The 57,245-nt window shown below is 51.0% G+C and carries 56 protein-coding genes, 5 tRNA genes and 1 other RNA gene (1 of these 62 running past the window's edge); 31 read left to right on the top strand and 31 right to left on the bottom strand.

The annotated features are described in order from the left end of the window. A protein-coding gene (otnK, locus tag KQJ19_RS08060; protein WP_049040517.1) for a 3-oxo-tetronate kinase crosses the window boundary here: on the bottom strand, positions 1-473 show its beginning. 784 nt of this gene lie to the left of the window's left edge; only the first 473 of its 1,257 coding nucleotides appear in the window; the start codon lies at positions 471-473; the stop codon falls past the left edge of the window. A gap of 371 nt (positions 474-844) precedes the next feature. Between otnK and KQJ19_RS08055 the strand changes: the two genes are divergently transcribed. Continuing rightward, positions 845-1,738, top strand: a complete 894-nt coding sequence (locus KQJ19_RS08055; RefSeq protein WP_141874985.1) for a PocR ligand-binding domain-containing protein — start codon at positions 845-847, stop codon at positions 1,736-1,738. Here the strand turns inward: KQJ19_RS08055 and cobA are convergent. Then, positions 1,717-2,505, bottom strand: a complete 789-nt coding sequence (gene cobA, locus KQJ19_RS08050) for a uroporphyrinogen-III C-methyltransferase (protein ID WP_131348074.1) — start codon at positions 2,503-2,505, stop codon at positions 1,717-1,719. The two genes, KQJ19_RS08055 and cobA, sit on opposite strands and share 22 nt — an antisense overlap. A gap of 405 nt (positions 2,506-2,910) precedes the next feature. Between cobA and KQJ19_RS08045 the strand changes: the two genes are divergently transcribed. After that, complete coding sequence (locus KQJ19_RS08045; protein WP_016152298.1) at positions 2,911-3,813, top strand: LysR substrate-binding domain-containing protein; 903 nt, start codon at positions 2,911-2,913, stop codon at positions 3,811-3,813. Positions 3,814-3,895: 82 nt separating this feature from the next. On the opposite strand, the gene cobO is transcribed toward KQJ19_RS08045, so the two are convergent. The 10 genes from cobO to glmS form a co-directional block, all read right to left on the bottom strand. Then, positions 3,896-4,498, bottom strand: coding sequence for a cob(I)yrinic acid a,c-diamide adenosyltransferase (gene cobO / locus KQJ19_RS08040; RefSeq protein ID WP_016156012.1), 603 nt, complete (start codon positions 4,496-4,498; stop codon positions 3,896-3,898). Positions 4,499-4,507: 9 nt separating this feature from the next. Further along, positions 4,508-6,160 carry a class I fumarate hydratase gene (locus KQJ19_RS08035; RefSeq protein WP_047497766.1) on the bottom strand — a complete coding sequence of 551 codons (1,653 nt, stop codon included), beginning with the start codon at positions 6,158-6,160 and terminating at the stop codon, positions 4,508-4,510. A 58-nt stretch (positions 6,161-6,218) separates the two neighbouring features. After that, positions 6,219-7,220 carry a glutaminase A gene (gene glsA, locus KQJ19_RS08030; protein ID WP_016152301.1) on the bottom strand — a complete coding sequence of 334 codons (1,002 nt, stop codon included), beginning with the start codon at positions 7,218-7,220 and terminating at the stop codon, positions 6,219-6,221. Between the two features lie 125 nt (positions 7,221-7,345). Further along, positions 7,346-8,650: a dicarboxylate/amino acid:cation symporter gene (locus KQJ19_RS08025; RefSeq protein ID WP_047497772.1), complete on the bottom strand. Its 1,305-nt coding sequence runs from the start codon at positions 8,648-8,650 to the stop codon at positions 7,346-7,348. 168 nt (positions 8,651-8,818) lie between these two features. Further along, positions 8,819-9,136: a DUF4387 domain-containing protein gene (locus tag KQJ19_RS08020; RefSeq protein WP_016152303.1), complete on the bottom strand. Its 318-nt coding sequence runs from the start codon at positions 9,134-9,136 to the stop codon at positions 8,819-8,821. Continuing rightward, a complete protein-coding gene (locus tag KQJ19_RS08015; protein ID WP_016156013.1) occupies positions 9,133-10,503 on the bottom strand; it encodes an acyclic terpene utilization AtuA family protein in 1,371 nt (456 codons plus the stop codon). Before KQJ19_RS08015 ends, KQJ19_RS08020 begins: the two co-directional genes overlap by 4 nt. 3 nt (positions 10,504-10,506) lie before the next feature. Next, a complete protein-coding gene (locus KQJ19_RS08010; protein ID WP_016152305.1) occupies positions 10,507-11,748 on the bottom strand; it encodes a methylaspartate ammonia-lyase in 1,242 nt (413 codons plus the stop codon). Then, positions 11,748-13,193 carry a methylaspartate mutase subunit E gene (locus tag KQJ19_RS08005; RefSeq protein WP_047497775.1) on the bottom strand — a complete coding sequence of 482 codons (1,446 nt, stop codon included), beginning with the start codon at positions 13,191-13,193 and terminating at the stop codon, positions 11,748-11,750. Before KQJ19_RS08005 ends, KQJ19_RS08010 begins: the two co-directional genes overlap by 1 nt. Positions 13,194-13,211: 18 nt before the next feature. Further along, positions 13,212-14,600 (bottom strand): methylaspartate mutase accessory protein GlmL, encoded by a 1,389-nt coding sequence (gene glmL, locus KQJ19_RS08000; RefSeq protein WP_047497777.1) that lies wholly within the window; start codon positions 14,598-14,600, stop codon positions 13,212-13,214. Further along, on the bottom strand, positions 14,600-15,049 hold the full coding sequence (glmS, locus tag KQJ19_RS07995) for a methylaspartate mutase subunit S (protein ID WP_016152308.1): 450 nt from the start codon (positions 15,047-15,049) through the stop codon (positions 14,600-14,602). The genes glmL and glmS overlap by 1 nt, the downstream gene beginning before the upstream one ends. Before the next feature lie 1,217 nt (positions 15,050-16,266). On the opposite strand from glmS, the gene cydA reads away from it, so the two are divergent. The 19 genes from cydA to pnuC all read left to right on the top strand — a co-directional run bounded on the left by cydA (position 16,267) and on the right by pnuC (position 28,332). Next, positions 16,267-17,835, top strand: a complete 1,569-nt coding sequence (cydA, locus tag KQJ19_RS07990; RefSeq protein ID WP_016152309.1) for a cytochrome ubiquinol oxidase subunit I — start codon at positions 16,267-16,269, stop codon at positions 17,833-17,835. Positions 17,836-17,850: 15 nt separating this feature from the next. Beyond that, the gene (gene cydB / locus KQJ19_RS07985) at positions 17,851-18,990 is read left to right on the top strand and encodes a cytochrome d ubiquinol oxidase subunit II (RefSeq protein WP_016152310.1); all 1,140 of its coding nucleotides are present in this window, start codon (positions 17,851-17,853) and stop codon (positions 18,988-18,990) included. A 14-nt stretch (positions 18,991-19,004) separates the two neighbouring features. Further along, positions 19,005-19,118, top strand: coding sequence for a cytochrome bd-I oxidase subunit CydX (cydX, locus tag KQJ19_RS07980; protein ID WP_003022970.1), 114 nt, complete (start codon positions 19,005-19,007; stop codon positions 19,116-19,118). Further along, positions 19,118-19,411, top strand: coding sequence for a cyd operon protein YbgE (gene ybgE / locus KQJ19_RS07975; protein ID WP_016152311.1), 294 nt, complete (start codon positions 19,118-19,120; stop codon positions 19,409-19,411). Before cydX ends, ybgE begins: the two co-directional genes overlap by 1 nt. 330 nt (positions 19,412-19,741) lie before the next feature. Then, the gene (gene ybgC / locus KQJ19_RS07970; RefSeq protein ID WP_003831439.1) at positions 19,742-20,146 is read left to right on the top strand and encodes a tol-pal system-associated acyl-CoA thioesterase; all 405 of its coding nucleotides are present in this window, start codon (positions 19,742-19,744) and stop codon (positions 20,144-20,146) included. After that, positions 20,143-20,835, top strand: coding sequence for a Tol-Pal system protein TolQ (gene tolQ, locus KQJ19_RS07965; protein ID WP_016152312.1), 693 nt, complete (start codon positions 20,143-20,145; stop codon positions 20,833-20,835). The genes ybgC and tolQ overlap by 4 nt, the downstream gene beginning before the upstream one ends. Before the next feature lie 3 nt (positions 20,836-20,838). Next, positions 20,839-21,267: a colicin uptake protein TolR gene (gene tolR / locus KQJ19_RS07960; RefSeq protein ID WP_003022978.1), complete on the top strand. Its 429-nt coding sequence runs from the start codon at positions 20,839-20,841 to the stop codon at positions 21,265-21,267. Between the two features lie 64 nt (positions 21,268-21,331). Continuing rightward, positions 21,332-22,588, top strand: coding sequence for a cell envelope integrity protein TolA (tolA, locus tag KQJ19_RS07955; RefSeq protein WP_016152313.1), 1,257 nt, complete (start codon positions 21,332-21,334; stop codon positions 22,586-22,588). Between the two features lie 127 nt (positions 22,589-22,715). Then, positions 22,716-24,008 carry a Tol-Pal system beta propeller repeat protein TolB gene (gene tolB, locus KQJ19_RS07950; RefSeq protein ID WP_003022981.1) on the top strand — a complete coding sequence of 431 codons (1,293 nt, stop codon included), beginning with the start codon at positions 22,716-22,718 and terminating at the stop codon, positions 24,006-24,008. 34 nt (positions 24,009-24,042) lie between these two features. Next, positions 24,043-24,561, top strand: a complete 519-nt coding sequence (pal, locus tag KQJ19_RS07945; protein WP_003022983.1) for a peptidoglycan-associated lipoprotein Pal — start codon at positions 24,043-24,045, stop codon at positions 24,559-24,561. A gap of 9 nt (positions 24,562-24,570) precedes the next feature. After that, the gene (gene cpoB, locus KQJ19_RS07940) at positions 24,571-25,359 is read left to right on the top strand and encodes a cell division protein CpoB (RefSeq protein ID WP_016156016.1); all 789 of its coding nucleotides are present in this window, start codon (positions 24,571-24,573) and stop codon (positions 25,357-25,359) included. A 165-nt stretch (positions 25,360-25,524) separates the two neighbouring features. Then, positions 25,525-25,600, top strand: a tRNA-Lys gene (locus KQJ19_RS07935). Positions 25,601-25,626: 26 nt separating this feature from the next. After that, positions 25,627-25,702, top strand: a tRNA-Val gene (locus KQJ19_RS07930). Positions 25,703-25,705: 3 nt separating this feature from the next. After that, positions 25,706-25,781, top strand: a tRNA-Lys gene (locus KQJ19_RS07925). Between the two features lie 152 nt (positions 25,782-25,933). Continuing rightward, a tRNA-Lys gene (locus KQJ19_RS07920) sits at positions 25,934-26,009 on the top strand. A 32-nt stretch (positions 26,010-26,041) separates the two neighbouring features. Then, positions 26,042-26,117, top strand: a tRNA-Lys gene (locus KQJ19_RS07915). 29 nt (positions 26,118-26,146) lie between these two features. Next, positions 26,147-26,272: non-coding RNA, RtT sRNA (locus KQJ19_RS07910), on the top strand. Between the two features lie 269 nt (positions 26,273-26,541). Then, positions 26,542-27,585 carry a quinolinate synthase NadA gene (gene nadA / locus KQJ19_RS07905; RefSeq protein ID WP_016152315.1) on the top strand — a complete coding sequence of 348 codons (1,044 nt, stop codon included), beginning with the start codon at positions 26,542-26,544 and terminating at the stop codon, positions 27,583-27,585. A 27-nt stretch (positions 27,586-27,612) separates the two neighbouring features. Continuing rightward, entirely contained in the window at positions 27,613-28,332 is a 720-nt protein-coding gene (pnuC, locus tag KQJ19_RS07900; protein WP_016152316.1) for a nicotinamide riboside transporter PnuC, read from the top strand. Here pnuC and zitB read toward each other — a convergent pair. Together zitB and KQJ19_RS07890 are read right to left on the bottom strand one after the other, a co-directional pair. Further along, positions 28,329-29,270 carry a CDF family zinc transporter ZitB gene (zitB, locus tag KQJ19_RS07895; RefSeq protein WP_019076308.1) on the bottom strand — a complete coding sequence of 314 codons (942 nt, stop codon included), beginning with the start codon at positions 29,268-29,270 and terminating at the stop codon, positions 28,329-28,331. The two genes, pnuC and zitB, sit on opposite strands and share 4 nt — an antisense overlap. 113 nt (positions 29,271-29,383) lie before the next feature. After that, entirely contained in the window at positions 29,384-29,758 is a 375-nt protein-coding gene (locus KQJ19_RS07890) for a YbgS-like family protein (protein ID WP_016152318.1), read from the bottom strand. A gap of 317 nt (positions 29,759-30,075) precedes the next feature. On the opposite strand from KQJ19_RS07890, the gene aroG reads away from it, so the two are divergent. Next, positions 30,076-31,128, top strand: coding sequence for a 3-deoxy-7-phosphoheptulonate synthase AroG (gene aroG, locus KQJ19_RS07885; RefSeq protein WP_016152319.1), 1,053 nt, complete (start codon positions 30,076-30,078; stop codon positions 31,126-31,128). Positions 31,129-31,284: 156 nt separating this feature from the next. On the opposite strand, the gene gpmA is transcribed toward aroG, so the two are convergent. Further along, entirely contained in the window at positions 31,285-32,037 is a 753-nt protein-coding gene (gene gpmA / locus KQJ19_RS07880; protein WP_141874989.1) for a 2,3-diphosphoglycerate-dependent phosphoglycerate mutase, read from the bottom strand. Positions 32,038-32,444: 407 nt separating this feature from the next. Between gpmA and chbC the strand changes: the two genes are divergently transcribed. The 4 genes from chbC (at position 32,445) to chbG (ending at position 36,835) form a co-directional block, all read left to right on the top strand. Then, complete coding sequence (chbC, locus tag KQJ19_RS07875) at positions 32,445-33,803, top strand: PTS N,N'-diacetylchitobiose transporter subunit IIC (RefSeq protein ID WP_200051427.1); 1,359 nt, start codon at positions 32,445-32,447, stop codon at positions 33,801-33,803. Between the two features lie 12 nt (positions 33,804-33,815). Then, complete coding sequence (gene chbR, locus KQJ19_RS07870; RefSeq protein WP_047497788.1) at positions 33,816-34,634, top strand: transcriptional regulator ChbR; 819 nt, start codon at positions 33,816-33,818, stop codon at positions 34,632-34,634. 73 nt (positions 34,635-34,707) lie between these two features. Next, positions 34,708-36,099, top strand: a complete 1,392-nt coding sequence (locus KQJ19_RS07865; protein WP_052137983.1) for a 6-phospho-beta-glucosidase — start codon at positions 34,708-34,710, stop codon at positions 36,097-36,099. Next, positions 36,077-36,835, top strand: a complete 759-nt coding sequence (gene chbG / locus KQJ19_RS07860) for a chitin disaccharide deacetylase (RefSeq protein WP_141874991.1) — start codon at positions 36,077-36,079, stop codon at positions 36,833-36,835. Before KQJ19_RS07865 ends, chbG begins: the two co-directional genes overlap by 23 nt. A 50-nt stretch (positions 36,836-36,885) precedes the next feature. Here chbG and galM read toward each other — a convergent pair whose 3' ends face one another. From galM to modE, 6 genes are all read right to left on the bottom strand, one after another. Then, positions 36,886-37,926 carry a galactose-1-epimerase gene (gene galM, locus KQJ19_RS07855; protein ID WP_019076309.1) on the bottom strand — a complete coding sequence of 347 codons (1,041 nt, stop codon included), beginning with the start codon at positions 37,924-37,926 and terminating at the stop codon, positions 36,886-36,888. Further along, positions 37,920-39,068: a galactokinase gene (gene galK, locus KQJ19_RS07850; protein ID WP_080859023.1), complete on the bottom strand. Its 1,149-nt coding sequence runs from the start codon at positions 39,066-39,068 to the stop codon at positions 37,920-37,922. Before galK ends, galM begins: the two co-directional genes overlap by 7 nt. Before the next feature lie 3 nt (positions 39,069-39,071). Next, entirely contained in the window at positions 39,072-40,118 is a 1,047-nt protein-coding gene (gene galT / locus KQJ19_RS07845) for a galactose-1-phosphate uridylyltransferase (protein ID WP_016156021.1), read from the bottom strand. A 9-nt stretch (positions 40,119-40,127) separates the two neighbouring features. Then, positions 40,128-41,144: a UDP-glucose 4-epimerase GalE gene (gene galE, locus KQJ19_RS07840; protein ID WP_016152323.1), complete on the bottom strand. Its 1,017-nt coding sequence runs from the start codon at positions 41,142-41,144 to the stop codon at positions 40,128-40,130. A 217-nt stretch (positions 41,145-41,361) separates the two neighbouring features. Next, complete coding sequence (gene modF / locus KQJ19_RS07835; RefSeq protein ID WP_216403522.1) at positions 41,362-42,834, bottom strand: molybdate ABC transporter ATP-binding protein ModF; 1,473 nt, start codon at positions 42,832-42,834, stop codon at positions 41,362-41,364. A 67-nt stretch (positions 42,835-42,901) separates the two neighbouring features. After that, positions 42,902-43,690 carry a molybdenum-dependent transcriptional regulator gene (gene modE / locus KQJ19_RS07830; RefSeq protein WP_016152325.1) on the bottom strand — a complete coding sequence of 263 codons (789 nt, stop codon included), beginning with the start codon at positions 43,688-43,690 and terminating at the stop codon, positions 42,902-42,904. A gap of 130 nt (positions 43,691-43,820) precedes the next feature. On the opposite strand from modE, the gene KQJ19_RS07825 reads away from it, so the two are divergent. From KQJ19_RS07825 to modC, 4 genes are all read left to right on the top strand, one after another. Beyond that, complete coding sequence (locus KQJ19_RS07825) at positions 43,821-43,970, top strand: AcrZ family multidrug efflux pump-associated protein (RefSeq protein ID WP_003023026.1); 150 nt, start codon at positions 43,821-43,823, stop codon at positions 43,968-43,970. Positions 43,971-44,171: 201 nt separating this feature from the next. Further along, complete coding sequence (modA, locus tag KQJ19_RS07820) at positions 44,172-44,945, top strand: molybdate ABC transporter substrate-binding protein (protein ID WP_016152326.1); 774 nt, start codon at positions 44,172-44,174, stop codon at positions 44,943-44,945. Next, complete coding sequence (modB, locus tag KQJ19_RS07815; RefSeq protein WP_016152327.1) at positions 44,945-45,634, top strand: molybdate ABC transporter permease subunit; 690 nt, start codon at positions 44,945-44,947, stop codon at positions 45,632-45,634. The genes modA and modB overlap by 1 nt, the downstream gene beginning before the upstream one ends. A gap of 2 nt (positions 45,635-45,636) precedes the next feature. Next, positions 45,637-46,695, top strand: coding sequence for a molybdenum ABC transporter ATP-binding protein ModC (gene modC / locus KQJ19_RS07810; RefSeq protein WP_016152328.1), 1,059 nt, complete (start codon positions 45,637-45,639; stop codon positions 46,693-46,695). On the opposite strand, the gene KQJ19_RS07805 is transcribed toward modC, so the two are convergent. After that, entirely contained in the window at positions 46,696-47,514 is an 819-nt protein-coding gene (locus tag KQJ19_RS07805; protein ID WP_103766048.1) for a pyridoxal phosphatase, read from the bottom strand. 165 nt (positions 47,515-47,679) lie between these two features. Here KQJ19_RS07805 and pgl point away from each other — a divergent pair, with 165 nt between their 5' ends. After that, positions 47,680-48,675, top strand: coding sequence for a 6-phosphogluconolactonase (pgl, locus tag KQJ19_RS07800; protein WP_016156024.1), 996 nt, complete (start codon positions 47,680-47,682; stop codon positions 48,673-48,675). A gap of 115 nt (positions 48,676-48,790) precedes the next feature. Here pgl and KQJ19_RS07795 read toward each other — a convergent pair whose 3' ends face one another. The 9 genes from KQJ19_RS07795 to KQJ19_RS07755 all read right to left on the bottom strand — a co-directional run. Further along, positions 48,791-50,158 (bottom strand): hypothetical protein, encoded by a 1,368-nt coding sequence (locus tag KQJ19_RS07795; protein ID WP_047497798.1) that lies wholly within the window; start codon positions 50,156-50,158, stop codon positions 48,791-48,793. A gap of 14 nt (positions 50,159-50,172) precedes the next feature. Then, on the bottom strand, positions 50,173-50,949 hold the full coding sequence (locus tag KQJ19_RS07790) for a M23 family metallopeptidase (RefSeq protein ID WP_320337851.1): 777 nt from the start codon (positions 50,947-50,949) through the stop codon (positions 50,173-50,175). A gap of 12 nt (positions 50,950-50,961) precedes the next feature. Next, positions 50,962-51,759 carry an A24 family peptidase gene (locus KQJ19_RS07785; RefSeq protein WP_216403521.1) on the bottom strand — a complete coding sequence of 266 codons (798 nt, stop codon included), beginning with the start codon at positions 51,757-51,759 and terminating at the stop codon, positions 50,962-50,964. A gap of 12 nt (positions 51,760-51,771) precedes the next feature. Then, positions 51,772-52,809 (bottom strand): type II secretion system F family protein, encoded by a 1,038-nt coding sequence (locus KQJ19_RS07780; protein WP_047497804.1) that lies wholly within the window; start codon positions 52,807-52,809, stop codon positions 51,772-51,774. Then, positions 52,793-54,175 carry an ATPase, T2SS/T4P/T4SS family gene (locus KQJ19_RS07775; RefSeq protein WP_200079702.1) on the bottom strand — a complete coding sequence of 461 codons (1,383 nt, stop codon included), beginning with the start codon at positions 54,173-54,175 and terminating at the stop codon, positions 52,793-52,795. The genes KQJ19_RS07780 and KQJ19_RS07775 overlap by 17 nt, the downstream gene beginning before the upstream one ends. A gap of 143 nt (positions 54,176-54,318) precedes the next feature. Then, the gene (locus KQJ19_RS07770; protein ID WP_103766051.1) at positions 54,319-54,855 is read right to left on the bottom strand and encodes a hypothetical protein; all 537 of its coding nucleotides are present in this window, start codon (positions 54,853-54,855) and stop codon (positions 54,319-54,321) included. Beyond that, positions 54,837-55,691 carry a hypothetical protein gene (locus tag KQJ19_RS07765; protein ID WP_141874997.1) on the bottom strand — a complete coding sequence of 285 codons (855 nt, stop codon included), beginning with the start codon at positions 55,689-55,691 and terminating at the stop codon, positions 54,837-54,839. Before KQJ19_RS07765 ends, KQJ19_RS07770 begins: the two co-directional genes overlap by 19 nt. 4 nt (positions 55,692-55,695) lie before the next feature. Then, positions 55,696-56,241, bottom strand: coding sequence for a hypothetical protein (locus tag KQJ19_RS07760; protein ID WP_047497822.1), 546 nt, complete (start codon positions 56,239-56,241; stop codon positions 55,696-55,698). A gap of 7 nt (positions 56,242-56,248) precedes the next feature. Then, on the bottom strand, positions 56,249-57,245 hold a 997-nt coding region (locus tag KQJ19_RS07755), incomplete at its 5' end, for a type II and III secretion system protein (protein WP_216403520.1).

Raw genomic sequence — 57,245 nt, 5'->3', positions numbered from 1 at the left:
AGGCTGGCATCGTTCATTGGATTGAGCGGATGCTTTTCCATCCCGGATTCGTTAAGCAGTACACCGTGTACAAAAAGATGACCATGCACCACCGTGCGTCCGTTTTGCGGCAGAGCGGGGCAGTGGACGATCAGCGGAACCTGCAGGTCGTTCATCAATGCATCGCTGACCGGGCCAATATTGCCTGTTGGCGTGGAGTCAAACGTCGAACAATATTTAAAATAAATCTGGCGGACACCTGCATTTTGTTTCAGCCAGCGGGCACAGGACAGGGATTGGGCGACGGCCTGTTCTGCGGGTAATGAGCGGCTTTTCAGCGAGATGACGATAGCGTCAACCTCTTCATTCCAGCATTGCGCGGTATCGGGCATACCGGGCAGAAGCGCGACGCGCCACCCCTGCTGCGCCATAAAGCTTGCAATGTCCGTTGCGCCGGTAAAATCGTCGGCGATAACGCCTGTGGTGACGGCCATGGATCAACTCCGTTCAGATTGTTTGCTAATTGAACATATTATTCAGGAGGGCCTTTCACATTCACATGATGATTATCACAAATAAGCACATCATCAATTCAGATTAAAAACGGGTAATTTATTGAAAATAATGAAGTTAGGTGTTGAGTGTTGCGAAAAGAGTCTCACAAGAGAGTGTGAAGATTCGTTAATCTTTGAGAAAGCGAAGTCGCGGTGTGCTGCAGAGTATTATCGTGGTCGCTATAATTTTCTTGCCAATTGATCATAATCATCTGCACAAATGAGATTATTTTTTGCGGTAAGCATCATTCTTTCCTGAGGCTAATTTTTGCATATTAGCGGCCTTAATATTGTTAATGCCGGAGGATAACGTGCCGCTGAAAATCCAGGATGACTATTTACACCGTTTTTTCTCTATCGCAGAACTCTTCTCCCGAGCCACTGGGTTAGCCACAGTCGTCGTTGATATTAACGGTATAGCGTTGTCTGAATGTCATAATTTTAATTCGTTTTGCACATTAATGCGTGCGGATGAGCGCTATCGAGCAGGTTGCCAAAAGTGCGACAAGTACTGTGCTTTTGAGGCATTAAAACAGCTTAAACCCAGAATACTCACCTGTCATGCAGGGCTAAGCCTGTTCTCGATGCCATTAATTCATGAGGGAAACCTTTACGGTTTTATTATCTGCGGGCAGGTGCGGGTAAAGTATCAGGAATATAAAACTATCGCTATTGATAACAAAAACTCATGGATTAATAACCCCGAAATTAAAGCTGAGTGGGGCCAGTCTGCGATGGTGGATAATAATGTACTGGTGGCGTCAGCAAATTTGTTAAGTTTTATTGTTGATAATTTTGAGAAAGAACAATTGATCTCTGAGAAGATTGTTGTTCCGGCAACCCGTTACGCTCATCATTATTTCACTGAGCCTTCACGTCACGAGAAAAAACTTATGGCGGCGCTGCGTTATATTGACGAGAATTTGTATGGTGAATTGTCTTTGGAATCTGTCGCGGCTCATGTGTGCTTAAGCGCGAACTATTTCAGCCGGTTTTTCAAGAAACGCCAGGGTGTTAATTTTAAAACCTGGGTGAGTCAGAAAAAAATGCAAAAAGCAGGGGAGTTATTACACGATCCGGTTCATTCCATAGACAGTATTGCCAGGAAACTGCAATACGCGCAAACCAGTTACTTTTGCCGCGTTTTCCGGGCGGCGCATCAAACGTCGCCCCAGTCTTTTCGTCACGCCAGACTTTCGCAGTAAAGATTGTCTGGCAACGTGATGGCTTCAGGTATAAAAGAGAGCCGATCGCTCAGGGTCACCACATCTCCGATTACAATCAGCGCCGGTGGAACAATATTCGCTTCCTGCGCCTTGCTCAATAATGAACCGAGCGTGCAGGTCAGGCGGCGTTGATTTTCTCGGGTCGCGGACATAATTAGTGCGGCGGGCGTGTCCGCTGATTTCCCGCCCATCAACAACTCTTCACAGATAAACGCCAGATTGGCGATACCCATGACGATGACCAACGTGCCATTAAGTTTCGCCAGTTGACGCCAGTCCTGCTGCTGATTGCCTTCCCGCGTGTGGCCAGTCACCACGTGAAAGCCGGAGGCAAAATCGCGATGCGTCACCGGGATACCGGCATAGGTCAGGCCGCCAATCGTAGAACTAATACCCGGTACAACTTCAAAAGGGATGCCCATTTCAACCAGATCCTCAACTTCTTCAGCCCCACGGCCAAATACATACGGATCGCCACCTTTGAGGCGCACAATGTTGTGGTGTGTTTGGGCATACTGGACCAGCAGTGCGTTGATTTCATCCTGGGGAACGCAATGGAATCCTGGATTTTTGCCGACATTGATAAGCAGGCAGTCAGGTAATGCCCATTCTAAAATTTTAGGATTGACCAGCCGATCGTAAATAATGACGTCGGCCTGTTTAATGCAGATCATTGCTTTGAGGGTCAGTAATGAAATATCACCAGGACCTGCTCCAACGAGCCAGACCTTTCCGAAAGTTTTCACAATGTGTCCTTTATCACGTCTGTCAAAAAATGGCACAAACGACATCAATAAATGATTAAAAGCAGTCGTTTGTCCGTAAGTTATAACGTGAAATTATCCAGGATTAGCGCGTGGATAATATTGATTAATCTCGCAAAGTTTTTTCTGCAATAAACAAGAAGACTTGAAAAATTATTAAGAACTTATTGGCACTATTTACTTAAGTTTAACCTTATTTAAATTGTGTTTATTGTTGTGCTTGAGTATTATTGGTTAATATTTATCCGCCATCAGTGTGAGCAAATCATGGATTGGATCAATGACATCAATGGAGAAAATAAAATATAACTCTCGGTGCTTATCTGGGTGCCTTGAATTATTTTTTATAAATTAAACTATTTTTGTACGCTGCATATGGAAGAGGTTATGAGAGGAAAAATACCCAAGACGGAGTTGCTGGTAACTTTTGAAGTGGTTGCGCGTCACGAAAGTTATACCAGGGCAGCTGAAGAGTTGGCGTTAACACAAAGTGCTGTTTTCCGCCAGGTGAATGCACTGGAGGATTTTCTTAATACCGCGCTATTTAATCATGCCAAAAAACGTATTTTTTTAAATGCGGCCGGCAAACACTATTTAAGTATCGTTAAAGAAACGTTAAATAAACTCGAGCGCGATACGACCACAATAATGACCTGGCAACCGACCGTACAGGTTATTGAGCTGGCGGTAAATCCGACGTTCAGTACGCATTGGTTGATCCCCAACCTGCGCGAGTTTAACAAACTCAATCCTGATATTATTGTGAACATCCATTCGCTGGCGAATATCGGTGATTTTCTTAATCGTGAGTATGATGCGGCAATTATGCGCGAAGATTTCTACTCACCGTGGTCAGAGGTTGAGTACCTGTTTGAAGAGGAAATTCTGCCAGTTTGCAGCCGCTGCCTGCTGGCCGAACCGGAACGGAAACTGTCAGTCCACGAACTGCTGAACGAATACCCGCTGTTGCACCAGAGTACGCGAATCAAAGGCTGGCAGGAATGGTTTGCGCTGTCCAACGTCAGCAGCCCGCTGGTAAATAAAGGCCCGAGATTTGATCTGTTGTCGATGTTGATTGCGGCGGTCCGTTCTAATCTGGGGGTTGCGCTGCTTCCTCGTTTTGCCATTCAGCACGATCTGGACAATGGAGATATGGTCATTCCTTGCGATGTTCCGATGCGCACCGGGAACCGTTTCATTATGACGTGGCGTGAAGAGAAATCGGAGTCTGCGCATTTACAGACATTTCGTAACTGGTTGCTCAGTAAGTCCGTGGTGTCGGCTACCTGATGGTGGTTTGCGCTTTATCAGGCCTACAACGATTGGTAGGCCGGATAAGACGCGTTAGCATCGTTATCCGGCAAAAGAACGGCTACCAGTCGATTCCAATCTGTGCCTGAATCCCGCGGTCAAACGCGTGCTTGACCGGGCGAATTTCACTGACCGTATCGGCCAGTTCCAGTAACAGCGCATGGCATCCGCGCCCGGTCACGATGACGCTTTGCTCCGCAGGGCGATTTTCGATGGCGCTGATAACCTCCTGGGTGTCCAGATAGTGGTAAGCCAGCATGTAGGTAAGCTCATCCAACACCACCAGATCGTACTGCGGATCAGCCAGCATGCGCTTACTTTCCTGCCAGACTACCGTTGCCGCCTCGATATCCGCTTGCCGATTTTGGGTTTCCCAGGTAAATCCGGTGCCCATAATATGAAATTCGACACCGAGCGGTTGCAGCGTGTTGTACTCGCCATTATCCCACTGGCCTTTAATAAACTGCGCGATGCCAACGGTTTTTCCGTGACCAACCGCGCGCGTTGCCGTACCAAAGGCTGCGGTGGATTTTCCTTTACCGTTGCCGGTGAAGACAATCAGGATACCTTTCTTCTCCGTTGCCGCCGCCACGCGGGTATCAACCTGTTCTTTCAGTTTCTGCTGACGCTGGCGGTGTCTGTCATTATTGGCTCGCGCTTCCATGGTGACTCCTTAATGTCCTGCCGGACAGGTTGCGCAGCGATGCTGCTGCTCAAACTGGCTAAAGAAGTTATTGCCTTTATCATCCACTAATACGAAGGCCGGCATATTTTTAACTTCCATCATCCACACCGCTTCCATTCCCAGCTCGGGATATTCAAGGCAGTGCAGGCTCTTCACGTACTGCTGCGCCAACAAGGCTGCGGCGCCGCCAATGCTGCCAAGGTTAAAACCACCATGTTTGCGACACGCATCCGTGACTTGCGCGCTGCGGTTGCCTTTCGACAACATGATCAGACTGCCGCCCGCGGCCTGGAAAGCATCGACGTAACCGTCCATGCGCCCGCCGGTTGTGGGACCTAGCGAACCGCAGGCCAGATTACTGGGGGTTTTAGCCGGGCCCGCGTAATAGACGATATGGTTTTTCATGTAATCTGGCATTGGTTCGCCGTTATCCAGGCGCTCTTTGATTTTGGCATGCGCGATATCGCGAGCCACAACAATCGGGCCGGTTAACGATAAACGCGTCCCAATTGGCAGAGTGGTGAGATCATGCAGGATCTCGCGCAACGGACGATTCAGATCCAGTTGTACGGTCTGGGCGCTATTTTCTACCCGCTGTGAATCGGGAATAAATTTGCCCGGATTATGCTCGAGTTTCTCCAGCCAGATTCCGTGTTTGTTGATTTTGGCCTTGATGTTGCGGTCGGCTGAGCAGGAGAGAGCCATGGCGATAGGGCAGGAGCCGCCGTGGCGTGGCAGGCGGATCACCCGGATATCGTGGGCAAAGTATTTGCCGCCAAACTGCGCGCCGATGCCAAACTCGCGGCTGGCGTTAAGCAGCTCGGCTTCCAGCGCCGTATCGCGGAATGCCTGACCCAGTTCGTTCCCGCTGGTGGGCAGGTTATCGTAATATTTAGTTGAAGCCAGTTTGGCAACCTTCAGCGTCTGGTCGGCGGACAAGCCTCCAACGACGAAAGCGATGTGATACGGCGGGCAGGCGGCTGTACCCAGTGATTTCATTTTTTCGATCAGAAACGCGGTGAGCTTTTCCGGCTGCAGAATAGATTTGGTTTCCTGGAACAGCGCCGCTTTGTTAGCAGAGCCGCCGCCTTTGTTGACGAACAGGAAACGGTATTCGTTACCCGGCGTGGCGCTGATGTCGATTTGCGCCGGCAGGTTAGTCTGGGTATTGACCTCGGTATACATGTCCAGCGGGGCATTTTGCGAGTAACGCAGGTTGTTTTCGGTGAAGGTGGTGTACACGCCTTTGCTTAATGCTTCTGCGTCATCGCCGCCGGTCCAGACATGCTGTCCTTTGCAGGCCACAATGGTTGCCGTCCCGGTATCCTGGCAGTTGGGCAGGACGCCTTTGGCCGAAACCTCAGCATTGCGTAGCAGTTGCAATGCGACGTACTTATCGTTACTGCTGGCCTGCGGATCGTGCAGAATGCTGGCTATCTGTTTTAAATGTCCGGCGCGCAGGAAAAATGAAGCCTCATAAAATGCCTGCTGGGCTAATAAGGTTAGCGCTTCTGGCGCAACCTTAATCACTTCCTCTCCGTCTAACTCCGTTACCGCAACGTGCTGGTTACTCAGTAATTCATATTCGGTATTATCTTTACTCTGAACAAAGAGTTCCTGCCAGACAAATGGTTTAGACATGTTTACATCTCACCTTTTAGTTAATATGTCGGATGGCGCTCACGCCATCCGTAATTGCTTAATGCGCTAAAAAGACATTGGCTTTTGTCGCTTCGGCGACATATTCGATCGTTTTCTGGGCGCGAACGCTGTTACCGGCTTCATCCAGCGGCGGAGAATAGACGGCAATCGCATATTCGCCCGGGACAACGGCGACCATGCCGCCGCCGACGCCGCTTTTTGCCGGGATGCCCACGGTGTAGAGCCATTTACCGCTGCCGTCGTATAGTCCGGCAATCGCCATTTCTGCCAGCACCTGCGGAACATATTTTTCATTCAGCAACTGCTTGCCGTTGAATGGAGATTTGCCTTTGTTCGCCAGTACCGCCCCCATTTTGGCCAGTTGCTCAACGGTGATATCCACCGAGCACTGACGGGTATAAATTTCGACAGCTTCGTCGGTATTGCCATAGAAGCTGTTATAGGATTCCATCAGCTTCGCCAGCGCCTGATTGTGCTGGTTGGTTTCCATCTCGGATTTAAAGACCGGCTCATTAACCGTGAGCGTGGCGTCGGCCCAGACGTTCAGGTTGTCGAGGATTTTGTTCCAGCGATCGGTTTTGTCTTTGGCTTCAATCAGGCTAACGGTGCTCATCGCCCCGGCGTTTACCAGCGGGTTCTCAGGCGCGCCTTTGGTCAGCTCAACCGCTAAACCGGAGTTGAAGGGCATGCCGGTGGCATTGGCCCCGAGTTTATCCAGCACCACCTGAGGGCCGTGCTGTTCCATGGCGAGCGCCATGGTGAAAACTTTGCTCAGGGATTCCATGGGGAAGGGTTTGTTAACATCGCCAACCTGGTAGATCTTGCCGTCCACCGTGGCAATGGTAATGGCAAAGTTATTCGGGCTGTAGGTCGCCAGGGCAGGGATGTAGTCGGCGACTTTTCCATCGTGGTTACTTTTATATTTTTGATGTGCCTGGTCGATAAGCTTTGCGTAATCCGGCGTGGTTTGCGCGAGAGTCGTTGCGCTGAACAAAACGCTGAAGGAAAAAATACTCACGCCGAGAAGAGTTTTAGTCATGGTGCAATCCTGTTGGTGTACTCATCATGGTGCCGGATGGCGGTGTACCGCCTTATCCGGCCAACGGATAGTTAAACGTTATGTAGGCCGGATAAGCGCAAGCGCCATCCGGCAATAACGTCGTATCAGGACAACGCGACTTCTGTTTCGGTAACCGGACGTTCTTGTTCCGGGGTCTTCACTGGCGCAGTGCCACGACAACCCTGGCCGAAGTGTTCACCTTCCCAGCGACTTACAATGGCAGCACCCATTGCGTTACTCATGACGTTGGTAGCAGAACGACCCATATCGAGGAACGGATCGACGCCCATCAACAGGATCAGACCAGCTTCAGGAATGTTGAACTGGTTCAGGGTTGCGGCGATAACCACCATTGATGCACGCGGTACGCCCGCCATCCCTTTAGAGGTCAGCATCAGGATTAACAGCATGGTAATTTGCTCGCCCATGCTCAGCTCAATGTTGCACGCCTGAGCAATAAAGACGGTGGCAAATGAGCAGTACGCCATGGAGCCGACCAGGTTAAAGGAGTAACCGATAGGCAGAACGAAGCTGGCGATTTTTGAAGAAACGCCGAATTTTTCCAGCTTGTCCAGGGTGCCAGGGAAGGCGGCTTCTGAGCTGGAGGTAGTAAAGGCCAGCAGTGCAGGCTCGAGGATTGATTTGGTCAAACGCGCGATGCAAGGCCCGACTATCATGGTTGACAGGCCAATCAGGATTGCCCACAGCATACCCAGGGTCAGATAGAATTCACCCATGAAGATCCCGGCGCTGACCATCACACCCAGACCACGTTCGGCAATCAGACCAGAAATAGCGGCAAAAACGGTCAGTGGTGCAAACAGCATGACGTAGCCCGTCAGCTTCAGCATCACGTGTACCAGTGAATCCAGAACCTTCACGATAGGCTCGGCTTTTTCACCAATTGCGGCCAGGCTGCAACCGAGGAAAATTGAGAACACCACGATCTGCAGAATTTCGTTACGCGCCATCGCATCGACAATACTGGTCGGTACCGCGTGCGAGATGAACACTTTCAGCGTGAATGGCTCTGACTGAACGGCGGCAACGGCCCCGACGTCATGCGGTACGAAGTTGATCCCCGCGCCTGGCTGGAAGATGTTAACGATAACCAGACCCAGTGCAATTGACACCAGAGAGGCGCAAATAAACAGGAAGAAGGTTTTCGAAAATATACGTCCCAGCGTTTTGGCATCGCCCATTTTGGCAATACCAACAACCAGAGTTGAAATAACCAATGGCGCGATAATCATTTTTACCATGCGTAAGAATATGGTGGTAAAAATAGAAATATCTGCTGCATAGGATTTTGCTGTTTCAGCCGCGGCCATATTATTTATGGCCACCCCGGCAATCATGCCGAGTATCAGGCCTAATATGATCATCTTCGTTAAACTTATTTTCTTCATGTGTACTCCATCGGATAAAGGCTGGTAATTTGAATTGTGTAGGGTGGTGTGCGCCTGAGCCTGGACAGCAGCTCAGACGCACGCCTGTTGTGACCAACCGCATGAATAATTCGAAGCACTGTGATACCGCTGAATTCAGTGCTCCAATGGTTGTTATTGTGTGTTTTGTTACAAGTCGAACTCAATACTTAATAATGGAGCGTGTTGCTGAGCACCATAAACATCATTGTCACCGACGTTGCCGGAAATAATATCGCGCGGCATGACGATTTTTACGGCATTCGCCGGATCGAACCACACGATATTGTGAATGAAGTCAGGTTCAACATTATATAAACTGGCAATAAGCTGCGGCGTTAATTGCTCGCAGGCTTTTACCCGCTGATAGTCTTCCCTGGTTTTAAATAAAATATCTAAAACCAGTTCGTACGGTCCGGCGTTTTTGGAGCGAATAACCTGCGCCAGTGAACAAATTGAGTGTTTCATGCCTGAACTCCTTCTGGCGTCACCTGTTCAATGTGGAAATCAAATCGCAGCGCATCGCTCGCTTCAATCAGGTGATAGATCGAGAACTCATACACCGGTCCACTTTGAATATCAGATGGCGAGAACGGGAAGGCGAGGTTGCCCGCAGTCGCAATGCGATTTTCATAGCCGTAGTGCAGCAGGGTAGAGCGTACCAGCGAGCAAACGCTGTTGGCGATATCCTGCGTCGGCGCAACGACATCCAGTAAAATCCCCAGCTCATGACCGGCAGTTTTCATCGGTTCATGGTTGCCCATCACACCGTTCTTACCATACAGGTGGAACGTCATGCGGATACTGTCGTCATTCAGTGAGAGGTTACGCGCCACACTTGCTTGTACCTCTTCGAGAATGGTGTCAATCCCGGCAATCATAATTGGGTCGCGCGTTCCGGCGATGGTCAGGCAACGGAAGCCAACCTGACGAGCGCCTTCCAGTTTCAACGCATACGGTGTTTCTTCATGACGTGAACCACTGACATACACTTCGCCCTCGTTAACCTGGGTAAAGGTGCACGCTTTCAGGTTCAGCACGCCGCCTGGTCCTGGCAGGAAGTACGGATCGGACTTCTCATACAGGGTGTGCGCCGCAGCGGAAGTTTCAGTGAACTTACGCTTGGGATTGAACGCCTTCAGCGTAAAGCCGTTGTCATCAATGATCCCCATCGCACAATCTGAGCCGGAGCCAGGGGTGGCGGCAATGGCAGCACACTCAAGGATCTTCCCGCAATGAAGTGCCAGACCTTCATCAAAGCCCTGCATTATTGGCAGCGCGGCGAAGCAGGCCGGATCGTAGGCACGTCCGCCCAGAACCACCTGCGCGCCAGCTTCGAGCGCACGCTGAAAAGGCTCGACGCCCATCTGCGCGACAATGTAGGTGCTCTCTTCAATTGCATCGTGAGTCAGTTCAGGCACAAAATCGAGCGCGGTGATTTTGCCGTTATCCAGCGCCTGATGAACGATTTCTTTGTCGACATCAGACGGGATTAACGCCATTGAGAAGGACAGTTTTTCTTCCTGTGCGATCTCATGGATTATCTGGCGACACCACTCCAGATGCGGAGCTGCGCCAGAACCACCGGCCGTGCCGATCACTACCGGGATGTTGTTCTTCACGCCTGCCACGATCATATAGCGCAGATCGCGTTTCACACCGGCCCGGTCGGTAAAGGGTTTACCCGCCCCCAGATAGTGGGGGCCTGGATCGGAGGAACCTGCGTCAACAGCAATAAGATCCGGTGACTCTTCCATGGCTTTACGAAAACTTTCTTCCGGGAAGCCATAACCCAGGATAGCCGTAGGCGATAAGATCTTAAATGTGCGTGCCATCTCTTAATCCTTAGTTTGCAACAGCGCGATGGTGCGGTTCATTTCGTTAAACACGATGTTGAGACCTTCATCGAAACCCATACCCGGCTTGATCAGCATGCGCATTGGACGCGCAGCCAGCGCGACGTGTACGCAGGTACGCGCACTGATTTCCGTTTCGTTACAGGTACCACCCTGATAGGCTTCCATTCCGTGTTTGTTGCAATACAGCACCGCATCAACGATGTTGTGAATACCGCCCAGATCCGGGGTCTTGATCTGCACCATGTGGCAACTGCCCGCGTCGGTGAAGTCCACGATATCCTGATAGGTGTTACACCATTCATCCGCAACAATTTTCACGCCGGAACCCAGACGGGTGAGCTCCTGAGTGATCTCGGTGAGCATGCGGATCTGATCCGGCTTGTTACCGGCATCTACCGGGCCTTCAATGTACAGCGGCAGGCCTTGAGCTTCGGCTTCCAGGCTGGCGATGTATTCGGCGCAACGCACCGGATCCATATCGAAGATCAGACCGATGGTGCCGTAGACATCAATATGCAGCGTCGGGTGATAGGTTTCGTTGGTGCGCAGGCTCAGGATGCGGTTTGATAACCAGCGGACGTACTCACGCAGTTTTTCGCCTTTGAAGCCCAGCTTCTCTTCTACGTTATTGATCAGCGCATGCGGCAGGACGTCCACACCTTTGAGGATCATCTTGTCGACAGCGATATAACGGTCGTCGCCGCTCTGGCCAAATAATGGAATGGCTTCCGGGACGCACGGCAGTTGCCATTCATCACAAACCACTTCTGCTTTCAGACGACCGGTAGCCAGTGCCGCCGCGTCGAGCAGCGCCTGAGACAGACCATAACGTACGGCGGTATGCAGCAGATGGCCGTCAATACGCAGTTCGTCAAAGAAACGGGCGTTGGTCAGGAACGAATCAACGTCACGGCCTTCCAGCAGCGGTTTGATGTGATCGTTAAGGAACGGAATGAAGTTTTCAGCCAGGAACAGCGGATCGCGTCCACCTGCACCTGAATATTGCACCGCTGCACAATCGCCCACTGCTACCGCGCCGTTTTCCAGAATCAGCTGTACGGATACGCATTCACCCGCCTGACGAACAGATGTAAATCCAGGCGTTACCGGAGCGCCGGTATAGATAAACCCGTCATGACCGGCGCCGTTTTTGATGGCCTGCTGATCGTCAAAATAAAATGAGGAGTAGCCAGCTGTGAAAAGGGCCTGTTTAATTTTCATTATGGTCTTCCTATTAATTTACTGTGGGATACGGCGTTGATGTCATCAATGACCATCTGGAAAGAAGGCTTGCGGCCTTCGAAATGCGCGCGCTCTGCGACGTAGTCGTGGTGCAGGGCGAGAATGTCTTTCGGCAGCGGAACGGATCCGGCTTCGAGAATACGGATGGCGCCTGTGTTATCGCGAACAGGCAGGATCTTACCGGCGTTACAGGCGGCAGGCGCGAAAGGTACATCCAGTACGCCTGCTTCAAAGGCCAGCACTGTACCGCGCGCAATGTCGCCATTGCCAAGTTCGAAGACTTTCTTCAGCACCGCGCGGACTTCGCTCTTAATCAGATCAACTTCCTGCTCCACGGCAGCGCACTGCGGGAATTTCTGGTCGCTGACCATGTTGAGCATCTGGCGTGAAGCTTTCAGACCCTGGGCGTTCGCTGCTGCCGTTGGGATACCGAACGCTTCGTGCGGACTTTTGGTGATCACTTTGGTGGCACCTGACATACCGGCAACCGCTGCGCCCCAGGCGATAACGGAGAAGGCTTTTGCTTCATCTTCCGGGAATCCGCCCATCCACTGGTGGAAAACGGTACTCAGTTCGTAATCGTCAAAGCCGTGGTTATGGAAATATTCGTGGGAAAGTTCGCGCAGCGCCTGAATCGCTGCAATATCCTGCGTCAGGCTACCGACCTGGCCGTAGCCAACGGTAATTGACTTCACGCCTTGTTCCAGAGCCAACAGACCTTCGATAATCGCCACCGAGTGGGACATAAACGGCGGGATCAAGGTGCCGGTCAGTGGGCCAAACGGTTCACGGTTGATACGAATACCGTTCTCTTCGTACATGCCCATCAGGCGGTCGCAGTACTGCCAGTCGCGGATGGATTTTTCCAGAGTGACACGTTTAGCGTAAGGAATGTTGTAGGAGATGCCGCCGCCTTCGTAGCTGGTAAAGCCACTGGCCATGGCGATTTCTGCCAGCAGGCGCGCATCCGGCGTGCCGTGACGAACCTGGATTGGTTTTTCCAGCGCTTCAGTCATACGACGGCAGGCAGCAACCCCGTGATTGACGACCGGTAAACCATTCAGCTTGGAAGTACCTGCTTCGATAGATTTCTGGATCCCGACGGCGGCTTCTTCATAGCGGTTCAGACGGGTATAGGCATCGATAGTACTCGGCAGGAGGTCGCACTCTTCCTGCAATGTTTTGAGCAGCGCAATATGCTCATCCATTAATGCTACGCCTGCGCGCGGCTGGCTCAGGGTTTTCCCTTCCTGATCGGCCTTCAGCAGAGCAAGGGAGAAGCGCTTATTATCCGGGATTGATTGCTGGTACTTCACGCCATCTTCGAAGTTCTCAACGTCTTTGCCGGTTTCCCAGGTTTGTAATACCTGATGCCTTTCGGTCATGAATTCGTCATGGGTCAATTTTTTATTTCGAAGTTCCATTCGTAGCTGCCTTAAGTTTTATAGGGTTAAACACTGAATGCTGGTGCGAGCAGCGGCTTGCGGGTACAGCCTGGCGACGTTTGCCAGTAGCGGGAGCAGGCCATTTGAATCGCGGTAATACTCAAACTGATTCGGTAACAAAATTCTTTTACCCTGGTCGTCCAGCTCCCGGTATTTGAGCCAGCTATGGATATCGAACTGGCTGGCGCGAGAGAGCCATCCCCCTGAACCGACGACTTTGCGTACGGTGGTGAGATCGCGACCCATCTGTAAATCCACGTTACCCACGCAGGTGCAAACCTGCTTTTTAGTGCCCGCGTGGCGCTCAGCGGCATAGCCCACGCACAAACCTGCCAGCAGGGTGTCGAAATACTTCTCCTCCTCGCTGAGCGGCAGGTAATCCGGTTGCCCAACCAGATGACGTAGGTAGCGGTAAAACGCTTCCTCGCGCTGCGGTTGTTGGGCGAAGATGACTTTCACCATATCCTGCGTGCTTTCTCCCACCACGACGGCGGAAACGCGCATTCCCAGGTCGCCTTCAACGGTACGTTTGACGAACGGTTCAGGAACACCATGCAGGACGGTATCGGGGGAGAGGGTATTCGCGCTGGCCGAATAGACATCCGTGGTGGCTCCGCCCATATCAATCAGCATGAATTCCTTCCATGCGCTGTCGTAATCGCTAATGGCTTTGACTAACTCATATACCGTCCATGGCGTCGGCATTGGCTCTTCGCCGGTTTCGCCGACGATGACGTCCAGACCTTTACCTTTGACAATGCGTGACAAGAACACATCGCAAATCGCCTGGCGCGCGGCAAACGGATTCGGGTGATCGAGGTCAGGCAGAATGTTGTCTACCGTGGTCAGATCTTTATGTCCCAGAATCGTTTGTATTTCGTCCTGAATGTCCCGATTTCCGGCGTAGATAATGGCGCAATCAAGCGTTGAGCCTGCCAGCGCGTGCGCATTCGCCAGGCCGTAGCTTTCTTCGCCACCGTCTGTACCGCCGGTAAACAACAGAATATCTGGCGGTGATGATTCCAGCTCCTGGATGTCATGCCGGTTCAGTTTGTACGAATAATATTGCGCGATTTTCGCTCCTGCCGAATGGGCGGTAACTTTTGCTGATTCCAGCGTAATGGAAGGCACCAGCCCCATTGCTGCAACGGCGAGTCCACCCTTGGCCGAGGAGGAGTATTTCAACTGCACTTCACCACTTTTCAGTAACGGGCGAGCATCGGCAACGTTCAGCACCTGATTCAGGCTGGCAAAAAAACCGTCTGCCAGATGATGTGTGGTGGTTGGGGTCAGGACATGGTTTACCAGGGTTAATTCCTCGCCTTCATGGGCGAAGAGGGCAGCCTTGGTCCATGTCGAGCCGATATCGACAGAAACTGTTTGCATCAGATAGCCTCTTCCAGGCAACGCTGCTCGAGGCCATTGTGTTGGCGAATATCATTGGTGATAAGTGCGCAGACATCTTCCAGGTCGTGGCTCGGTGCGAAGACGCGGTTAAAACCCATCTCCTTAAACTTCACTTCCACATCGCCGAAGTCATGTTTACCAACTACCAGGTTGCCGCCGACGTACAGCAGAATATCGCCGAGGCCGCGTTCGATGCAGCGCTCACGTAACCCGAGGCAGTCAATGTCGCCATGACCGTAGATAGAGGACACCACGATGGCATCGGCGCCTGTTTCAATCGCGGCATCAATATATTCATCCTGGCTCACCATCACCCCGAGGTTGATTACGTGAAAATCATGAGCAGTAAAAACGCGATCCAGAACTTTATTACCTACTGCATGGCAGTCAGCACCGATGACGCCAATAACAAGTGTAGATTTCTTCATGGGTAATCCTCTGTAGGGCTGATGGTCAATAAGTGAAAATTATTTTCTAATATTTAGAACATGGCTTGTGACAACCTCTTAATAGGGTCGGAGTTTCTGTGTAAGCGGAAAAGGAAGCAATTGATCTATTTTCAAAATATCCTGCGCAAAATGATTGTTATATTTTTTATTTGTAAAAACCCTTGTTTATCAGGTGGTTGAATGTTGTTTTTGCGGCTTTTTTTTATTTACCAGGAAAATGACGAATAAATGACTTGCCATGTTTGTGATCGAAATCTTATTTTGTTGTGCGCCTCATTTATGCGTCATTTTTTATAATTTAAAAAATTACCTTTACTAAATAACTTGTGAACGGGATAACGGTTTTTTATTTTTTAATCTTATATGACATAATTATATTTTGTTAAATTTAAGATAAAAATGATAATGAATTGTTTGTGGCATATTTAAACGTTGCCACATAAGAGAAAAAGAGAAGTGAGTGATAACTTTCAGTGATGCTTTAAGCGAAACGCCTGCGCTGTGCTGAGGACGTCAAACCCAATGCGTCTGTCAATGAGGGACGCTTTCGCTTCCATTTGAGATAGTTACATCTTGGTGTTAATTATAAGTAAAATTTAAATGAATAATTTGTATGAAATAACAATTCCATGACTTGCTAAACAAAAAACTGTGAGCTACCCGGCAATAGTGACTCTTTATCTGCTGGCAATTTTGTCAGTCGGGCGGGTTAAAAGATCGTGTAGATTTAAATAAATATCCTATCATTTGTAGTAACGGCAATTACTCATTGAAAAACATACCATTAACATGACGTTCACTAGTCGCCTGACTGTTAAACACTATTAACATTAAATTTGAAAATTGATTTAAATCAATGTTTAAATCTTGGTAAACAGCCTCAAAAGAGGTTAAATTGCTGCAGATCAAATTGGTCTGAAGGTGATAAATTAGCTATAAATTGATCACTATCGAAAAATGCAAATTTACCTCGATAAAAACCTGTTTATTGTAAGGATTTTACGGCGTAATATAATTGCGGGATCAATTTGAGTGTTTTATTAACATGTTTGTAACCTTTCATCATTGTCCTTTCTTCAAATGAGAAGAAAGAGCAGCGGCGGAGGGAAGCAGATAAATTTGTATTGGGGCATGCGTGTGACCCTTTCTAACGGGGTTCACTCTCGGAGTCTTCATGCGATGAGCAAGGAGTCATGATGTTAGATATAGTCGAACTGTCGCGCTTACAGTTTGCCTTGACCGCGATGTACCACTTCCTGTTTGTGCCACTGACGCTAGGTATGGCGTTCTTGCTGGCCATCATGGAAACGGTCTACGTCCTTTCCGGCAAACAGATTTATAAAGATATGACCAAGTTCTGGGGCAAGTTGTTTGGTATCAACTTCGCTCTGGGTGTGGCAACCGGTCTGACCATGGAGTTCCAGTTCGGGACTAACTGGTCTTACTACTCCCACTATGTAGGGGATATTTTCGGTGCGCCGCTGGCGATCGAAGGTTTGATGGCCTTCTTCCTCGAATCCACCTTTGTAGGTCTGTTCTTCTTCGGCTGGGACCGTTTGGGTAAAGTCCAGCATATGTGCGTCACCTGGCTGGTGGCCCTGGGTTCTAACCTGTCCGCACTGTGGATTCTGGTTGCGAACGGCTGGATGCAAAACCCAATCGCCGCGGATTTCAACTTTGAAACCATGCGCATGGAGATGCTGAGCTTCTCTGAACTGGTGCTCAACCCGGTAGCACAGGTGAAATTTGTTCACACTGTGGCATCTGGTTATGTTTGTGGCGCGATGTTCGTTCTGGGGATCAGCTCCTACTATATGCTGCGCGGTCGTGACTTCGCGTTTGCTAAACGTTCTTTTGCAATCGCCGCCAGCTTTGGTATGGCTGCTATTCTGTCTGTTATCGTTCTGGGTGATGAATCCGGTTACGAAATGGGCGACGTGCAGAAAACCAAACTCGCTGCTATTGAAGCAGAATGGGAAACGCAGCCTGCACCGGCTTCCTTTACCCTGTTCGGTATTCCGGACCAGGATGCGCAGGAAAACCATTTTGCGATTCAAATTCCTTATGCGCTGGGCATCATTGCCACCCGCTCTGTTGATACACCGGTCATTGGTCTGAAAGACCTGATGGTGCAGCACGAAGAGCGCATCCGTAACGGGATGAAAGCGTATCAACTGCTGGAAGAACTGCGTGCAGGAACTACCGATCAGGCCGTTCGCGACCAGTTCAACAGCATGAAGAAAGACCTGGGTTATGGTCTGCTGCTGAAACGCTATACGGATAACGTCACCGACGCGACCGAAGCGCAAATTCAGCAGGCAACGAAAGATTCTATTCCTCGCGTTGCGCCGCTGTACTTCGCTTTCCGTATTATGGTGGCGTGCGGCATTCTGATGCTGGCAATCATCGCAGTGTCCTTCTGGACCGTGATTCGTAACCGTATCGGTGAGAAAAAATGGCTGCTGCGCACCGCGCTGTATGCGATTCCTCTGCCGTGGATTGCCATTGAATCCGGTTGGTTTGTTGCAGAGTACGGCCGCCAACCGTGGGCGATTGGTGAAGTGTTACCAACAGCCGTAGCGAACTCTTCGCTGACCGCTGGCGACCTCATCTTCTCGATGCTGTTGATTTGCGGCCTGTATACCCTGTTCCTGGTGGCTGAACTGTATCTGATGTTCAAGTTCGCACGCCTTGGGCCGAGTAGCCTGAAAACCGGTCGTTATCACTACGAGCAGTCCACTGTGACTTCTCAGCCGGCACGCTAAGACAGGAGTCGTCAAATGATCGATTATGAAGTATTGCGTTTTATCTGGTGGCTGCTGGTTGGCATTCTGCTGATTGGTTTCGCGGTCACTGATGGCTTCGACATGGGGGTGGGCATGCTCACCCGTTTCCTCGGTCGTAATGATACCGAGCGTCGAATTATGATTAACTCCATCGCCCCGCACTGGGACGGTAACCAGGTTTGGCTCATCACCGCGGGTGGCGCACTGTTCGCTGCCTGGCCGATGGTGTATGCCGCTGCGTTCTCCGGTTTCTATGTGGCGATGATCCTGGTACTGGCGTCTTTGTTCTTCCGTCCGGTCGGTTTTGATTACCGCTCCAAGATTGAAGACATGCGCTGGCGCAACATGTGGGACTGGGGCATCTTCATTGGTAGCTTCGTTCCACCGCTGGTTATTGGCGTGGCGTTCGGCAACCTGCTGCAAGGGGTTCCGTTCCACGTAGACGACTACATGCGTTTGTACTACACCGGTAACTTCTTCCAGTTGCTGAATCCGTTTGGTCTGCTGGCGGGTGTCGTGAGTGTTGGGATGATCATCACCCAGGGCGCGACCTATCTGCAGATGCGTACGGTAGGTGAACTGCATCTGCGTGCGCGTGCAACGTCGCAGGTTGCGGCACTGGTCACTATGGTCTGCTTCGCGCTGGCTGGTGTGTGGGTGATTTACGGTATTGACGGTTATGTTGTGACCTCAGCACTGGATCATCATGCCGCCTCTAACCCGCTGACCAAAGAAGTGGCTCGCGTGGCTGGCGCATGGATGGTGAACTTTAACAATGCACCTATCCTGTGGCTGGTTCCTGCACTGGGCGTGGTTCTGCCGCTGTTGACCATCCTGACTTCTCGTATGGAGAAAGGGGCATGGGCGTTCGTCTTCTCTTCACTGACGTTAGCCTGCATCATCCTGACGGCTGGTATCGCAATGTTCCCGTTTGTGATGCCATCCAGCACCATGATGAACGCAAGTCTGACCATGTGGGATGCAACGTCCAGCCAGCTGACGCTGAATCTGATGACGTATGTAGCTTGTGTGTTCGTTCCGATCATTCTGCTGTACACCGGCTGGTGTTACTGGAAGATGTTCGGACGCATCACCAAAGAAGATATTGAAAGCAACACCCACTCTCTGTACTAAGTAAGGAGCTTAAAATGTGGTATTTCGCATGGATTTTGGGAACGCTTCTTGCCTGTGCATTTGGGATAATCACAGCGCTGGCGCTTGAGCACGTTGAATCAGGCAAAGCCGGACAAGAAGATAGCTGATGACCAACATTATCGCGATGCAGTATAACGCGATGGACAAGCGCCCCTTGCGGGCGCTTTCCTTTGTGCTGGCAATCGTGTTGGCTGGCTGCATATTCTGGGATCCGTCACGTTTCGCGGCCAAAACCAGTGAGCTGGAAATCTGGCATGGTCTCCTGCTGATGTGGGCGGTCTGCGCAGGAATCATTCACGGCGTTGGTTTTCGTCCTCGCGCCGTACACTGGCAGGGCATTTTCTGCCCGTTAATCGCGGATATCGTCCTGGTTGTTGGTCTGATTTTCTTCTTCTTTTGAATAAGAAACATCCTTAAATATTTATGGGCTTGCATAAGCCCATAAATTTTTACTCTCCGTTTACTTTCCCCCATTCCAAACCACCATTCCCGCGCGTATAGTAGCGAAGTTTGAAAGCATTAACCTAAGGTTGTGCCCTGGAGTTGTGTGCGGTGGCGACACTGGACCATCAGGACGCAACTTAATTGCATTACCGGGATGTAAAGTGAATACAGCGCGATATACAACGACATTCTTGAAGCATCGCGGCGGCAAGAACGCGAGTCACCAGGCGCTTACAAAGTTAAGCGACCGGTGTGAGTGGGCGAAGCCAACAAAGAGGCAGTAAGAATGAACAAGTATATGTTTCGATGGCCGGTTCGTGTCTACTATGAAGACACCGATGCCGGTGGGGTGGTATACCACGCCAGCTACGTCGCTTTTTACGAAAGAGCACGCACAGAAATGCTGCGTCATCATCACTTCAGTCAGCAGGTCCTGTTGGCCGAACGTGTAGCCTTTGTGGTGCGCAAGATGACGCTGGAGTATTTTGCGCCTGCCCGGCTCGACGATATGCTCGAAGTCCAAACCGAAATTACGTCAATGCGTGGCACCTCATTGGTTTTCACGCAACGCATTGTCAACGCAGAGAACACCGTGCTGAATGAAGCCGAAGTTCTGATTGTTTGCGTTGATCCACTCAAAATGAAGCCTCGTGCGCTTCCCAAGTCTATTGTCGCGGAGTTTAAGCAGTGACTGACATGAATATCCTTGATTTGTTCCTGAAGGCAAGCCTTCTGGTTAAACTTATCATGTTGATTTTGATTGGTTTCTCAATCGCATCCTGGGCCATTATTATCCAGCGGACCCGTATTCTTAATGCGGCTTCACGTGAAGCTGAAGCATTTGAAGACAAGTTCTGGTCCGGCATTGAATTGTCGCGCCTGTATCAGGAAAGCCAGGGGCGTCGTGATAATCTGGTGGGTTCGGAACAAATTTTCTACAGCGGATTCAAAGAGTTTGCGCGTCTGCATCGGGCGAATAGTCATGCGCCGGAAGCGGTCGTTGAGGGGGCATCCCGTGCGATGCGTATCTCGATGAACCGTGAACTGGAAACGCTGGAAACGCATATTCCATTCCTCGGCACCGTAGGCTCTATCAGCCCGTATATCGGTCTGTTCGGTACCGTTTGGGGGATCATGCACGCATTTATCGCGTTAGGCGCGGTAAAACAGGCAACGCTGCAAATGGTCGCACCGGGTATCGCGGAAGCGTTGATTGCAACGGCTATCGGTCTGTTTGCGGCAATCCCGGCGGTTATGGCTTACAACCGACTGAATCAGCGCGTGAACAAGCTGGAACTGAATTACGACAACTTTATGGAAGAGTTCACCGCGATTCTGCACCGCCAGGCGTTTACCGTTAGCGAGAGCAACAAGGGGTAAGCCATGGCCAGAACGCGTGGACGAGGTCGTCGCGAACTCAAGTCCGAAATCAATATTGTACCGCTGCTCGACGTACTACTGGTGCTGTTGCTGATCTTTATGGCAACCGCGCCGATTATTACGCAGAGTGTGGAAGTCGACCTGCCGGATGCGACCGAATCGCAAGCTGTCAGCAGTAACGACGAACCGCCGGTCATTATTGAAGTTTCCGGGATAGGGCAATACAGCGTGGTCGTTGAGAAAGATCGTATGGATCAACTGCCGCCGGAGCAGGTTATCGCGGAAGCGAAAAGTCGCCTGCAGACCAATCCGAAAACGGTCTTTTTAATCGGTGGTGCGAAAGACGTGCCTTATGATGAAATAATTAAAGCGCTGAACTTGTTACACAGTGCAGGCGTAAAATCGGTTGGCTTGATGACGCAGCCAATCTGATGACTGCGTTTTGCTGGCTTGAAAGATAGCGCGTAACAGGCGAACAGTTTTTTGGGAACCGAGAGTGTCAAAGGCAACCGAACAAAACGACAAGCTCAAAAGGGCGATAATTATTTCAGCGGTGCTGCATGTCATTTTATTTGCAGCGCTGATCTGGAGTTCGTTCGATGAGCACATTGATGCTTCAGCCGGCGGCGGTGGCGGTTCGTCCATCGACGCCGTTATGGTCGATCCTGGCGCCGTTGTGCAACAGTACGACAGGCAGCAGCAACAGCAGGCAAGTGCTAAACGTGCAGAAGAGCAGCGTGAAAAACAGGCGCAGCAGCAAGCTGAGGAGCTTCGCGAGAAGCAGGCGGCCGAGCAAGAGCGACTGAAGCAACTTGAAAAAGAACGTTTAGCCGCGCAGGAAAAAGTGCGCGAACAGGCGGAACAGCAGAAACAGGCCGAAGCCGCCGCCGCGAAAGCGCAAGAGCAACAGAAACAGGCTGAAGAAGCTGCGGCGAAGGCTGCTGCAGACGCGAAGGCCAAAGCTGATGCTCAGGCGAAACAAGCGGCAGATGCCGCGAAGAAAGCCGCTGCGGACGCACAGAAAAAAGCAGAGGCTGAGGCCGCTAAAGCCGCCGCTGATGCGAAGAAAATTGCCGAAGCACAAGCTGCTAAGGCTGCCGCAGACGCTGCGAAGAAAGCTCAGGCTGAAGCCGCTAAGCAAGCAGCAGCCGAGAAAGCTGCTGCAGAGAAAGCAGAAAAAGCCGCTGCCGCGAAAGCTGCCGCTGCTGAAAAGGCTGCGGCTGATAAGAAAGCCGCAGCGGAAAAAGCAGCAGCAGATAAAAAAGCTGCAGCCGAGAAAGCCGCTGCCGATAAGAAAGCTGCGGCAGATAAAGCGGCGGCTGCGAAAAAGGCTGCGGCCGAAAAAGCAGCTGCAGCCTCTGGCGTTGACGACTTGTTGGGCGACTTAAGCTCCGGTAAGAATGCACCGAAATCGGGTGGTGGAGCGAAAGGAAACGGTCAACCGGCGAAAGATAGTGGTACAAGTGGTGCAAATGGCGGTGCATCTGGCGCTGATATCAGTGCTTACGCATCTCAAATTCGTAATGCGATCCAGAGCCGTCTGTATGGTGCCGATTTGTATGCGGGTAAATCTTGCGTATTACATATCAAGTTAGCACCCGATGGTCTGTTACTGGATGTGACCGAAGAGGGCGGAGATCCGGCATTGTGTCAGGCTGCGCTGACGGCTGCGAAAACAGCCAGAATTCCTAAACCGCCTAGCCAGGCTGTTTATGAAAAAGTAAAAGATGCCAAGCTGGACTTTAAACTGTAATAACGTCCCTGAGAATTCAGGGGAAACGGTCTAAGGTTGAGACAGCGTTCTGGTAGTTTTGTGTATTTGAGTTTGTTAACATTCTGCTAAATTATCGTGGGCTTTCCGTCCAGATAAGGGAGATATGATGAAGCAGGCATTACGAGTAGCATTTGGTTTTCTGATGCTGTGGGCAGCGGTGCTGCACGCAGAAGTACGTATCGAGATCACCCAGGGGGTGGACTCGGCACGCCCGATTGGTGTTGTCCCCTTCCAGTGGGCAGGGCCGGGTGCTGCACCTGAAGATATCGGTGGTATCGTAGGTGCTGACCTGCGTAACAGCGGTAAATTTAATCCGTTAGACCGTTCTCGCCTGCCGCAGCAGCCGGGTACCGCACAGGAAGTTCAACCTGCCGCATGGTCTGCGCTGGGTATTGATGCCGTGGTAGTAGGTCAGGTTACGCCAAATCCGGATGGTTCCTACAGCGTTGCTTATCAACTGGTAGATACCGGTGGCGCACCGGGTACCGTACTGGCACAGAACACCTATAAAGTGAACAAGCAGTGGTTGCGTTACGCGGGCCATACTGCAAGTGACGAAGTGTTTGAAAAACTGACCGGTATTAAAGGTGCATTCCGTACCCGTATCGCTTATGTTGTTCAGACGAACGGCGGCCAGTTCCCGTACGAATTACGTGTATCCGACTACGATGGCTACAACCAGTTTGTGGTACACCGTTCTCCGCAGCCGCTGATGTCTCCGGCATGGTCTCCGGACGGTTCAAAGCTGGCATACGTCACTTTCGAAAGCGGTCGTTCTGCGCTGGTTATTCAGACGTTGTCTAATGGCGCGGTTCGTCAGGTAGCGTCGTTCCCACGTCACAACGGTGCACCTGCGTTTTCTCCGGATGGCAGCAAACTGGCGTTTGCCCTGTCTAAAACCGGTAGCCTGAACTTGTATGTCATGGACATTGGTTCCGGTCAGATCCGTCAAGTGACGGATGGTCGCAGCAACAACACGGAACCTACCTGGTTCCCGGACAGCCAAAACCTGGCCTTTACCTCTGACCAGGCCGGTCGTCCGCAGGTATATAAAGTTAACGTCAACGGCGGTGCTCCGCAGCGTATTACCTGGGAAGGTTCGCAAAACCAGGATGCGGATGTGAGCAGCGACGGTAAGTTTATGGTAATGGTAAGCTCAGCCAATGGTCAGCAGCACATTGCCAAACAAGATCTGGTAGCGGGTGGCGTACAAGTCCTGTCGTCAACGTTCCTGGATGAAACGCCAAGTCTGGCACCTAACGGCACTATGGTAATCTACAGCTCTTCTCAGGGGATGGGATCCGTGCTGAATTTGGTTTCTACAGATGGGCGTTTCAAAGCGCGTCTTCCGGCAACTGATGGTCAGGTTAAATTCCCTGCCTGGTCGCCGTATCTGTGATAATAAATAATTGATTAATAAAGGAATCATTGAAATGCAACTGAACAAAGTGCTGAAAGGGCTGATGATTGCTCTGCCTGTTATGGCTATTGCAGCGTGTTCTTCTAACAAGAACGCCAGCAATGACGGCAGCGAAGGCATGCTGGGTGCCGGCACTGGTATGGATGCAAACGGCAGCGGCAACATGTCTTCTGAAGAGCAAGCGCGTCTTCAGATGCAACAGCTGCAGCAGAACAACATCGTTTACTTCGATCTGGACAAGTACGATATCCGTTCTGACTTCGCTGCAATGCTGGATGCTCACGCTAACTTCCTGCGTAGCAACCCGTCTTACAAAGTCACCGTAGAAGGTCATGCGGACGAACGTGGTACTCCTGAGTACAACATCTCCCTGGGTGAGCGTCGTGCGAACGCCGTTAAGATGTACCTGCAGGGTAAAGGCGTTTCTGCTGACCAGATCTCCATCGTTTCTTACGGTAAAGAAAAACCTGCAGTACTGGGTCATGACGAAGCGGCTTACGCCAAAAACCGTCGCGCCGTACTGGTTTACTAAGAGAATTGCATGAGCAGTAACTTCAGACATCACCTGTTGAGTCTGTCGTTACTGGTTGGCATAGCGGCCCCCTGGGCCGCTTTTGCACAGGCGCCAATCAGTAGTGTCGGCTCAGGCTCGGTCGAAGACCGTGTCACTCAACTCGAGCGTATTTCTAACGCTCACAGTCAGCTTTTAACCCAACTCCAGCAACAACTCTCCGATAATCAGTCCGATATCGATTCCCTGCGTGGTCAAATTCAGGAAAATCAATATCAACTGAATCAGGTTGTTGAGCGACAGAAGCAGATATTGCTGCAGATGAATAATCTTGGCAGCGGTAGTGCGCCTGCGGCACAGTCTACAGGTGGCGATCAGAGTGGGGCGGCAACCCCTGCACCTGATGCGGGAGCTGCAGCAACGTCAGGGGCTCCCGTGCAAACTGGCGATGCGAATACCGATTACAATGCAGCGATTGCTCTGGTGCAGGATAAATCCCGCCAGGATGACGCGATTGAAGCATTCCAGAACTTCATCAAAAAGTACCCGGACTCTACTTACCTGCCCAATGCGAATTACTGGCTGGGTCAGTTGAATTACAACAAGGGTAAAAAAGATGATGCTGCGTTCTATTTTGCTTCGGTAGTTAAAAACTTCCCAAAATCACCTAAGGCTGCAGACGCGATGTATAAAGTCGGCGTCATCATGCAGGACAAAGGTGACACAGCAAAAGCTAAAGCGGTTTATCAGCAGGTTATCACTAAATATCCTGGCACTGATGGCGCGAAACAAGCGCAAAAACGCCTTGGCGCGATGTAATGACCACCATGCGACCAGAAATCGTGTTATTTCTGGTCGTGTCGTGTGATTCCTAAGCAGTTGAGTTATTTACATCGAAATTTTTGTTGCGCTAAAATCTGAAATCAGTAATATATGCCGCCGTTGCCAAGGGATATCAAACAGCCCGAAAGCGGCGAAAAAAGTGGGGCGTTAGCTCAGTTGGTAGAGCAGTTGACTTTTAATCAATTGGTCGCAGGTTCGAATCCTGCACGCCCCACCACTTAATGCAGTATCCAGCGTAGTATCGGGTGATTAGCTCAGCTGGGAGAGCACCTCCCTTACAAGGAGGGGGTCGGCGGTTCGATCCCGTCATCACCCACCACTCGGGGCGTTAGCTCAGTTGGTAGAGCAGTTGACTTTTAATCAATTGGTCGCAGGTTCGAATCCTGCACGCCCCACCAACTTTAACATTGTACTCAGGTGTTAAACGTGAAGGATAACGTTGCTTTAGCAACGGCCCGTTAGGGCGAGACGAAGTCGAGTCATCCTGCACGCCGCCATATCAATTGTTATATTGGTGTCGAGTAAAGAATTTTTCAGGTGACATCCGAGCGGGTCGTTAGCTCAGTTGGTAGAGCAGTTGACTTTTAATCAATTGGTCGCAGGTTCGAATCCTGCACGACCCACCATCCTGGATAATTGAAGTAGTAAACCCCATACGGGGGCGTTAGCTCAGTTGGTAGAGCAGTTGACTTTTAATCAATTGGTCGCAGGTTCGAATCCTGCACGCCCCACCAGTGTAAAAAGGCGCCCTAAAGGCGCCTTTTTGCTATCTGCGATTTATAAGATTCGAACCTGCAGCAGGTTCGGGTCGAACGCAGTGAGACAACGGAGCCGTTCACGGCGACGGCCCGAAGGGCAAGCGAAGCGAGTCATCCTGCACGCCCCACCAGTGTAAAAAGGCGCCCTAAAGGCGCCTTTTTGCTATCTGCGATTTATAAGATTGCCTGATGTCCTTTGCTTATCAGCCTACAGACGATACTACTCGCGTTGGCCGGATAAGACGTCAGACGCCATCCGGCATTCATCACACGCAATTATTGTGACTTTTCTGCGCCAATCCGCTATCTTGTTTAGCATACAAAACAAATCAAACCGAATATGGCGTGCGTCACGCTTTTAATCGGTTATTTCGTTAAGCCAGTGAAACGAGAAAGCAAGATGAGCGTGATGTTTGATCCAGAAGCAGCAATTTATCCGTTTCCGCCGAAGCCAGTACCGCTAAGTGTGGATGAAAAGCAATTTTATCGTGAAAAAATCAAGCGCCTGCTGAAAGAGCGTGATGCCGTTATGGTCGCGCATTATTACACCGATCCTGAAATTCAGCAGTTAGCGGAAGAGACCGGGGGCTGTATTTCTGATTCTCTGGAGATGGCGCGGTTCGGTGCAAAGCATTCTGCCTCTACGCTGCTGGTTGCGGGCGTGAGGTTTATGGGAGAAACTGCCAAAATTCTCAGCCCGGAAAAGACCATCCTGATGCCGACCTTACAGGCGGAATGTTCATTAGATCTGGGCTGTCCGATTGACGCGTTCAGCGCATTTTGCGACGCGCATCCGGATCGTACCGTGGTGGTTTACGCCAATACCTCTGCTGCCGTTAAAGCACGTGCGGACTGGGTCGTGACTTCCAGTATCGCGGTTGAACTTATTGAACATCTTGATAGTTTAGGTGAAAAAATCATCTGGGCTCCGGACAGACATCTGGGCAACTACGTGCAAAAACAGACCGGCGCAGACGTGCTCTGTTGGCAGGGGGCCTGTATCGTCCACGACGAGTTTAAAACCCAGGCTTTAACACGCATGAAAGGGCTTTACCCTGATGCCGCGGTGCTGGTGCACCCGGAGTCCCCTCAGTCTATCGTTGATATGGCAGATGCGGTTGGCTCAACCAGCCAGCTCATCAACGCGGCTAAATCGTTGCCGCATAAGCAGTTGATTGTGGCGACTGACCGGGGCATTTTTTACAAAATGCAGCAGGCCGTTCCGGATAAAGAGCTGCTTGAAGCTCCGACGGCTGGCGAGGGGGCAACCTGTCGCAGCTGTGCGCATTGTCCGTGGATGGCGATGAATGGCCTGAAGGCGATTGCTGAGGGCCTGGAACATGGCGGCGCGGCTCATGAGATACATGTTGAGGACTCGCTGAGAGAAGGGGCGCTGTTGCCGTTAAACCGTATGTTGGAATTTGCGGCTACACTTCGAGCGTAATTATTTATTTTTGCTCTGGGGGAAAAGATGGACTTTTTTAGCACGCAGAACATTCTGGTACATATTCCGATTGGCGCGGGTGGTTACGATTTGTCGTGGATCGAAGCCGTGGGAACGATCGCCGGGTTGCTGTGTATTGGCCTGGCGAGCCTTGAGAAAATCAGCAATTACTTCTTCGGTCTGATAAACGTCACGCTGTTTGCAATTATCTTCTTTCAGATCCAGCTCTATGCCAGCTTGTTGCTGCAAGTTTTCTTCTTTGCCGCAAATATCTACGGCTGGTATGCCTGGTCCCGGCAAACCAACCAGCATGAAGCGGAACTGAAAATTCGCTGGCTACCGCTTCCAAAAGCGATCGGCTGGCTGGCGGCTTGCGTGGTGGCGATCGGCCTGATGTCGATCTATATCGATCCGGTCTTTGCGTTCCTGACAGGCATTGCGGTGAATATTATGCAGGCATTGGGATTACAGGTTGTTGTGCCTGAACTACAACCCGATGCATTCCCGTTCTGGGACTCCTGCATGATGGTGCTGTCGATTGCAGCGATGATCCTGATGACGCGCAAATACGTTGAAAACTGGCTGCTGTGGGTGATCATTAACGTCATTAGCGTGGTGATCTTTGCCCTGCAAGGCGTATATGCCATGTCGCTGGAATATATGATCCTGACGGTTATCGCCCTGAACGGTAGCAGGATGTGGATTAACAGTGCGCGTGAGCGGGGTTCCCACGCGCTTTCTCATTAATGGTGATGATGTGAATGGCCGGACACGCCCTGATACAGGTGACAGTCCGGCCCATTGCACGGCTGATACTCCATCTGGATTGTGGCGTGTTCAATCTGGTAGTGATGGATAAGGAAATGCTGAATACGCTCCAGCAACGCATCGTGATCGTGTGGCGGGATCACCTGAACATGCAGCGTCATTACCGGTTTTTCGCCCACCATCCAGACATGGACATGGTGAACGTTGCGGACTTCAGGAATATCCCGGCTGAGATGGCGCTGCAGTGCGGCGATATCCAGCGTCAGCGGGGCACCTTCCAGTAATTCATTAACGCTATCTTTTAGCAATCGCCAGGCGCTACGCAGCACCAGCACGGAAACCAGAATCGAGAGAATTGGGTCCGCGGGTGTCCAGCCCGTCCAGATAATAATCAGCGCAGCGATGATTGCCCCGACAGAGCCGAGTAAATCGCCCATCACATGCAGCGCCGCGGCGCGGACGTTCAGATTTTTCTCTTCACTGCCGCGATGTAAAACCCAAAAAGCGAGCACGTTGGCCAGTAGACCCGCGACAGCAATAACCATCATCATGCCGCCAGCCACGGGGCGAGGTGTCTGGAAGCGCTCAATCGCCTCCCAGACGATTAAAATGGTGATAACGACCAATGCGATGGCATTAACAAATGCGGCCAGCGTCGTGAGCCTCAGCCAGCCGAAGGTGTGTCGTATTGTGGGCGGGCGACGGGAAAACCGGACGGCCAGCAGCGCGAAAAGCAGCGCCGCAGCATCCGTGAGCATATGCCCGGCGTCGGCCAGCAAGGCCAGTGAACCAGAAAGTATGCCACCCACCACTTCAACCAACATAAATCCGGCTGTAATGCAGAATGCGAACATCAGTCGGCGGGCATTATTGTCCTTGGGTTGCTCAGAGGAAGTATGAGTATGTGCGTGCGCCATTATGCCATCCCTTTGTTATTCTCATCTTTACTGTATGCCATCATACCGTTTTTGGGATGATAAAATTAAAAAGGAGAGCTATTGCTCTCCCGTTATTAGCTTTAATTTCAGCGTTACTGCGTGGTGCCATCAGTTTTTGTGTCAACATCATTGTTGATGCCGTTTCCGGTTTCAACCTTCTTATTCACATCAGGACAGCGACCGTCCTTACACATAGTGTTTTTGTGCATCTCATCTTTGGTCATCCCTTCATGGTTCATTGATGAACCGTCCGGGTGCAGCATTGTGCCACCTGAATTCACGTTACTGTTGTCGACATTATTTGGCGCCACGTTTTCGCGGGCGTCTGGGGCGACTTGTCCTGCATCAGCCGAGGAATTTGCCTGACCGTTATTGGACTGCGCGTTGCTTTCAGCAGCCAGTGCCGCGCCGCTGGCGAGGCTGAGTGTAGCGGTAAGGAAGAGTGAAGCCAGCTTTGTCATATGCATAATATGCTCCTGTTAAGGTCGATATGTCGGATAACGTCTTCCAACAGTGCATGTGCCAGTTACATCATTAATATGTGGTTAATCGTTTTGCTATGGAAATTAAAACCAGCATAGAATCTTGAAATCTATGAAAATTAAAGCTGTTACAGTTAGAAATTGTAGTTTGGATCTCGTTTTTCGCTACTTTATTGCGTTTTTTTGGCCAATTCCAGGATTAATCCGTCCAAAGTGTAAAACCCCGTTTACACTTTATGACTGAAGATATAGATTGGAGGGATTGCATTCATTTATATAAGTATGGCAACGCTGGAATAATCATGAATTATCAGAACGACGATTTACGCATTAAAGAGATCAACGAGTTATTACCACCAGTCGCACTGCTGGAAAAATTCCCCGCTACTGAAAATGCCGCCAATACGGTGGCTCATGCCCGTAAGGCGATTCATAAAATTCTGAAAGGGAGCGACGATCGCCTTCTGGTGGTGATTGGGCCATGCTCTATTCATGATCCGGCAGCTGCCAAAGAGTATGCCACTCGTCTGCTGGCGCTGCGCGAAGCGTTAAAAGGTGAGCTTGAAATCGTCATGCGCGTCTATTTTGAAAAACCGCGTACCACCGTTGGCTGGAAAGGGCTTATCAACGACCCGCACATGGACAACAGCTTCCAGATCAATGATGGGCTGCGCATTGCGCGTAAACTGCTGCTGGATATCAACGACAGCGGATTGCCGACAGCGGGTGAATTCCTCGATATGATCACCCCACAATATCTCGCCGATCTGATGAGCTGGGGCGCGATTGGGGCACGTACAACAGAATCTCAGGTGCACCGCGAGCTGGCATCGGGTCTGTCCTGCCCGGTTGGTTTTAAAAACGGAACCGATGGCACCATCAAAGTGGCGATTGATGCAATCAACGCTGCAGGGGCACCGCACTGCTTCCTGTCTGTCACCAAATGGGGTCATTCAGCGATCGTGAATACCAGTGGTAATGGCGATTGCCATATCATTCTGCGCGGTGGCAAAGAGCCGAACTACAGCGCTCAGCACGTTGCGGACGTGAAAGAAGGCCTGGTCAAAGCAGGACTCTCTGCGCAAGTGATGATCGACTTCAGCCATGCCAACTCCAGCAAGCAGTTCAAAAAGCAGATGGATGTTGCGAAGGATGTTTGCGGACAAGTCGCCGGTGGCGAAAAAGCAATTATTGGCGTGATGATCGAAAGCCATTTGGTGGAAGGTAATCAGAATCCAGATAGCGGTGAGCCGCTGACCTACGGTAAGAGTATCACCGACGCCTGCATTGGCTGGGAAGATACCGATGCGGTGTTGCGTCAACTGGCGGATGCGGTAAAAGCGCGTCGCGGTTAACCAAGTCCCCTGGGCCTGAGAAGAGTAGTGCTATCAGGCATTCCGGTGCAGACTGCCGGATGGCGGCGATGCCTTATTTGGCCTACATTTTCTGGTCGTGTCGAAATAAAAAAAGCGTGGAGAAATCCACGCTTTTTCTTTAACTTACCGCGAAAATTACTTCGATTTACCCTGGTTCGCAACGGCCGCCGCTTTTGCTGCGATCTCGTCAGCGTTACCCAGATAGTAGTGTTTGATCGGCTTGAAGTTTTCGTCGAACTCATACACCAGCGGTACGCCGGTCGGGATGTTCAGTTCAAGGATCTCATCTTCGCCCATGTTATCAAGGTATTTAACCAGCGCACGCAGAGAGTTACCGTGAGCGGCGATAATTACGCGCTCACCGCTTTTCATGCGCGGCAGAATGGTTTCATTCCAGTAAGGGATAACGCGATCGATGGTCAGCGCCAGGCTTTCGGTAACTGGTAACTCTTTGTCGGTCAGCTTCGCATAACGCGGATCGTGACCCGGGTAACGCTCGTCGTCTTTGGTCAGTTCCGGCGGGGTAACCGCAAAGCCGCGACGCCACTGCTTAACCTGCTCATCACCGTATTTTTCCGCGGTTTCTGCTTTGTTCAAACCCTGCAGCGCACCGTAATGGCGTTCGTTCAGTTTCCAGGATTTCTCAACCGGCAGCCAGGCCTGATCCAGTTCGTCCAGTACGTTCCACAGGGTGTGGATGGCACGTTTCAGCACGGAGGTATAAGCAAAATCAAAGCTGTAGCCTTCCTCTTTCAGCAGTTTTCCTGCCGCTTTTGCTTCGCCCACGCCTTTCTCGGACAGATCAACATCATACCAACCGGTAAAACGGTTTTCGTTGTTCCACTGACTTTCACCGTGACGTACCAGAACCAGCTTAGTTACAGCCATACATTCACTCCTATAAATCATATCGAATGATAATAATTCTCATTATATTGCCGTAATCCGTCAGCGGCAATGCTTATCCTTATACAATAGCGAAAATTAGTCATTAATGTAAGAAACATGTAAATGAGAGGTTGTTTAGGGAGAGCAAGGTGAGTGACTGAGCACCCGAGAGAAAAGGGGCGAGATTTTCAGTGAATGCAGAGCCTGAAAATTGTTCAAAATGTGAAAATCCTCATACCAAAAAGTCAATCAAACGGAATTCAAGTACCTTACTCATTACTGCCTTTGAATGTCTTCAAGTATGCTATTCATAATTTCTGAGTAAATGTTCGAACGATTAATTTTCCGTCAAAGAATTTCACAATAATTCATTTCCTTATCAGATTTCATATTTGAGGATATTTATCATGTCAGGTGCAATAAGCTCTCTGGAAAGGGTGATCTTACCTGTTGCCGTAAAACTTGGAAAACAGGTACATGTCAATGCCATTAAAAATGGCTTTATCAGGTTAATGCCTTTAACGCTGGTTGGGGCAATGTTTGTTCTTATTAACAATGTGCTACTTAATTTTGGTGAAGGATCATTCTTCTGGTCAATGGGGGTGCGACTGGATGGAGGAACAATTGTTTCTCTGGAACAATTAAAAGTCATTGGTGGCAGCGTTTATAACGGCACGCTGGGGATAATGTCATTAATGACACCATTTTTTATTGGTATGGCACTTGCTGAAGAGCGTAAAGTCGATGCTCTGGCCGCTGGCTTATTATCAATCGCGTCTTTTATGACCGTAACACCATTTACCGTAGAGCAGGCGAGTGCCATTGGCGCAAACTGGCTTGGCGGCGCGAATATTATCTCAGGGATTGTAATAGGTCTGGTCGTTGCTGAGATGTTTGCTTTTATTATCCGCCGTCAATGGGTTATCAAGCTACCCGATAGCGTACCGGAGTCAGTCTCTCGTTCATTTACTGCTTTGCTCCCCGGTTTCATCATTCTTTTAATTATGGGGCTCATATCATGGGGGCTTTCTCTGGCGGGTACCCATTTCCACCAGGTGATTATTAATTCGATCTCCACTCCACTGGCGTCACTTGGCAGTATTGTGGGATGGGCATATGTCATATTTAATTCATTACTCTGGTTTTTCGGCGTGCACGGAGGCCTGGCGCTAACTGCGCTGAATAGCGGTATCCTCGGTCCGTGGGGAATGGAAAACATGGAGACCTACACCCATTTTGGTTCTGTCGATGCAGCACTGGCCGCGGGTAAAAGCTTCCACTTTTGGACAGGCCCAATGCTGGAATCGTATGTTTACCTTGGGGGAACGGGAGCGACGCTTGGTCTGATTGTTGCCATTTTTATTGCCTCGCGCCGTGCGGATTATCGTCAGGTGGCCAAAATGGCGCTGCCGTCGGGACTCTTTAATATTAACGAGCCTATTTTGTTTGGCTTGCCAATCATTATGAATCCAGTGTTGATGATCCCCTTTGTGCTTATTCAGCCAATCCTGGCGGGAATCACCCTGCTGGTGTATTCATTAGGTATTATCCCTCCATCCACAAACTTTGCACCGTGGACGATGCCGCCTGGACTGGGAGCATTTTTCAATTCAAATGGTAGTGTTGCCGCTTTGATTATGGCATTAGTGAATCTTGCCATGGCAACGATAATTTATCTGCCATTTGTTGTTATTGCTAATAAAGCGCAAAACGTTATTGATGAGGAAGAGAGCGAGGAAGATATCGCTAATGCTTTGAAGTTTTAATGAGGAACTACCATGGAAATTAACACTGTTCATGAAAATCAGTTTTTAAAGGGTAAGGACTTTTACTTCTTTATCCTTGATAAAACGGAGAGTATTAGTGGATTACACCAGCATGATTATTATGAGTTTACCCTTGTGCTGACGGGAAGTTGTTGTCAGGAGATTAATGGTAAACACGTTATAATGGAGCGTGGTGATTTTGTGTTTATTCCTGTGGGGTCATATCATCAAACTTTTTATGATTACGGTGTTACTCGCATTTTAAATATGGGAGTCAGTAAGTGCTATTTTGATGAACATTATTTGAATATGCTGCCCTCATGTTTTGTGGCATCACAACGTTATACGATGTCAAATGCATTTTTGACCTGCATAGAATCTACATTATCAACGTTGGGCGTACATCAGAGCGAGTGCGATGAATTCAATAAATTACTTACTTTTTATATCGTCAATCGGCTACAGCATTATGAAGACAATCCACGGTCAGATTCCGTGCCCGGCTGGTTATCTCAACTGATAAGAGAAATGCACAAAAAATCAATGTTTGCAGATCAGGCATTAAATAATATGGTCAGACTCTCCGGAAAAACCCAATCGTATCTTACGCGTGCAACAAATCGTTATTACCAGAAAACACCTGGGCAAATAATTAATGATATTCGTATTGATTATTGTAAGAAGCAGTTGGAGACAACTAATTTTTCTGTGACGGATATTGCTTTTGAAGCAGGTTTCAGTAGCCCAGGGATTTTTATTAATAATTTTAAAAAATTGACATCATTTACGCCGGGTAATTATCGCAGGCAGTTGGTCAACACCAATCATTAGCACTTTTGGTATCAGGCGCTAGTGAGTTAAGTAAATAACAACAGATTGCAGGAGACTGCTTTCAGGAGTCGAAATGAAAAAATTAAAAGTAGTCACCATTGGGGGAGGCAGTAGCTATACTCCGGAATTGCTCGATGGATTTATTAAGCGCTATCACGAGTTACCTGTCAGCGAGTTATGGCTAGTGGATGTTGAAGAAGGTCAAGCCAAACTCGATATCATTTTCGCGTTATGCCAGCGTATGGTGGCTAAGGCGGGCGTGCCGATGACCATCCATAAAAGTCTTAACCGGCAGGAAGCGTTACAAAATGCGGATTTTGTTACTACACAATTTCGAGTTGGGCAGCTAAAGGCACGTGAACAGGATGAGCGTATTCCGTTGTCACAGGGGTATCTGGGGCAAGAGACCAATGGTGCCGGTGGGCTATTCAAGGGGCTACGTACAATACCTGTTATTTTAGATATTGTGCAAGATGTACAGAATATTTGTCCTCAGGCCTGGATTATTAACTTTACCAACCCTGCAGGAATGGTAACAGAAGCTGTATATCGCTATACCGATTTTAAACGTTTTATTGGTGTCTGCAATGTCCCGATAGGAATGCGGATGTTGTTAGAAGATCTATTGGCGTTAACCAAACAAGATGACGTTTCTCTTGATCTGTTTGGGTTGAATCATTTGGTTTTCATTCGTGATGTTTGGGTAAATGGGCAATCACGTTTTGCTGAGGTAATGGAACGGGTTGCTTCGGGAACGATTGGCGGCAGTTCGGTCAAAAATATTTATAGTCTACCGTTTAGTGAAGGTTTGTTGCGTTCACTTAATTTACTACCGTGTTCATATCTTCTCTATTATTTCAAACATAAAGAGATGTTGGCGATAGAAATAGGTGAGTATTACAAAGGTAACGTTCGCGCACAGATAGTTCAGAAGTTGGAAAAACAGCTATTTGAAATCTATAAAAATCCTCAGTTGGATACTAAACCTGCGGAACTTGAAGCCCGTGGGGGAGCTTACTATTCAGATGCGGCTTGCGAAGTAATTAATGCTATTTATAACGATAAGCAAACTGAACATTATATTAATGTACCGCATCATGGACATATTGATAATATCCCAGCGGATTGGGCTGTAGAAATGACCTGTTTGCTGGGTAAGCATGGCGCTACACCGCACCCGCGTATTACGCATTTTGATGAGAAAGTACTGGGGTTGATCCACACCATAAAAGCGTTTGAAATCGCTGCTTCACATGCTTCCCTGAGCGGTCAGTTTAACGACATTTTGCTGGCGTTGAATCTCAATCCATTGGTGAATTCAGACCTGGGCGCTGAAGTTTTGGCGCGGGAAATGCTGCTGGCTAATCAACAGTATTTGCCCCAGTTTGCTGATGCTTTTCACTTATTCCTGCAACCAGACAATCAACCAAAGGACCAGCGACATGATGAAATTATTGATTGTTAATGCCGATGATTTTGGACTAAGCCCGGGGGTAAATTACGGCATTATTGAGGCACATCGCCATGGCTTAGTTACCTCAACGACAGCAATGATGAATGCCGGGGGTATCGAACATGCGGCGGAGATCAGCGCTGATTATCCCTTGCTAGGTGTTGGTTTACATTTTGTTCTCAGTTATGGCAGGCCACTGTCCGCGATGCCTTCCCTGGTGAGAGAAGGTCATTTAGGGAAATGGGTGTGGGAGGTAGCAAAACAGGGCTCACTGGCGGATGAGGATATTGTGGCTGAATTACACCAGCAGTTTGATCGCTTTGTCTCGCTTTTTGGGCGTCAGCCAACCCATATTGATAGCCATCATCATGTCCATTTTATTCCTCAGGTTTGGCAGCATGTGTCAGATTTTGCTCGTAAAAAAGGCGTACCAGTACGCCTCGACTGGCAGGCGATCCGGCAGCAAAATATCCCGGTACAAGGGGTACGCGGAGTTGAACGCTTTATCAATGATTTTTATGCTGAAAATGTCTCTGATCGCTTCGTTCTTGAAGCGCTAAGACGGGCAACACTGGGTGATGAACAATCTGTCGAGCTGATGTGTCATCCTGCTTTTATCGACAAAACAGGCATGGCCAGCAGTTATTGTTTTCCGCGACTGGATGAACTGGAGGTACTGACTTCGCCTGCACTGCAACGTGCAGTGGTGGAGTTGGGATTCCGGCTGGGAACCTATCGCGATCTGTGATGAATTACCCGGCGGTTTACATCGCCGGGCATTTTACATTGAGGACGACATCAGGCTGGAATAAACTGATATTCCGTCACGCTGGCATACTCTTCACCCGGACGCAGGAAGCAATCCGCCTGTGGCCACTCAGGGTGGTTCGGGCTGTCCGGCAGAAATTCACTTTCCAGCGCCAGGCCTTGCCAGTCTTCGTAGGCCTCTGGCCCGCGGGAAGGCGTACCACCGAGGAAGTTACCGGAGTAAAACTGCAATGCCGGGGCCGAGGTGTAGACCACCATCTGCAGTTTTTCATCCTGTGACCACAACTGAGCGACCGGCGTACGCGCGTTGCCCTGTGCCTGAAGCAGGAAGGCGTGATCGTAACCTTTCACCTTGCGCTGATCGTCATCGGCCAGAAATTCGCTACTGATGATTTTAGGGGTGCGGAAATCGAACGTGCTACCGGCGACGGATTTCAGTCCATCATGCGGGATACCCATTTCGTCAACCGGTAAGTACTCGTCCGCCAGAATTTGCAGCTTATGCTGACGCACATCCGTTTTATCGCCGTCGAGGTTAAAATAGACGTGATTCGTCAGATTCACCGGGCAGGGTTTATCGACCGTGGCACGATAAGTTATCGAAATACGATTATCATCCGTCAGGCGATACTGCGCGGTGGCGCAAAGATGGCCTGGGAAGCCCTGATCGCCATCGTCAGACGTTAAGGCGAACAGCACCTGACGGTCATTCTGATTGACTATCTGCCAGCGACGTTTGTCGAAACCGTCTGGTCCGCCGTGCAGTTGGTTATTGCCCTGACTTGGCAGTAATTCAACGGTTTCGCCAGCAAAGGTATAGCGGCTGTTGGCGATACGGTTCGCGTAGCGGCCAATCGAAGCCCCCAGAAATGCAGCCTGTTCCGGGTATTGTTCCGGACTGGCGCAGCCGAGTAATGCTTCGCGCACGCTACCATCGCTAAGCGGAATACGCGCAGAGAGCAGGGTCGCGCCCCAGTCCATGAGCGTGACTACCATCCCTGCGTCATTGCGCAGGGTGAGCAGGCGAAACGGTTGACCGTCCGGAGCCTGCACGGGGATTTCGTTTAACATTGTCCGGCTCCTTGTGAAGGTTTGCAGACGTAGAATGTTTCTTTAATACCGGTTTTTGCCTCGTACTGTGTGGCGACAGCCTGCTGTACGGCAGGAACCAAATCTTGCGGGATCAGCGCCACGATGCAGCCGCCGAAGCCGCCGCCGGTCATCCGCACACCGCCTTTATCACCGATGGTCGCTTTGACAATCTCTACCAGCGTATCAATTTGCGGCACCGTGATTTCAAAGTCATCGCGCATTGAGGCGTGAGATTCCGCCATCAGCTGGCCCATGCGCAGCAGGTCGCCTTTTTCCAGTGCCTGTGCGGCTTCAACGGTACGCGCATTTTCCGTGATGACGTGGCGCACGCGTTTGGCAACAATCGGATCCAGCTCGTGGGCGACAGCGTTAAACGCTTCGAGGCTGACATCACGCAGCGCTGGCTGCTGGAAGAAACGCGCGCCGGTTTCACACTGTTCGCGACGGGTGTTGTATTCGCTGCCGACCAGCGTGCGTTTAAAGTTGCTGTTGATGATCACCACCGCTACGCCCTCAGGCATAGAAACGGCTTTGGTGCCCAGCGTACGGCAGTCGATCAGCAGCGCATGATCTTTCTTGCCAAGTGCGGAGATCAGCTGATCCATGATGCCGCAGTTACAACCGACAAACTGGTTTTCAGCTTCCTGGCCATTCAGGGCAATCTGCGCGCCGTCGAGCGGCAGATGATAGAGCTGCTGGAATACCGTACCAACAGCGACTTCCAGTGAGGCAGAAGAGCTTAAGCCCGCACCCTGCGGGACGTTACCGCTGATCACCAGATCCGCGCCGCCAAAGGCGTTATTGCGCTTTTGCAGATGCTTTACCACGCCACGCACGTAGTTTGACCACTGCTGGCTGTCGTGGGCGATAATCGGCGCATCGAGAGAGAACTCATCAACCTGATTGTCGTAATCAGCGGCGATGACGCGTACTTTTCGATCGTCGCGTGCCGCGCAACTGATGACGGTTTGATAGTCGATGGCGCAGGGCAGAACGAAGCCGTCGTTATAATCGGTATGTTCGCCGATCAGGTTTACACGACCCGGTGCCTGAATAGTATGGGTGGCAGGGTAGCCAAACGTTTCTGTAAACAGAGATTGTGTTTTTTCTTTCAGACTCATTATTTACACTCCGGATTCGCGAAAATGGATGTCGCTGACCGCACGCAGTCGCTCAGCCGCTTGTTCTGCGGTCAGATCTCGCTGGGTTTCTGCCAGCATTTCATAACCGACCATAAATTTACGCACGGTCGCGGAACGCAGCAGCGGCGGGTAAAAGTGCGCGTGCAACTGCCAGTGTTCGTTTTCTTCACCGTTAAACGGCGCGCCGTGCCAGCCCATGGAGTAGGGGAATGAGCACTGGAACAGGTTGTCGTAACGACTGGTCAGTTTTTTCAACGCCAGCGCCAGGTCAGCACGCTGCTCGTTGGTCAAATCGGTAATACGCAGCACATGCGCTTTCGGCAGCAGCAGCGTTTCGAACGGCCACGCGGCCCAGTAAGGGACAACCGCCAGCCAGTGCTCAGTTTCAACGACCGTACGGCTGCCGTCTGCCAGTTCACGCTGGACGTAATCAACGAGCATCGGCGCGCCCTGTTCGGCGAAGTATGCTTTCTGTAGGCGATTTTCACGTTCAGCTTCGTTAGGCAAAAAGCTGTTGGCCCAAATTTGACCGTGCGGGTGCGGGTTCGAGCACCCCATCGCCGCGCCTTTATTCTCAAATACCTGCACCCAGGGATAGGTTTTCCCTAAGTCTTCGGTCTGCTCCTGCCACGTTTTTACGATTTCTGTCAGCGCAGGGACGCTGAGTTCTGGCAGCGTTTTGCTGTGATCGGGCGAGAAGCAAATTACGCGGCTGGTACCGCGCGCGCTCTGGCAACGCATCAACGGATCGTGACTGTCCGGCGCGTCCGGGGTATCGGACATCAGCGCCGCAAAATCATTGGTAAAAACATAGGTCCCGGTGTAATCCGGATTTACATCACCGGTAACGCGCGTATTGCCAGCACACAGGAAACAGTCCGGGTCATGTGCAGGCAGTACCTGCTTAGACGGGGTTTCCTGCGCCCCTTGCCACGGGCGTTTGGCGCGATGCGGTGATACGAGGATCCACTGCCCGGTAAGCGGGTTAAAACGGCGATGTGGATGATCGACAGGATTGAATTGCGTCATGATTGGTCCTTAATCCGAATATCCTTGCGGGTGGCGTGACTGCCAGTGCCAGGTGTCTTGTGCCATTTCATCCAGTGTGCGGGTCACGCGCCAGTTAAGCTCGCGATCGGCTTTGCTGGCATCTGCCCAGTAAGCTGGAAGATCGCCATCACGGCGCGGGGCGAAATGGTAATTAATGGGTTTACCGCAGGCTTTGCTGAAGGCGTTGACCACGTCCAGTACGCTGCTGCCGATGCCTGCTCCGAGGTTGTAAATATGCACACCCTGTTTGCCCGCCAGTTTTTCCATCGCGACGACGTGGCCGTCGGCGAGATCCATCACGTGGATGTAGTCGCGAACGCCGGTGCCATCTTCAGTTGGGTAGTCGTTGCCAAATATGGCAAGGGACTCGCGGCGGCCCACGGCAACTTGTGCGATGTAAGGCATCAGGTTGTTGGGAATACCTTGCGGATCTTCCCCCATATCGCCCGACGGATGAGCACCAACAGGGTTAAAGTAGCGCAGTAAGGCGATACTCCAGTCGGGGTGTGCTTTTTGCAGGTCGGTCAGGATTTGTTCTACCATCAGCTTGCTTTTGCCGTACGGACTTTGCGGCGTGCCGGTGGGGAAGCTTTCAACGTAAGGAATTTGCGGCTGATCGCCATAGACGGTTGCGGAGGAACTAAAAATGAAGTTTTTCACGTTGGCGGCGCGCATTGCATTCACCAGACGCAGGGTGCCATTGACGTTGTTGTCATAGTACTCCAACGGCTTGGCAACGGATTCTCCAACGGCTTTTAAACCCGCAAAATGAATGACCGTGTCAATGGCATGATCGTGCAGAATTTCGGTTATCAGCGCTTCGTTACGGATATCCCCTTCCACGAAGGTCGGCTGCTTGCCACCTAAACGCTCAATGACGGGCAAAACGCTGCGTTTGCTGTTGCAGAGATTGTCCAGGATCACCACCTCGTGACCGTTTTTCAACAACTGCACGCAAGTGTGGCTTCCAATGTAACCGCTACCACCTGTAACCAATACTCTCATAATTCGCTCCGTTAAGCCTATGGTATGCAATAACCATAGCATAACAAAGATGAGAAAAGTGTGACATGGAATAAATTAGTGGAATCGTTTACACTCCGTGGGTTTCACGCATTTGTAATGATTTTTCTATTTTAAATCATTATGTTGGGTTGTTATTTCGGCGTTTGTCTGAAAAAAAGCAGAAAAAAAGGGCGTGATAAACGCCCTGCAATGAAAACTAACGCAGAGATGTTAGTCGATAGGCGTAGATGTCGTTCTCGGGCACAAACTCCAGTCGATGGGTAATGCAGGCTGGGGCATCTTCGGCGTGGTGAGAGACGAACAGCAGTTGAGTTTCACCTTCACCGATTAGCACATCCACAAAACGGCGAATCAGTTGGCGATTGAGCGGATCTAACCCTTGCAAAGGCTCGTCAAGGATCAACAACGTCGGGTGTTTAACCAGCGCGCGAACAATCAGTGCCAGCCGCTGCTGTCCCCAGGAAAGACTATGAAATGGCGCATCCGCGGTACGTTTATCGAAGCCAAGGATATCCAGCCACTGTTGCACCAGCTTGTGCTGCCTGTCGGAAACGGCCTGATAGATGCCGATTGAATCAAAATAACCAGAGAGAATAACGTTGCGAACTGTGGTACTCACCCGATAATCCAGATGCAGACTGCTGCTGACGTAGCCGATGTGTTTTTTGATATCCCAGATAGTTTCACCGCTGCCACGGCGACGGCCAAACAGGGTCAGGTCGTTGCTGTAGCCCTGGGGGTGATCGCCGGTGATTAAACTGAGCAGAGTTGATTTTCCCGCTCCGTTGGGGCCGACGATTTGCCAGTGTTCCCCCGGATTTACCTGCCAGCTCAAATGGTGAAGGATAGGGCGATCGTTATACGAGACCGTGCCATCGTTAAGCACAATTCGCGGCTCATTATCTGACAACGTACGGCGCACCGAAGGCTCGTCCGGTTCAGGTAACTGAATTCCTTCCAGCCGCTCGCTATGGGCAAGCTGAGCGATTAATGCCTGTTGCAGAAGGTCGGTTTTTGCGCCGGTTTCTGTCAGTGTGCAATCGGCAAGTACGCCAGCAAACTGCACGAATTCGGGAATCTCATCAAAGCGGTTAAGTACCAGCACCAGCGTAAAGCCGGCCTGATGCAACTCCGCGAGCAGTTCTGCTAACTGACGGCGTGACGCCACGTCCAGCCCGTCAAAGGGCTCATCAAGGATCAGTAAATCCGGCGCGGACATTAACGCCTGACAGAGCAGGGTTTTGCGTGTTTCACCGGTGGAAAGGTATTTGAAACGCCTGTTGAGCAGGGAAGAAATGCTAAACTGCTGCGCCAACGCAGCGCAGCGGGCGGGATCTTTGACCTCATCCTGGATGATTTCGGCGGTGGTGCGCCCGGTGTCGTCTTCACCGGGACTAAGAAGATCGGTGTTGTTTCGCTGCCACTCGTCGCTGACTAGCTTTTGTAGCTGCTCAAAGGAGAGTCGGGTAATACGCGTGAACTGACAGTGGCGCTCGCCTTTCAGAAGCTGCAGCTCTCCCGCCAGTGCGCGGGCCAGCGCGGATTTCCCGCTCCCGTTAGCGCCAACAAACGCCCAGCTATCACCCGCGTTTAACGTCAACGCATTTAACTGGAGCGTTTTTGTGTCGCTAAGACGAAACGTGCCTTGCGAAATTTGCAACGATGACATTTTATATCCCATTATTTGCAGCGATTAATAACAGGGATACGTGTTCTTCAGGCTGATGTCAATCTACTCAGCACAGCGTGGCGATAATCACTCTGTCTGCATTAAACCAGGCGGTGACGTTAGCGCCTTCTTGCAGCGTTGCGGCGTCTTGGGCCGGAACGGTGGCGCACAGCGTCTGGCCGTCTGGCAACGTCATCAGCACTTCACACTGTTCCGCACCGCGTTCAATATGGCTAATCGTGCCTTGCAACTGGTTATCGGCGGCCTGAGCGATGGCGTCGTCCTGAGTGATTCCCACCCACGGCGCTTTCAGCAGAATCAGTACTTCTTTGCCTTCCTCAAGACCCAGACGCTCGCCGCTTTGCGCAGTGATCGCCACTTTCAGGCGCGTTTCGCCATCGGCCAGCAGGACGTCGACATGCTGCTGGACCTGATCGTGGTCGCGGGCGGTGATTGTGCCAAACCATTGGTTACGGGCGCTGGTTTGCAGTGAAAATCGAGAGATAGCCGCCAGCAGGCTATTGAGCGGTAGCGCATCGTCATCGCTCAAAACATCAAAGGCTTTTTGTTGGATCTGCGCCAGCAAATCATACAACTGGATTAAGCGTTGGCCGTAGCGCGTTAATACCGCGCCGCCGCCGCCTTTGCCGCCGGTGGCGCGCTCAACCAGCGTCTGCTCGCTGAGTTGGTTCATTTCGTTAATCGCATCCCAGGCGCTTTTGTAGCTAATACCTGCATCCTTCGCGCCCTGACTGATAGAGCCGGAAAGCGCAATATGCTTAAGCAGAGAAATGCGACGGGGATCGGCAAACAGTTTTTGCTGAAGTTTCAGCGTAAGAAGGATTTCGGCCTGCATCACAAGCTCCTGGCAAAAGAGGGTATTGTGACGGAAAACCGTGCCTGAGCAAAGTCGACCGCACAAAAGGGGAGTGCTTTTCTGCGTTATGTGGTTAGAATACAGCTAAGGACTACATCTGGAGTTGACCATGTTAGAGTTATTGAAAAGTCTGGTATTCGCCGTAATCATGGTACCTGTGGTAATGGCCATCATTCTGGGTCTGATTTACGGACTGGGTGAAGTGTTCAACATTTTCTCCGGTATCGGTCAAAAAGACCAGTCCAGACAGAATCATTGATTCCCCAAACGCCCGCTCAGTCGGGCGTTTATATTTTTTACGCCTTCCAACCCGTTTTCTCTGTCTACCGTTTCTCAAGATCCTGCTTTCCCTGCCGATATTTTCTTCGTGTAACCTCAAATTGGTATCAATAACCACTGGGAAAATCCTGGTTTACTCGTTATATTTGCGACTACATAACGAAACGCAAGGGAGTTACAGATGGCACGTACATGGTTACGCTTGTTTGCCGGGGCAACACTTTCTCTTACTGTTGCCGGGCATGCGCTGGCGGATGAAGGAAAAATTACTGTTTTCGCAGCGGCTTCACTGACTAACGCGATGCAGGATATTGCGACGCAATACAAAAAAGAGAAGAACGTTGATGTTGTCTCCTCTTTTGCGTCTTCTTCCACGCTGGCGCGCCAGATTGAAGCAGGCGCTCCGGCCGATCTGTTTATCTCTGCCGATCAGAAATGGATGGATTACGCAGTAGACAAAAAGTCGATTGATACCGCCACGCGTGAAACGCTGTTGGGTAACAGCCTGGTGGTTGTCGCACCGAAAGACAGTGCGCAGAAAGACTTCACCATCGACAGCAAAACCAACTGGACCCGTTTGTTAAATGGTGGGCGTCTGGCCGTTGGCGATCCGGAACATGTTCCGGCGGGCATTTATGCTAAAGAAGCGCTGCAAAAATTGGGGGCATGGGATACCCTGGCCCCGAAACTGGCACCTGCCGAAGATGTGCGCGGTGCGCTGGCGCTGGTAGAGCGTAACGAAGCGCCGCTGGGGATCGTCTATGGTTCCGATGCTGTCGCCAGTAAGGGCGTAAAAGTTGTTGCGACTTTCCCGGAAGATTCACACAAAAAAGTGGAATACCCTATCGCAATTGTTGATGGGCACAAAAACGCAACGGTCAGCGCGTTCTATGATTACCTGAAAGGACCGCAGGCTGCTGAAATCTTTAAACGTTATGGATTTACGACCAAGTAATGATACTGACCGATCCTGAATGGCAGGCCGTTATACTGAGCCTGAAAGTTTCTTCCCTGGCTGTGTTGTTTAGTCTGCCGTTTGGGATCTTCTTTGCCTGGCTGCTTGTGCGATGCAAGTTCCCGGGCAAAGCGCTGCTCGACAGCGTTCTGCATTTGCCGCTGGTACTGCCGCCGGTCGTGGTGGGCTATCTGCTGTTGGTCGCCATGGGACGCCGCGGATTCATTGGCGAATGGCTGTATGACTGGTTTGGCATTACCTTTGCCTTTAGCTGGCGCGGTGCGGTACTGGCTGCGGCGGTGATGTCTTTCCCGCTTATGGTACGGGCTATTCGTCTGGCGCTGGAAGGTGTCGATGTCAAGCTGGAGCAGGCGGCCCGCACGCTGGGCGCTGGACGCTGGCGCGTATTTGTGACGATTACTTTACCGCTGATGCTGCCCGGCATTATTGTCGGTACGGTGCTGGCGTTCGCGCGTTCCCTCGGGGAATTTGGCGCAACGATTACCTTTGTCTCCAACATTCCTGGCGAAACCCGCACTATCCCATCGGCGATGTATACCCTGATCCAGACCCCCGGCGGCGAAAGCGCGGCGGCAAGGTTATGTATCATTTCTATTGTGTTAGCGCTGATTTCACTGCTGATTTCTGAATGGCTGGCGCGTATTAGCCGTGAACGGACGGGGCGGTAATCATGCTGGAACTTAATTTCTCCCAGACGCTGGGGACGCATTGCCTGACGCTTAACGAAACGCTGCCAGCCAGTGGGATCACCGCTATTTTTGGCGTTTCCGGCGCGGGTAAAACCTCGCTGATTAACGCCATTAGCGGCCTGACGCAGCCGCAGTCCGGGCGCATCGTGCTTAACGGACGGGTTTTGAACGACGTCGAGAACGGTATCTGTTTAACGCCCGAAAAACGCCGGGTGGGCTATGTTTTCCAGGATGCGCGCCTGTTTCCGCATTATAAAGTGCGCGGCAACCTGCGTTACGGTATGGCGAAAAGTATGGCCGGACAGTTTGATAAGCTGGTGGCCCTGTTGGGCATTGAATCGCTGCTTGACCGTCTGCCTGGCGGTCTTTCTGGCGGTGAAAAACAGCGCGTAGCCATCGGTCGGGCGCTGCTTACCGCGCCGGAACTGTTGTTGCTTGATGAGCCGTTAGCCTCACTGGATATCCCGCGTAAGCGCGAACTGTTGCCTTACCTGCAACGCCTGGCGCGTGAAATTAATATTCCGATGCTGTACGTCAGCCACTCGCTCGATGAAATCTTGCACCTGGCAGACAAAGTGATGGTGCTGGAAAACGGGCAGGTCAAAGCGTTCGGTTCGCTGGAAGATGTCTGGGGCAGCAGCGTGATGCACCCGTGGCTACCAAAGGAACAGCAAAGCAGCATTCTGAAAGTCAGCGTGCTGGAACATCATCCACATTACGCAATGACTGCACTGGCGCTTGGCGATCAGCATCTATGGGTCAATAAGCTGGATCAACCGCTGCAAACTGCGCTGCGTATTCGTATTCAGGCATCTGATGTTTCGCTGGTGCTTCAACCGCCGCAGCAGACCAGTATTCGTAACGTGCTGCGGGCGAAAGTCGCGCAGTGCTATGACGATAATGGTCAGGTGGAGGTTCAGCTTGAAGTGGGCGGTAAAACGCTGTGGGCGAGGATCAGCCCGTGGGCCAGGGATGAACTGGGTATCAAACCTGGCCTGTGGCTGTACGCGCAAATTAAGAGCGTATCGATTACCGCGTGATTACAGCAGGTGGGAGTAGATAAATTTCGCGATGCTGTCGGCGGTGTTGTCACCAATTACGATGTTGGCGCGGGCTTTGACCGCGTCGTCCGCATTACCCATCGCCACGCCGGTACCTGCGGCTTCCAGCATGCTGATATCGTTAAAGTTGTCACCAAAGGCAATGACGTTTTCCATTGACCCGCCCTGTGCTTCAATCCACTGGGTAAGGCGTCGCCCTTTGCTGTTGCCTTTACGGGCAATGTCGACCTGATCGTGCCAGGACCATTCACACTCCAGCCCCAACTGCTGTTCAACATGTTTACCAAACTGCTGCAGTTTCGGAATATCTTCGTCGGTGAGGGCAAATTTCCAGACGGCGTTAACGTCATGTGCGGCCTGCGCCAGCGAAGGCACCTGGGTGAAGGTCGGGCGCTGTTCCGGCGGCAGGGTTTGCGCCCAGTTAGCGGTACGCACCACATGCCCGGTTGGGCGCTCATACAGCATGGCCTCATCCACATACATCAGCCCGTGGATCTGATGTTCATCCAGCATTTCGATCAGCTGTAATGCCTGGTTTACCGGAAGGGGATCGGATTCCAGTACCGTTTTTGCCTGATAATCATACAAGTAGGTGCCGTTGCAGCAAATTGCAGGTGTATCCAGCGCCAGTGCCTGATAAAAAGGATGAATAGCAACGTGATGGCGACCTGTGACAATGATAAGTTGGTATCCTGCTTCTCTGGCGCGCGCGAGCGCTTCAAGAGAGGATGGCAGCAAGGTTTTTTTCGGGGTCAACAGGGTACCGTCTAAATCCAGGGCAATCACGCGTGCGGTCATAGTTATTTCCAGATTAAGGTTGAGAATTTTGTCTGCTGGAATGGTACACCGAGACGGGAGCAGGACAAAATTCTGCGCCTTAATTAAGCATTCACCGTTAAAAGCGTCTACCTTAGGCGTGTGTCAGGCAATTGCAGCCACCTGCCAAAAAGCAAAGGAGTATTCATGAAGCAAACCGTTTATACCGCCAGCCCTGAAAGTCAGCAAATCCACGTCTGGAGCCTGAATCATGATGGTTCTTTGACGCTGACGCAGGTGGTTGATGTGCCGGGTCAGGTACAGCCGATGGTCGTCAGCCCGGATAAGCGCTACCTCTATGTTGGCGTGCGCCCGGAGTTTCGCGTGTTGGCTTACCGCATTGCGCCTGATGACGGTGCGCTGACCTTCGCGGCGGAGTCTGCGCTGCCGGGTAGCCCGACGCATATTTCTACCGATCATCAGGGACGTTTCGTGTTTGTCGGCTCTTATAACGCCGGGAGCGTGAGCGTCACGCGTCTGGAAGATGGCCTGCCGGTGGAACAGGTTGACGTGGTTGAAGGTCTGGACGGCTGCCACTCGGCCAACATCTCACCGGATAACCGTATCCTGTGGGTTCCGGCGTTGAAACAGGATCGTATCTGTCTGTTTGAGGTAAGCGATGATGGACATCTGGTGGCGCAGGAACCGGCAGAAGTGACCACCGTTGAAGGTGCTGGCCCGCGTCATATGACGTTCCATCCGAATAAGCAATTTGCCTACTGTGTGAATGAGCTGAACAGCTCCGTTGACGTCTGGGCGCTGAAAGATCCGTACGGCAAGATTGAGTGTGTGCAGACGCTGGATATGATGCCTGCTGATTTCACTGATACCCGTTGGGCAGCGGATATTCACATTACACCGGATGGTCGTCATCTGTACGCCTGTGACCGTACCGCCAGCCTGATTACGATCTTTAGCGTGTCTGAAGATGGCAGCGTGCTGACCAAAGAGGGTTTCCAGCCTACTGAAGTTCAGCCGCGCGGTTTTAATATCGATCACAGCGGTAAATACCTGATTGCGGCCGGGCAAAAATCGCACCATATCGCGGTGTATGAGATTGCTGGCGAGCAGGGGCTGCTGGCAGAGAAGGGGCGTTATGCGGTAGGGCAGGGCCCGATGTGGGTCGTGGTGAACGCGTACTAACGCCACCAGTCAGAGCAGGAAAAGCCTGTTCAAAGATAAAAAGCGAGGTTCACATCCGTGTGAACCTCGCGGGGAAAAATTTAATTCATACGGCGCAGACGCCGCCGGTCAGCAATTAATAGCGCATCTTGTAGGCACAATTAGCCTTAAGGTATTCCTCTTCTGTTGCCCCATTAAGTTCTGCCCCGTCAGGGACTACTTCAGGGCCTTCTGAACATTTCCAGTCATATTTGCGAAGACTAACCCCGACTCCGCCCCTACCCGAACCCGTGTAATTATCCCTTGCCATGGGGGGGTCACCATGTATCTCCATATGGGCGACAGATTTAATGTCCACCTCCAGATAGTCAATATTTCTGAAATCCAAAATGCGACCGTATCCGTCGCTGTCGTTACGTTCCGGTTCATTCAAGTGGAGGTTGGATGCCTCTGGATTCATGTTTCTGTAAGAGGTAAAACCTTTCTGATAAAACGATTTCAGAATGGGGGGCGGATTCGAGTTATCCGAGTCATGCGTTGAGATAAATTCCATCTCATAGTTTTCTGGACTCACGCTGGTATATTTCATCGCTATAATGGGGAAAGTATACTGAGCACCTGGATTACCCTGTCTAGCTTCAAACCCCATTACCTCAATAATCATATACTCCAGATTATTACTGGGGATATAGATATAGCCGCTGGGTTTACCTCCCGCAGTACCGGGGCGTTGATAACCACCACAGTATAAGGAACCCGCATCTCCGCAGAGTTCTGGATCTTGCGTATTGAACATAGCAGAAAGCTGGACATCATTATCAGGCTCAGTCGTGCGAACAAACTGACCATTAGAATCGAACACGATGTCTGCTTTGTTTTCTATGTTATTTCCGCAATCTTTAAATCCCCAATAAAACCCCCGAAAAAATCGCGTTCTCCTGCTATAATCAGTACGATATAGCGCTGGGTCGTAGCAATGAAAGTCATCGTTCTGTGAGGGGGAACCAAACCAATCGTTTCCATTAGTCGCACCGGTGTCAGAATAAACCCAGACTAACCCTTCCAGATGTTCCGATGATCCTAGTTGATACAGTTTTTTATCATGGGCTGCGCTCTCATCAGGATCGCCTTCAGCATTAGCCAAAGTAACGCTACAGGGCGCACCGGACGAAAATGGACAATTTGGCAGATTTGGTCCAATAAAAGAAAATCGCGGACGCCCCCGCTCCTGATCGACGCCCTTGGTTTTCCAGTAAACATTCACGCCTGTGGTCTGATAGCGTCCAGGCGATGGCATACCCAGACTGTTAAAATCACTCGAAACCTTAACGAGAAAATAATGTGATCCCGGCAGTTTCAGCGGTGGCTGCGGAGGCAGAAAGCCAAAATGCCCTTTGCTGTTCTCTGGCTCCTGAGTGTCGTCACTTGCCAACACACCAGGGTTAAAAAGCAGCGCTGCCGCCAGCAACCCCGCCGATAAAGCGATCCTTTTCTTTTTTTCCATTGTGTAGCTCCTTGTTATACAGCGGAAATAATCTGATATTTACCACTGCGCAACAGCACGACCTGATAGTTGCCAAACACCATACTACCTGGTGCCACGGTGCGCGTTTTGTTGTTAAACCGGATGGTAATCCGGGTTCCGCCCGGTCCCTGAGAAACCAGCACCACCCTAGGCTGAGCGTCGGATTTTTCTTCCGTGGACGCCCGCCCGGTGCGCGCCAGCAGCGGGGTGTTGTTCAGCAAGGGCTGTGGGTCGAGCGCCACGCCCCGCCAGGCTATTTCCAGATGCAGGTGCGGACCTGTGCTAAAACCGCTGCTGCCGGATGCGGCGATCTCTTCGCCCGCCGTCAGCTTTTCGCCCTTACGCACCCGCGCAGAGGCGAGATGAAAATAGCGGCTCAGCCAGCCGTCTGCATGACGGAGAGTGATAAAGTATCCGGTGCCGCGACCGTAGCCGCTCTCCACCACTTCGCCGTCGGCAATTGCATGCACGCTGCTGCCGAATGGCACAGGAATATCCATCCCTTTATGCTGCATCATGCGCCCCAGCACAGGGTGCAGGCGTTGTCCAAATCCTGAGCTGATCTGGCGCTTCGCCACGGGCCAGATAAAGCGTACCGGCGCGTTATCATCAACCACCGCCGCAGCGCTGGACGATATCTGCAGGTTCTCTTCTGACCACACTTGCGCCACCTGTAATGACGGAACGAAAGCCTGCTGCCAGGCCTGCTCGCAGCTGGTCGTCGCCAGCGGCGCTATTGTTAGCCATACGCTCCATATCAGACACGACACGATCGACCCCCGTCAGAGCAGCAGTAAAAACGCGACCAGCGCGATAGCCGGACCGAACGGAATATAAAAGCGATGTTTGTCATCCTCTTGCGTATAAAAGAACCGCACGCAGACGTAAAACAGCAGCCCGGCCAGCGCCGAAAAGCAGAGTAATTCCGGCAGGCGCTGCCAGCCAAGCCATGCCCCGCAGGCGGCGTAGAGCTTGACGTCGCCGTAGCCCAGACCGTCGCGTTTGCACAACGTCTCCCACAGCTTCATCACGCCCCACAGCAGCAGCCAGGCGGCGGCGACGCCGTAAACTGCGTCCTTCACCCGCACCATGGAGTAGCCCGATGCGGCAAGCAGCAGCCCGCCCCAGAGCAAGGTGAAGACCAGCGCGTCCGGCAGAATCAGATGTTTAAAATCGATAACCGCCGCGCTGTAGAGCACCATAAACAACAGCGCATATGCCAGCGCGAGCTGAGGTGACCATTGCGGCAGGTAAAACCAGGCCAGCGCCCCCCATACCAACCCCATCGCCAGTTCAGAAATCGGATAAATAACCGGGATCGCAATGCCGCACTGGCGGCATTTGCCCTTCAGTAACAGCCAACTGAGAACCGGAATATTATCCCAGGGCTTAATATCCGATTTACAGGCAGGGCAGTGCGACGGCGGCCACCACAAATTAACCGCCGCCCCTTCTGAATCATCCTCATCTATTACGCCAAGCATCAGCGGCAGACGATAAATAATCACGTTGGCTAAGCTGCCAAACAGCAATCCAAGTGGGATAAAAATAGCCACCATCCATGGCATTAATAGATCCATGATTTAATTTTCCTAAAAAGAACCGCTGGCGCCCATCGCCGCCAGCTTGTCGCTGAGCGAAAACAACGCGGCAAAAACCCATATTACGCAACCGCCTAATATCAGCGTGGAGAGCGCTTTTAATAACCCGGAAAGTTTAGTGATATATTCCCGAATGTGTTCACGTGATTTATTCGATACCGCCAGCAGCACCTCATTAAACGAAGGTAGCGCGGCGTAAAGACTGATATTGAGCAGCGTTTCCGTGTTCAGTAAACCCGAGTTGAGCGCCTCCCCATAGCTGACGCCCGCCGCCATTTTCTTCTGCATCCCGGCCAGGTGCCAGCGCAGCCAGCGGCTGGAGTTCAGGTTAATAATGCTGAGTGCATCATTGAGCGGAATGCCGTTTTTTAACATCAGCGCCAGGTTGTTGAGAAAAATAGAGGCAGTCAACTGCTTATACGTTGAGAACGGCATAATCCGGTCAAGAAACTGATTACGAATATTCCCGGTCATTTTGCCCATTGCTATTTTGATCACGGTAACCAGCGCAATAAAACCAACGAGGATATATATCCACAGCCCTTTACACAGCGCCATCCCAAAAATATAGAGCGCGCTGGTGACGCCAGGCCATTTTTCAACCGGTACAACACTTTCAAAAGCCGGGAACACCTTATAGGCATAACCCGCAATCACCACCAGCGACAGGACCAGCATAATGAGCGGGAAGGTGATGGCACCGACGATTTTCTTGCGCAGCTCGTCGTTATAATTAATCACGTTTACCAGGGTGATAAAGCCGTCGGCCAGGCTGCCGCTGCGCTCCGCCGCGTTAATCACGCTCAGTTCAGATTCAGGGACCAGCCCCTCGAAAACCATCGCAATGGAGGTGGTTTTCGCCATTTTCGCAGTTAGCTCTTCCAGACGTTTAGCAAATCCTTTGCCGAGCAGTTTTTCCCCTTCCGCGCGTAATTTTTGCAACGCGTCATATAGCGGAAGTTCAGCGTTAATCATGTCTGCGCAAAACTGATAAAGATAAATACGCTGTTTCTTACCGAATTTTTTCAACTATTACCTCCAGCTCTTCCTGAACGACTTGCCCAAATTCCATTTGAAACCAGGTCGCGCACACGCGTCCCTGAAGTACCGCCGCCATCGTTTTTTCTTTAATTTCGAATCCTTCGCTCAGGCCGGTCTGTTTTAATCGCTTCGCGCGCCAGACGGTATAAACTTTAAGCCACTTCTGTTCAGCAATGGCCTCCAGCTCGTCATACACTGGCAGCAAATACTCCATCACCAACTGGCGTCCGCCAATACCGGTGTGTTTGCAGGCCGGACAGCCTTCAGCGTTTTTTTCATAAAGCTGGAACTCGCGTCCCTTAATGGCGGTGGTCTGTAACGACGTTTTACACTGCGGGCACAGTACCGGTATTAGCTTCTGGCACTGTAAGCCCGCAATAAAGCCCGGCGTTGAAAGCTTATCGCTGGTAATACCGAGCGCGGATAAGCGTTGCAATAACGAAACGATGTTGCCTGCGTGCACGGTGGTAAAGCAGTAGTGACCACTTTCCACCGCCCCGGCCAGCGCGTTAGAAGAGATATTGTCGCGAATTTCCCCCACCATCAGTACGTCCGGGTCGCGACGCAGCGAGGATTTGATCGCCGAATGGAATCCTCCTGACTCGCCGCTTAATACCGAACTTTGCGTCGCGCCATAGATCTGATATTCGACCGGATCTTCTACGGTCAGAAAACAGCCGCGATTGTCGTAGCGGTTGATCTGCATCCACTCCATCAGATTTTTCAGGGTGGTGGATTTTCCCGAACCGGTTGTTCCGGCAATAATATATGCGCCGTAGGGGTTACTCAGGATCTTTTTGAGGTCGCTAATTTCCTCATCGGAAACGCCAAGCTTATCCAGGCTCGCGACGCTGGCTCTGTCCAGACCCGATGGAATAATACGCAATACCGCGTGATAGCAATCGCTGGTCTCGCCAAATATCGGATAGTGCGCATAGCGGAAGCGGTAGCTTTTCCCCGCCAGCGAATAGAGGATATTGGCGTTTTGCGCAATATTGCGGTTCCAGGTGGTGTCGCGGGTGCTTGCCTCAACGTTGTAGAGCACGAACACCAGCTCATCGCAGCGTGACGCCTTCATCTGTATAAACGGACAAAGCACGCCGTTAATGCGCAGCTCAATATTCGCCACCATATCATTACGGGTGATATGCAGGTCGCTGGCCTTTAACCCCACGGCCTTTTTCAGCATCTCTTCCAGCGCAAGCTGTGTGTTACTGCTTTCCTGCTCAAGCAGCTTACTTCCCGCCGACAGCAGTTGTTCAACGATCAGGTAATAATTTTTCTCAGTAACCTGCGCTATTCCCTTAACCTGAATATTATGGGAAACCTGCAGGCGGTGGCACACCGCCTGCATTGGTGCCAGATTATCAATCAAAGGCGTGGATACCAGTAACCAGGCTTCATCCGCATGCTCAGCAACCAGAATATCGCCGTCATACTCCTGGAATTGCCACTCCTGAGAATGAATGTTCTCCTCGTTAAACTGGATATAATCGATCACTTACCCACAACCTCGACCGTCACGTCATTTGCCTTGTTATGACGCGCAATATAGTCATAACCGCCGTAGCTAAAACGCTGATTCAGCGGCACCATCTTCACGCCGCCGTCGGCGCCGGCAATCGCCACGCGTTTTTGGCCCGCGATTTCGGAAATCAGCAGCGGCCGCAGCCCTGGCGCAGATTCTGACGTTGCTCCTGGGGAAGCGCTAATATCATCCATTGTGCTGGCGGTGCTCATCGGCATAACCGCTGCGCTATCCGCCTTTTTCTCACCGCGCAGCTTACGCAGCTCGCTGCGGACTTTTTCCAGCGCAAGCTGATTCGCCAGCTCGCGGTACTGGCTCTCGAAGTTGAAATCTTTTTCTATCATCTCAACAACGTGATCCTGCATCGGCGATACGTCGCTTAACGGCGGCGTGCCTTCCGCTTGCACAACCTGCTGCGCGGGGATGATTTCTGCCGTATCTGCGGCGTAAAGAGCAGGTGAAAGCGTCAACACTATTCCCGCAATGATTAATTTCCCTTTTTGCATGCCAGTCCTCCGGTAACGAGCGTTGAGTTTTCATTGAATACGATTGATTTGATAATAAACGCGTCGGCAAAGGGTTGTTTATTCAACACCAACGACACGCCTGAGAAATCCATTTTGGTCGGTGAGGTGATCGTCCAACCGGCGAACAGCATGCCGAATGACGTTACCGCACTTTTCAGCGCGCTTTCATTTTGCCCGACGGCAGAGGAGGGCATCCCCGTTAATACCAGTTCGGTATTTCGTCCGCCTAATGAGTTCCAGGTGCTGATATAACTTAATACATCGGTACAGACCGGCAGATTGACCGTGTTTTTACTCTGCCACGCGATGAGCCATGGGTGTTTATTCATCCCGGACTCAATGCCCGTATAGTCCAGCGTGTTTTTTGAAAAACTGGGCGACCAGGTTTTGCCCCAGAGATTAATATCGGCCACGCTAAATATCCGTCCTGGATTTAGCGCATAGCTGAGTGAACAGCCCGTACTGGTACATTCAATACTTTTTGGCGCAAAGCCCACCTGCGACAGTTTTTTATTCGCCAGCAAGAGCTGCTCCAGCAGCAGGCTGGCATCAGAAATGCTGCCGCCCGTGAGCGAGTTGCGATAAAAATCTTCGATAGCTTTGATTTTTTGCTGGCGGGCAGCCTGTTCAGCCTGGACTCTGGCCAATCGTTCCTGCTCCGGTTTCCAGATAAAATAGTAATAGCCCGATCCGCCGCCGCCAGCTAATAAAATCAGTAGCGTAACAACCCAGACGATAATATTACCTCCTCGCCCGGTAGAACCGCCCCCTATATTACGACGCTTCCAGAAATAGAGATTTTCAGAGACCGCCACGTTCTCATCCTTTTATAAATAATTTCAGTAGTGTCATAAACACCAGTAAAAATACGATGCCGCCTGCTATCAGAGCGCCGATCATCATCTGTCGCCGCTTTTTCTGCCGCCGCTGATGTTCAGTACAGCCTTCAATCACCGCCTCAATGTGCTGTTCCGTTAACTGAATTAACGGTAGATCCGCATACTGTGGCGATTCTTTCAGTTGCTCTTTCAGCTTCATCCAGAAGCGTCTGGAGACCAGACGGTCGCTGCCCGAAACGGGAACACCGTGCGAGATAATCAGGAAATAGTAGCTTTCCGCCTGCTCATAGTAATAAATACCGTTACCGTACAGGGCTTTCATCCACAGAGCGAAAGGCTCATATAAGGTGGAGTGTTTAGTACAGAAACCCGTAACCATTTCCCCTTCATCCGACAAGATCGTTAACTGGCGATGGGTTCGCCGTATATGTGCCAGCCAGTCAAGATAATAAGGTTCGTGAGAGGTGGGCTCGTAGCTCCAGACCAGATCAATTAATACCCGATTTTCTGATAAGTGCTTAAGCATGATGCCCTCATCGGGTCTGCGTTGGGGCACGGTAATTATCAATACCGACTACCATCACCACGGTTTCGACATGTTCGTTGTTGGTAACTGAGCCTGCCAGCACCGACCATCCCTGACCGTCAGAATCCTCTTTCGCTTCGTATTTGCTGACCAGCAGCAGGCTACCCGGCGTAATTGTGGAAATGTTAAACATTTCCGTCGTGCTTACCGACGGCAACTGAACTTCATCAAAGGTATCGATTGAGTTGAGGTAGCGCTTGGTAAAGCCGCTGGCCACTTCAATTCGCCCGTCGGTTAAGATACGCGGGGTAAGAATAAAGCTGGTGCCGGTGACCAGTTCCGTGGTTTCCACCTCCGTACTGACGTCTCCTGTATTGGAATCTTGTTCCCTGGTACGGCTGGAGACATAATATTGCGACGTGGTCATGTTGAGCGGAATAGGGATGTTATTACGGGTAATAAACGAACCGCTCTGGATCACCTTACTGCCGGTGAGTTCGTACAGGGCATCCAACTGAGAGCTGATATTCATATGCTGATTGGTCCAGCCTGCGGTTAAGCCGCCGGAGAGCTTCATCAGCATTTCTGAGCTGTCGATACCAAAAGAGGAGGTTCCGTCGTTGAAGGTCATATTGACCCCACCGCCCAGCTCTTTCGTTTTGCGCTTATCAAGGGTGAATATTTTGTAAGTCACGACAAACTGACGGGTGTTATCCGCCTGAAATTTTTTCAGTGACTCATTCAGCGCGTGATATTCCGAAGGACGCGCGGTGATCGTCAGAATCGAGGCGTCTTTGAAAATACTGTAAACGCCGCTGGAGACGAATTTATCCGCCATATCCTCAACGTCGTCCCAGAAGCTGGATTCAAACTTGGTTTCGGCTTTGCCTTTCAGACCGCCGCCGGAAGTGGCTTCATTACCGGACAGATCGAGACTGGTCTCAAACTTGTTGTCTTCGCCGTAAAAATCGAGCTTTAGCACATAGTTCTGGAAATAAGAGACG

It is taken from the genome of Citrobacter sp. S46_ASV_140 (assembly GCF_018919545.1).
Lineage (GTDB): Bacteria > Pseudomonadota > Gammaproteobacteria > Enterobacterales > Enterobacteriaceae > Citrobacter > Citrobacter braakii.
The sequence above is the reverse complement of the archived record's forward strand: the minus strand, read 5'-3'. Positions and strand labels throughout refer to the sequence as shown.

Excerpts from the sequence above, each read along its gene's own strand:
- pgl (WP_016156024.1), top strand. The coding sequence starts at position 47,680 with ATGAAGCAAACCGTTTATACCGCCAGCCCTGAAAGTCAGCAAATCCAC.
- galE (WP_016152323.1), bottom strand. The coding sequence starts at position 41,144 with ATGAGAGTATTGGTTACAGGTGGTAGCGGTTACATTGGAAGCCACACT.
- gpmA (WP_141874989.1), bottom strand. The coding sequence starts at position 32,037 with ATGGCTGTAACTAAGCTGGTTCTGGTACGTCACGGTGAAAGTCAGTGG.
- galT (WP_016156021.1), bottom strand. The coding sequence starts at position 40,118 with ATGACGCAATTCAATCCTGTCGATCATCCACATCGCCGTTTTAACCCG.
- cobO (WP_016156012.1), bottom strand. The coding sequence starts at position 4,498 with ATGGAAGCGCGAGCCAATAATGACAGACACCGCCAGCGTCAGCAGAAA.
- KQJ19_RS08045 (WP_016152298.1), top strand. The coding sequence starts at position 2,911 with ATGAGAGGAAAAATACCCAAGACGGAGTTGCTGGTAACTTTTGAAGTG.
- modF (WP_216403522.1), bottom strand. The coding sequence starts at position 42,834 with ATGTCATCGTTGCAAATTTCGCAAGGCACGTTTCGTCTTAGCGACACA.
- KQJ19_RS08015 (WP_016156013.1), bottom strand. The coding sequence starts at position 10,503 with ATGGCACGCACATTTAAGATCTTATCGCCTACGGCTATCCTGGGTTAT.
- KQJ19_RS07785 (WP_216403521.1), bottom strand. The coding sequence starts at position 51,759 with ATGGATCTATTAATGCCATGGATGGTGGCTATTTTTATCCCACTTGGA.
- cydB (WP_016152310.1), top strand. The coding sequence starts at position 17,851 with ATGATCGATTATGAAGTATTGCGTTTTATCTGGTGGCTGCTGGTTGGC.
- ybgC (WP_003831439.1), top strand. The coding sequence starts at position 19,742 with ATGAACAAGTATATGTTTCGATGGCCGGTTCGTGTCTACTATGAAGAC.
- nadA (WP_016152315.1), top strand. The coding sequence starts at position 26,542 with ATGAGCGTGATGTTTGATCCAGAAGCAGCAATTTATCCGTTTCCGCCG.
- KQJ19_RS07770 (WP_103766051.1), bottom strand. The coding sequence starts at position 54,855 with ATGCAAAAAGGGAAATTAATCATTGCGGGAATAGTGTTGACGCTTTCA.
- modA (WP_016152326.1), top strand. The coding sequence starts at position 44,172 with ATGGCACGTACATGGTTACGCTTGTTTGCCGGGGCAACACTTTCTCTT.
- KQJ19_RS07825 (WP_003023026.1), top strand. The coding sequence starts at position 43,821 with ATGTTAGAGTTATTGAAAAGTCTGGTATTCGCCGTAATCATGGTACCT.
- KQJ19_RS08010 (WP_016152305.1), bottom strand. The coding sequence starts at position 11,748 with ATGAAAATTAAACAGGCCCTTTTCACAGCTGGCTACTCCTCATTTTAT.
- KQJ19_RS07805 (WP_103766048.1), bottom strand. The coding sequence starts at position 47,514 with ATGACCGCACGCGTGATTGCCCTGGATTTAGACGGTACCCTGTTGACC.
- modE (WP_016152325.1), bottom strand. The coding sequence starts at position 43,690 with ATGCAGGCCGAAATCCTTCTTACGCTGAAACTTCAGCAAAAACTGTTT.
- glsA (WP_016152301.1), bottom strand. The coding sequence starts at position 7,220 with ATGACTAAAACTCTTCTCGGCGTGAGTATTTTTTCCTTCAGCGTTTTG.
- tolB (WP_003022981.1), top strand. The coding sequence starts at position 22,716 with ATGAAGCAGGCATTACGAGTAGCATTTGGTTTTCTGATGCTGTGGGCA.
- cydA (WP_016152309.1), top strand. The coding sequence starts at position 16,267 with ATGTTAGATATAGTCGAACTGTCGCGCTTACAGTTTGCCTTGACCGCG.
- glmS (WP_016152308.1), bottom strand. The coding sequence starts at position 15,049 with ATGAAGAAATCTACACTTGTTATTGGCGTCATCGGTGCTGACTGCCAT.
- modC (WP_016152328.1), top strand. The coding sequence starts at position 45,637 with ATGCTGGAACTTAATTTCTCCCAGACGCTGGGGACGCATTGCCTGACG.
- modB (WP_016152327.1), top strand. The coding sequence starts at position 44,945 with ATGATACTGACCGATCCTGAATGGCAGGCCGTTATACTGAGCCTGAAA.
- pal (WP_003022983.1), top strand. The coding sequence starts at position 24,043 with ATGCAACTGAACAAAGTGCTGAAAGGGCTGATGATTGCTCTGCCTGTT.
- KQJ19_RS08025 (WP_047497772.1), bottom strand. The coding sequence starts at position 8,650 with ATGAAGAAAATAAGTTTAACGAAGATGATCATATTAGGCCTGATACTC.
- KQJ19_RS08035 (WP_047497766.1), bottom strand. The coding sequence starts at position 6,160 with ATGTCTAAACCATTTGTCTGGCAGGAACTCTTTGTTCAGAGTAAAGAT.
- chbG (WP_141874991.1), top strand. The coding sequence starts at position 36,077 with ATGATGAAATTATTGATTGTTAATGCCGATGATTTTGGACTAAGCCCG.
- tolR (WP_003022978.1), top strand. The coding sequence starts at position 20,839 with ATGGCCAGAACGCGTGGACGAGGTCGTCGCGAACTCAAGTCCGAAATC.
- aroG (WP_016152319.1), top strand. The coding sequence starts at position 30,076 with ATGAATTATCAGAACGACGATTTACGCATTAAAGAGATCAACGAGTTA.
- chbR (WP_047497788.1), top strand. The coding sequence starts at position 33,816 with ATGGAAATTAACACTGTTCATGAAAATCAGTTTTTAAAGGGTAAGGAC.
- KQJ19_RS07865 (WP_052137983.1), top strand. The coding sequence starts at position 34,708 with ATGAAAAAATTAAAAGTAGTCACCATTGGGGGAGGCAGTAGCTATACT.
- KQJ19_RS08020 (WP_016152303.1), bottom strand. The coding sequence starts at position 9,136 with ATGAAACACTCAATTTGTTCACTGGCGCAGGTTATTCGCTCCAAAAAC.
- KQJ19_RS07775 (WP_200079702.1), bottom strand. The coding sequence starts at position 54,175 with ATGCAGGCGGTGTGCCACCGCCTGCAGGTTTCCCATAATATTCAGGTT.
- KQJ19_RS08005 (WP_047497775.1), bottom strand. The coding sequence starts at position 13,193 with ATGGAACTTCGAAATAAAAAATTGACCCATGACGAATTCATGACCGAA.
- KQJ19_RS07890 (WP_016152318.1), bottom strand. The coding sequence starts at position 29,758 with ATGCATATGACAAAGCTGGCTTCACTCTTCCTTACCGCTACACTCAGC.
- galM (WP_019076309.1), bottom strand. The coding sequence starts at position 37,926 with ATGTTAAACGAAATCCCCGTGCAGGCTCCGGACGGTCAACCGTTTCGC.
- ybgE (WP_016152311.1), top strand. The coding sequence starts at position 19,118 with ATGACCAACATTATCGCGATGCAGTATAACGCGATGGACAAGCGCCCC.
- cpoB (WP_016156016.1), top strand. The coding sequence starts at position 24,571 with ATGAGCAGTAACTTCAGACATCACCTGTTGAGTCTGTCGTTACTGGTT.
- chbC (WP_200051427.1), top strand. The coding sequence starts at position 32,445 with ATGTCAGGTGCAATAAGCTCTCTGGAAAGGGTGATCTTACCTGTTGCC.
- glmL (WP_047497777.1), bottom strand. The coding sequence starts at position 14,600 with ATGCAAACAGTTTCTGTCGATATCGGCTCGACATGGACCAAGGCTGCC.
- pnuC (WP_016152316.1), top strand. The coding sequence starts at position 27,613 with ATGGACTTTTTTAGCACGCAGAACATTCTGGTACATATTCCGATTGGC.
- zitB (WP_019076308.1), bottom strand. The coding sequence starts at position 29,270 with ATGGCGCACGCACATACTCATACTTCCTCTGAGCAACCCAAGGACAAT.
- cydX (WP_003022970.1), top strand. The coding sequence starts at position 19,005 with ATGTGGTATTTCGCATGGATTTTGGGAACGCTTCTTGCCTGTGCATTT.
- KQJ19_RS07795 (WP_047497798.1), bottom strand. The coding sequence starts at position 50,158 with ATGGAAAAAAAGAAAAGGATCGCTTTATCGGCGGGGTTGCTGGCGGCA.
- galK (WP_080859023.1), bottom strand. The coding sequence starts at position 39,068 with ATGAGTCTGAAAGAAAAAACACAATCTCTGTTTACAGAAACGTTTGGC.
- KQJ19_RS07760 (WP_047497822.1), bottom strand. The coding sequence starts at position 56,241 with ATGCTTAAGCACTTATCAGAAAATCGGGTATTAATTGATCTGGTCTGG.